Annotated in this window: 57 protein-coding genes and 1 riboswitch (2 of these 58 cut by a window edge); of the genes, 54 read left to right on the top strand and 3 right to left on the bottom strand. The window is 36.6% G+C overall.

Features of this window, described 5'->3' with window-relative positions:
* The 3 genes in view from rsmD to LKD20_RS03715 are tightly spaced (at most 11 nt apart) and all read left to right on the top strand, a layout consistent with a single transcriptional unit that may run on beyond the window.
* Positions 1-282, top strand: partial view of a 16S rRNA (guanine(966)-N(2))-methyltransferase RsmD gene (rsmD, locus tag LKD20_RS03725; protein ID WP_060924657.1) — the 3' portion only. 270 nt of this gene lie to the left of the window's left edge; only the last 282 of its 552 coding nucleotides appear in the window; its start codon lies off the left edge, out of view; it ends in the stop codon at positions 280-282.
* Positions 283-286: 4 nt separating this feature from the next.
* Positions 287-778: a pantetheine-phosphate adenylyltransferase gene (coaD, locus tag LKD20_RS03720; protein ID WP_024066177.1), complete on the top strand. Its 492-nt coding sequence runs from the start codon at positions 287-289 to the stop codon at positions 776-778.
* An 11-nt stretch (positions 779-789) separates the two neighbouring features.
* The gene (locus tag LKD20_RS03715; protein WP_005386756.1) at positions 790-1,257 is read left to right on the top strand and encodes a hypothetical protein; all 468 of its coding nucleotides are present in this window, start codon (positions 790-792) and stop codon (positions 1,255-1,257) included.
* A gap of 41 nt (positions 1,258-1,298) precedes the next feature.
* Here the strand turns inward: LKD20_RS03715 and LKD20_RS03710 are convergent, their stop codons facing one another.
* A complete protein-coding gene (locus LKD20_RS03710) occupies positions 1,299-3,014 on the bottom strand; it encodes an Rqc2 family fibronectin-binding protein (RefSeq protein WP_227720949.1) in 1,716 nt (571 codons plus the stop codon).
* A gap of 127 nt (positions 3,015-3,141) precedes the next feature.
* On the opposite strand from LKD20_RS03710, the gene LKD20_RS03705 reads away from it, so the two are divergent.
* The 50 genes from LKD20_RS03705 (at position 3,142) to LKD20_RS03460 (ending at position 56,083) form a co-directional block, all read left to right on the top strand.
* On the top strand, positions 3,142-4,023 hold the full coding sequence (locus tag LKD20_RS03705) for a YicC/YloC family endoribonuclease (protein WP_227720948.1): 882 nt from the start codon (positions 3,142-3,144) through the stop codon (positions 4,021-4,023).
* Positions 4,024-4,037: 14 nt separating this feature from the next.
* Positions 4,038-4,307, top strand: coding sequence for an extracellular matrix/biofilm regulator RemA (gene remA, locus LKD20_RS03700; protein WP_005386753.1), 270 nt, complete (start codon positions 4,038-4,040; stop codon positions 4,305-4,307).
* A gap of 8 nt (positions 4,308-4,315) precedes the next feature.
* Positions 4,316-4,945, top strand: a complete 630-nt coding sequence (gmk, locus tag LKD20_RS03695; RefSeq protein ID WP_119206419.1) for a guanylate kinase — start codon at positions 4,316-4,318, stop codon at positions 4,943-4,945.
* Positions 4,946-4,949: 4 nt separating this feature from the next.
* Positions 4,950-5,165, top strand: a complete 216-nt coding sequence (gene rpoZ / locus LKD20_RS03690; protein ID WP_060924653.1) for a DNA-directed RNA polymerase subunit omega — start codon at positions 4,950-4,952, stop codon at positions 5,163-5,165.
* Positions 5,166-5,218: 53 nt separating this feature from the next.
* Entirely contained in the window at positions 5,219-6,412 is a 1,194-nt protein-coding gene (coaBC, locus tag LKD20_RS03685; RefSeq protein WP_227720947.1) for a bifunctional phosphopantothenoylcysteine decarboxylase/phosphopantothenate--cysteine ligase CoaBC, read from the top strand.
* A 101-nt stretch (positions 6,413-6,513) separates the two neighbouring features.
* A riboswitch (SAM riboswitch) is annotated at positions 6,514-6,614 on the top strand.
* A 49-nt stretch (positions 6,615-6,663) separates the two neighbouring features.
* Entirely contained in the window at positions 6,664-7,854 is a 1,191-nt protein-coding gene (gene metK / locus LKD20_RS03680) for a methionine adenosyltransferase (RefSeq protein WP_227720946.1), read from the top strand.
* A gap of 62 nt (positions 7,855-7,916) precedes the next feature.
* Entirely contained in the window at positions 7,917-10,100 is a 2,184-nt protein-coding gene (priA, locus tag LKD20_RS03675; protein WP_227720945.1) for a replication restart helicase PriA, read from the top strand.
* Positions 10,101-10,113: 13 nt separating this feature from the next.
* A complete protein-coding gene (gene def / locus LKD20_RS03670; protein ID WP_005386746.1) occupies positions 10,114-10,602 on the top strand; it encodes a peptide deformylase in 489 nt (162 codons plus the stop codon).
* Entirely contained in the window at positions 10,595-11,605 is a 1,011-nt protein-coding gene (gene fmt / locus LKD20_RS03665; protein ID WP_227720944.1) for a methionyl-tRNA formyltransferase, read from the top strand. The genes def and fmt overlap by 8 nt, the downstream gene beginning before the upstream one ends.
* Positions 11,589-12,371: a DUF116 domain-containing protein gene (locus LKD20_RS03660; RefSeq protein ID WP_227720943.1), complete on the top strand. Its 783-nt coding sequence runs from the start codon at positions 11,589-11,591 to the stop codon at positions 12,369-12,371. Before fmt ends, LKD20_RS03660 begins: the two co-directional genes overlap by 17 nt.
* The gene (gene rsmB / locus LKD20_RS03655) at positions 12,364-13,719 is read left to right on the top strand and encodes a 16S rRNA (cytosine(967)-C(5))-methyltransferase RsmB (RefSeq protein ID WP_227720942.1); all 1,356 of its coding nucleotides are present in this window, start codon (positions 12,364-12,366) and stop codon (positions 13,717-13,719) included. The genes LKD20_RS03660 and rsmB overlap by 8 nt, the downstream gene beginning before the upstream one ends.
* Positions 13,720-13,737: 18 nt before the next feature.
* On the top strand, positions 13,738-14,784 hold the full coding sequence (gene rlmN / locus LKD20_RS03650) for a dual-specificity RNA methyltransferase RlmN (RefSeq protein ID WP_227720941.1): 1,047 nt from the start codon (positions 13,738-13,740) through the stop codon (positions 14,782-14,784).
* On the top strand, positions 14,777-15,478 hold the full coding sequence (locus LKD20_RS03645) for a Stp1/IreP family PP2C-type Ser/Thr phosphatase (protein ID WP_213467807.1): 702 nt from the start codon (positions 14,777-14,779) through the stop codon (positions 15,476-15,478). The genes rlmN and LKD20_RS03645 overlap by 8 nt, the downstream gene beginning before the upstream one ends.
* 27 nt (positions 15,479-15,505) lie before the next feature.
* Positions 15,506-17,431: a Stk1 family PASTA domain-containing Ser/Thr kinase gene (gene pknB, locus LKD20_RS03640; RefSeq protein ID WP_213467975.1), complete on the top strand. Its 1,926-nt coding sequence runs from the start codon at positions 15,506-15,508 to the stop codon at positions 17,429-17,431.
* A gap of 7 nt (positions 17,432-17,438) precedes the next feature.
* Positions 17,439-18,302, top strand: a complete 864-nt coding sequence (gene rsgA, locus LKD20_RS03635; RefSeq protein ID WP_227720940.1) for a ribosome small subunit-dependent GTPase A — start codon at positions 17,439-17,441, stop codon at positions 18,300-18,302.
* A gap of 1 nt (position 18,303) precedes the next feature.
* Positions 18,304-18,954, top strand: coding sequence for a ribulose-phosphate 3-epimerase (rpe, locus tag LKD20_RS03630; RefSeq protein ID WP_005386737.1), 651 nt, complete (start codon positions 18,304-18,306; stop codon positions 18,952-18,954).
* 283 nt (positions 18,955-19,237) lie between these two features.
* Positions 19,238-19,951, top strand: a complete 714-nt coding sequence (gene rpsB, locus LKD20_RS03625) for a 30S ribosomal protein S2 (RefSeq protein WP_060924643.1) — start codon at positions 19,238-19,240, stop codon at positions 19,949-19,951.
* A gap of 115 nt (positions 19,952-20,066) precedes the next feature.
* The gene (tsf, locus tag LKD20_RS03620; RefSeq protein WP_156719085.1) at positions 20,067-20,747 is read left to right on the top strand and encodes a translation elongation factor Ts; all 681 of its coding nucleotides are present in this window, start codon (positions 20,067-20,069) and stop codon (positions 20,745-20,747) included.
* 62 nt (positions 20,748-20,809) lie between these two features.
* Entirely contained in the window at positions 20,810-21,535 is a 726-nt protein-coding gene (gene pyrH / locus LKD20_RS03615; RefSeq protein WP_227720939.1) for a UMP kinase, read from the top strand.
* Positions 21,536-21,540: 5 nt separating this feature from the next.
* The gene (frr, locus tag LKD20_RS03610) at positions 21,541-22,101 is read left to right on the top strand and encodes a ribosome recycling factor (protein WP_005386731.1); all 561 of its coding nucleotides are present in this window, start codon (positions 21,541-21,543) and stop codon (positions 22,099-22,101) included.
* On the top strand, positions 22,101-22,352 hold the full coding sequence (locus LKD20_RS03605; protein ID WP_105085568.1) for a hypothetical protein: 252 nt from the start codon (positions 22,101-22,103) through the stop codon (positions 22,350-22,352). The genes frr and LKD20_RS03605 overlap by 1 nt, the downstream gene beginning before the upstream one ends.
* Complete coding sequence (gene uppS, locus LKD20_RS03600; RefSeq protein ID WP_227720938.1) at positions 22,333-23,097, top strand: undecaprenyl pyrophosphate synthase; 765 nt, start codon at positions 22,333-22,335, stop codon at positions 23,095-23,097. Before LKD20_RS03605 ends, uppS begins: the two co-directional genes overlap by 20 nt.
* 3 nt (positions 23,098-23,100) lie before the next feature.
* Positions 23,101-23,925 (top strand): phosphatidate cytidylyltransferase, encoded by an 825-nt coding sequence (locus LKD20_RS03595; protein ID WP_105094335.1) that lies wholly within the window; start codon positions 23,101-23,103, stop codon positions 23,923-23,925.
* Between the two features lie 18 nt (positions 23,926-23,943).
* Positions 23,944-25,089: a 1-deoxy-D-xylulose-5-phosphate reductoisomerase gene (locus tag LKD20_RS03590; RefSeq protein WP_105085571.1), complete on the top strand. Its 1,146-nt coding sequence runs from the start codon at positions 23,944-23,946 to the stop codon at positions 25,087-25,089.
* Between the two features lie 8 nt (positions 25,090-25,097).
* Entirely contained in the window at positions 25,098-26,114 is a 1,017-nt protein-coding gene (rseP, locus tag LKD20_RS03585) for an RIP metalloprotease RseP (RefSeq protein ID WP_060924640.1), read from the top strand.
* An 18-nt stretch (positions 26,115-26,132) separates the two neighbouring features.
* The gene (gene ispG / locus LKD20_RS03580; RefSeq protein WP_005386720.1) at positions 26,133-27,218 is read left to right on the top strand and encodes a flavodoxin-dependent (E)-4-hydroxy-3-methylbut-2-enyl-diphosphate synthase; all 1,086 of its coding nucleotides are present in this window, start codon (positions 26,133-26,135) and stop codon (positions 27,216-27,218) included.
* The gene (locus LKD20_RS03575; RefSeq protein WP_105094336.1) at positions 27,212-28,930 is read left to right on the top strand and encodes a proline--tRNA ligase; all 1,719 of its coding nucleotides are present in this window, start codon (positions 27,212-27,214) and stop codon (positions 28,928-28,930) included. Before ispG ends, LKD20_RS03575 begins: the two co-directional genes overlap by 7 nt.
* Before the next feature lie 117 nt (positions 28,931-29,047).
* On the top strand, positions 29,048-29,875 hold the full coding sequence (locus tag LKD20_RS03570; RefSeq protein WP_105094337.1) for a PHP domain-containing protein: 828 nt from the start codon (positions 29,048-29,050) through the stop codon (positions 29,873-29,875).
* A gap of 15 nt (positions 29,876-29,890) precedes the next feature.
* On the top strand, positions 29,891-30,766 hold the full coding sequence (locus LKD20_RS03565; RefSeq protein ID WP_060924637.1) for an Asp23/Gls24 family envelope stress response protein: 876 nt from the start codon (positions 29,891-29,893) through the stop codon (positions 30,764-30,766).
* 8 nt (positions 30,767-30,774) lie between these two features.
* Entirely contained in the window at positions 30,775-32,091 is a 1,317-nt protein-coding gene (miaB, locus tag LKD20_RS03560; protein ID WP_060924636.1) for a tRNA (N6-isopentenyl adenosine(37)-C2)-methylthiotransferase MiaB, read from the top strand.
* Positions 32,092-32,093: 2 nt separating this feature from the next.
* Entirely contained in the window at positions 32,094-34,727 is a 2,634-nt protein-coding gene (gene mutS, locus LKD20_RS03555; RefSeq protein ID WP_227720937.1) for a DNA mismatch repair protein MutS, read from the top strand.
* Positions 34,727-36,790, top strand: a complete 2,064-nt coding sequence (gene mutL / locus LKD20_RS03550) for a DNA mismatch repair endonuclease MutL (RefSeq protein ID WP_105094340.1) — start codon at positions 34,727-34,729, stop codon at positions 36,788-36,790. The genes mutS and mutL overlap by 1 nt, the downstream gene beginning before the upstream one ends.
* Before the next feature lies 1 nt (position 36,791).
* The gene (locus LKD20_RS03545) at positions 36,792-37,604 is read left to right on the top strand and encodes a class I SAM-dependent methyltransferase (RefSeq protein WP_227720936.1); all 813 of its coding nucleotides are present in this window, start codon (positions 36,792-36,794) and stop codon (positions 37,602-37,604) included.
* Positions 37,601-38,530 carry a tRNA (adenosine(37)-N6)-dimethylallyltransferase MiaA gene (gene miaA / locus LKD20_RS03540; RefSeq protein WP_227720935.1) on the top strand — a complete coding sequence of 310 codons (930 nt, stop codon included), beginning with the start codon at positions 37,601-37,603 and terminating at the stop codon, positions 38,528-38,530. Before LKD20_RS03545 ends, miaA begins: the two co-directional genes overlap by 4 nt.
* Positions 38,527-39,765: a methionine gamma-lyase family protein gene (locus LKD20_RS03535; RefSeq protein ID WP_227720934.1), complete on the top strand. Its 1,239-nt coding sequence runs from the start codon at positions 38,527-38,529 to the stop codon at positions 39,763-39,765. The genes miaA and LKD20_RS03535 overlap by 4 nt, the downstream gene beginning before the upstream one ends.
* Positions 39,766-39,964: 199 nt before the next feature.
* Positions 39,965-41,026 carry a tRNA 2-thiouridine(34) synthase MnmA gene (mnmA, locus tag LKD20_RS03530; RefSeq protein WP_119206401.1) on the top strand — a complete coding sequence of 354 codons (1,062 nt, stop codon included), beginning with the start codon at positions 39,965-39,967 and terminating at the stop codon, positions 41,024-41,026.
* A 38-nt stretch (positions 41,027-41,064) separates the two neighbouring features.
* On the top strand, positions 41,065-42,864 hold the full coding sequence (lepA, locus tag LKD20_RS03525; RefSeq protein WP_227720933.1) for a translation elongation factor 4: 1,800 nt from the start codon (positions 41,065-41,067) through the stop codon (positions 42,862-42,864).
* 4 nt (positions 42,865-42,868) lie between these two features.
* Positions 42,869-44,053, top strand: a complete 1,185-nt coding sequence (gene hemW, locus LKD20_RS03520) for a radical SAM family heme chaperone HemW (RefSeq protein ID WP_227720932.1) — start codon at positions 42,869-42,871, stop codon at positions 44,051-44,053.
* 81 nt (positions 44,054-44,134) lie between these two features.
* A complete protein-coding gene (locus tag LKD20_RS03515) occupies positions 44,135-44,737 on the top strand; it encodes a nitrite/sulfite reductase domain-containing protein (protein ID WP_227720931.1) in 603 nt (200 codons plus the stop codon).
* A 399-nt stretch (positions 44,738-45,136) separates the two neighbouring features.
* Entirely contained in the window at positions 45,137-46,153 is a 1,017-nt protein-coding gene (hrcA, locus tag LKD20_RS03510; protein WP_213467818.1) for a heat-inducible transcriptional repressor HrcA, read from the top strand.
* 12 nt (positions 46,154-46,165) lie between these two features.
* A complete protein-coding gene (gene grpE, locus LKD20_RS03505) occupies positions 46,166-46,711 on the top strand; it encodes a nucleotide exchange factor GrpE (RefSeq protein WP_105089164.1) in 546 nt (181 codons plus the stop codon).
* Positions 46,712-46,739: 28 nt separating this feature from the next.
* Complete coding sequence (gene dnaK / locus LKD20_RS03500) at positions 46,740-48,581, top strand: molecular chaperone DnaK (protein WP_227720930.1); 1,842 nt, start codon at positions 46,740-46,742, stop codon at positions 48,579-48,581.
* A gap of 16 nt (positions 48,582-48,597) precedes the next feature.
* Positions 48,598-49,755 carry a molecular chaperone DnaJ gene (gene dnaJ, locus LKD20_RS03495; RefSeq protein ID WP_105085588.1) on the top strand — a complete coding sequence of 386 codons (1,158 nt, stop codon included), beginning with the start codon at positions 48,598-48,600 and terminating at the stop codon, positions 49,753-49,755.
* Between the two features lie 55 nt (positions 49,756-49,810).
* Positions 49,811-50,674 carry a 50S ribosomal protein L11 methyltransferase gene (locus LKD20_RS03490; RefSeq protein WP_024064384.1) on the top strand — a complete coding sequence of 288 codons (864 nt, stop codon included), beginning with the start codon at positions 49,811-49,813 and terminating at the stop codon, positions 50,672-50,674.
* The gene (locus LKD20_RS03485; RefSeq protein ID WP_308518611.1) at positions 50,671-51,402 is read left to right on the top strand and encodes an RsmE family RNA methyltransferase; all 732 of its coding nucleotides are present in this window, start codon (positions 50,671-50,673) and stop codon (positions 51,400-51,402) included. Before LKD20_RS03490 ends, LKD20_RS03485 begins: the two co-directional genes overlap by 4 nt.
* Positions 51,403-51,426: 24 nt before the next feature.
* Positions 51,427-52,722: a tRNA (N(6)-L-threonylcarbamoyladenosine(37)-C(2))-methylthiotransferase MtaB gene (gene mtaB / locus LKD20_RS03480; protein ID WP_227720928.1), complete on the top strand. Its 1,296-nt coding sequence runs from the start codon at positions 51,427-51,429 to the stop codon at positions 52,720-52,722.
* 11 nt (positions 52,723-52,733) lie between these two features.
* Positions 52,734-53,078 (top strand): histidine triad nucleotide-binding protein, encoded by a 345-nt coding sequence (locus tag LKD20_RS03475; RefSeq protein ID WP_024063776.1) that lies wholly within the window; start codon positions 52,734-52,736, stop codon positions 53,076-53,078.
* A 157-nt stretch (positions 53,079-53,235) separates the two neighbouring features.
* Positions 53,236-53,415: a 30S ribosomal protein S21 gene (gene rpsU, locus LKD20_RS03470; protein ID WP_004695751.1), complete on the top strand. Its 180-nt coding sequence runs from the start codon at positions 53,236-53,238 to the stop codon at positions 53,413-53,415.
* 81 nt (positions 53,416-53,496) lie between these two features.
* The gene (locus LKD20_RS03465; protein WP_129823006.1) at positions 53,497-53,940 is read left to right on the top strand and encodes a GatB/YqeY domain-containing protein; all 444 of its coding nucleotides are present in this window, start codon (positions 53,497-53,499) and stop codon (positions 53,938-53,940) included.
* A gap of 238 nt (positions 53,941-54,178) precedes the next feature.
* Positions 54,179-56,083 carry a type I glutamate--ammonia ligase gene (locus LKD20_RS03460; RefSeq protein ID WP_227720927.1) on the top strand — a complete coding sequence of 635 codons (1,905 nt, stop codon included), beginning with the start codon at positions 54,179-54,181 and terminating at the stop codon, positions 56,081-56,083.
* Positions 56,084-56,175: 92 nt separating this feature from the next.
* Here the strand turns inward: LKD20_RS03460 and LKD20_RS03455 are convergent, their stop codons facing one another.
* Positions 56,176-56,571 carry a phosphate-starvation-inducible protein PsiE gene (locus LKD20_RS03455; RefSeq protein ID WP_024066740.1) on the bottom strand — a complete coding sequence of 132 codons (396 nt, stop codon included), beginning with the start codon at positions 56,569-56,571 and terminating at the stop codon, positions 56,176-56,178.
* Positions 56,572-56,682: 111 nt separating this feature from the next.
* Positions 56,683-57,198, bottom strand: coding sequence for a thiol peroxidase (gene tpx, locus LKD20_RS03450; RefSeq protein WP_024064190.1), 516 nt, complete (start codon positions 57,196-57,198; stop codon positions 56,683-56,685).
* Positions 57,199-57,480: 282 nt separating this feature from the next.
* Here tpx and LKD20_RS03445 point away from each other — a divergent pair, with 282 nt between their 5' ends.
* Positions 57,481-57,671: the 5' end (the start) of an ABC transporter ATP-binding protein gene (locus tag LKD20_RS03445; RefSeq protein WP_227720926.1), read on the top strand. The gene runs 1,537 nt beyond the window's last position; 191 of the gene's 1,728 nt are visible here — the first part of the coding sequence; it begins with the start codon at positions 57,481-57,483; the stop codon falls past the right edge of the window.

The following is a 57,671-nucleotide window of genomic DNA, read 5'->3' as shown; positions in this document are numbered from 1 at the left end:
CGGTTAGAAATCATTCCGAGGAAACTTTCACAATTAAAAAATTATATAATGGGACGACAGTTCGATTATATTTTTTCTGATCCACCATATGAAAATGGATTTATACAAGAGACCATAGATATGGTTGTAGACTGTGATTTATTAAAGCCCGAAGGTGTTTTACTACTAGAGCACCATAAGGACGAGGCATTTACCTTGCCTGAATCATGGAAATGTATAAAAGAACAGAAATTTGGTTATACGATGGTTTCCTATTTTGTAAACACTGCTGAAAGGAGCTAAACCTGTGCGTATAGGTGTGTGTCCGGGTAGTTTTGACCCAGTAACAAATGGACATGTTGATATTTTTGAACGAGGCAGTCGATTAGTTGATAAATTAATCATTGCTGTCAGCTCTAACCCAAATAAAAATTCCTTATTTACCATGGAAGAACGGGTTGAGATGATTCAAAATTCTGTCAAACATATTCCTAATGTTGAAATTGATTGTACAGGTGGTCTACTTAACCAGTATGTTAAATCTAAGAATGCCACTATAATCATTCGAGGATTGCGAGCTTTAAGTGACTTTGAATATGAATTTCAACGTGCGTTGTTTGCAAAATATTTGGATGATGATATTGAAACTGTATTTATTATGACAAATAATAAATACTCTTTCGTCAGCTCCACAGGTATTCGTGAACTTGCAAAATTTGGCGGTAAGCTAGATGGTTTAGTTCCGGATGATGTTAAGGAAAAACTTGAAGAACGCTTTAATACGGTCCATAATAAATAGGGGTGAAATGTATGAAAACAGAAAAATTATTAGAAGATTTAGAGGTTCTTATTGAATCTAGCAGCCGTATTCCTATGACTACAAAACGTATGGTTGAGGAAGACGAAATTATGCGTATTATTGATTCTATTCAAGAGTCTTTACCATTGGAACTTGAAGAGTCTCGTCGTATTGTAGCAGATAAAGATAAAGTACTAGCTGATGCTCAACGTCAAGCTGAAACTTTGATTGATCAAGCTAAAGACTACATTGCTAAATTAACTGCTGAAAGTGAACTAGTTAAACAAGCTCAAGAACAAGCTAATCAAATTATCAATGCAGCTAACCAATCCTCTGAGGAATTGAAATCCAGCTCCATTCAATATGCTGGTGATGTTCTTAAATATGTGGAAAATAATTTAGAAAAAACATTGGAAAGCTTACGTCAAAATCGTGAAAGTTTGAAACAAACTGAACAACGTACAGAAGAAAACCAATAATATTATAAGAAAAGAAGCGAAGGATTTCCTTCGCTTCTTTTTTATTCATTATAATTATCAGGCTTTTTAGGCTCAACGATCATTGTTTGATGAGTGCTAAAAATAACAAAACCAAGTGGAGACCCAGGTGGCTTTTTGATATTTTTAATGTATGTATAATCTACAGGTACTTTGCTAGTTTCACGTGCCTTACTAAAGTAGGCTGCGTATTGAGCGACTTTAGATAGAATCATATCATCAGGCTCTACATTAAGTCTTAATATGAGATGGGAACCTTGAATATCTTGTGTATGGAACCAAATATCTGTTGGTTTGGCAAATCGATGAGTCAAATATTCATTTTGTTGATTGTTACGGCCAATAAATATTTCACCTTCATCGATGGTTAAATGAATGTAATTTGATTTACCTAATTTATATGATAATGGCTTCTTCGATTTTTTGATTATGCCTGCATCCATACATTCTTTACGAATTTCTTCTAAGCTTTCACGGGTAGTGGCTAATGAAATACTATATAAAATTGATTTGAGATATTCAAGTTTTGTAGTACTAGCATTAAGTTGATATTCACCACTGACCATACGATTTTTTAATTTAGTATAGAGCTTATAATACCATTGACCGTTTTCTACAATTGTAAGATTTGGCTTTAGAGGAATTGTTAATAATTCTCCATCTTCAGAAAGAAGATTTGGTAATTGGATAGAAGGTTCATATTGAACTTGTAAGTGAGCATTAATCATTAAGATATCACCATATAGTTTATATGTATCCATTTTATTGGTGTCATCTAATTCATCTTTAATCTTTTGATGACGAACTTCTTCTTTTTTTATGGCTGCTGTTAAGATCTTTTCTAGTTCTTTATCTGCAGTGTGAATGGATTTTGTATTATGAATTGATTCTTCTAAGGGTTCTGAAATCGTACTATATTCTTTAAGTACTTTATAATTTTGTAGGATAAAAGTAGCATGTGCTTTTTTATTATTATCATTAATTAAAGTAAGCAAACCATTACTTTCATTGAGCTTAATTTTTAACTCATATAACGCCTTAGCTAAGGCATCAACTTGCGTGGGAATTAAGTCGCTTATGATCTCATTACCGCTAAGATTTGAAGCCAATAATACTTCATCCAACAAAGGTTTACCAAAACCGTTAAAGATGGCACGTATAGATTGTTGTACAGTGCTATCACCGAAGGAGGTAAGTAAATTTTTGATTTCATCATAATCAAAATCCATTAAACTTACACGATTAGCATTAGGTGGTAATTCATAGTGTAGTTTAGGACTTATAGAACGTTCACGATTCATTAAAGGTGATACATGAATTAATGATTCTAGAATAACTCCATCTTGAACAAAGATACAGTTTGAATACTTGCCCATTAGTTCCACATATATAAATGTACTCGTAATAGAACCATCCATTTCAAGCTTATCCGTTTGGATACACATGATTCGGTCACCATTGATTTGTTCAACCTTTACAATACGGCTACCCTCAATATGTTTACGTAAGAACATACATAGTGAACTAGGTTCCTTTGGTAAATCTTGAAGAGGTTTGCTGAGATACATCGCAGGGGTTGCACCAACAGTGATGACTAGGCTTTGATCTTCGTTAAGTGCACGAATTTTAAATAGTAATGTAGTTTTATCTATTTGATATAATTTTTGTATTTGACCTGTTTGTAATCGCTCATTTAATTCTTTAGCGAGAACAGACATGGTAAGTCCGTCTAAATTCATGGTACTCCTTTCAATTCTATTTAGAAGTATAGTTTAGTATAACATAATGTACATATAATTCTTAGTATTTAAACACGGAATGTATAATTCGTGGTACAATAATAAAAACTGCTAAGGAGGATATCATATGAAAAGTATGACCGGTTTTGGTTCTGGTACGGCAACCAAAGATGGCATTACCTGTACGGTAGAAATTAAGACTGTAAATGCACGATTTTTGGATTTATTTATACGTAGTCCAAAGCAAATAAACCCTTTTGAAAGTATTATTCGCGGGTTAGTACAAGATCGGATTACTCGTGGTAAAGTTGAAGTATCTGTTTCTATTCAAGATGCAGGGGAAAGACCTAAAACTTTTACAATAAATAGTGTATTGAGGAAGCAGATACAAGAATTGCTTGTTCGAGAAGAGTTTTATGATGACCCTAAAAAGGTGCCTTTACAAGCGGTCAATTCCATTTCTAATGAATGGATACAACAACAAGATACTCCGATTGCAGAAGATGTGCTTTCAGAAATAGTACAAGAATCTACAAACCAAGCACTGGATGCCTTAATAACAATGCGTACAGTAGAAGGTAAACATATTGAACAAGATTTATTGTCTCGTATCACTACTTTAGAAAATATAATCAAGATTATTGATGAGAATAAAGCCGGCGCTGTAGATGCGTATCGTGAGCATATAAAGGGAAAAATTCAAGAATATTTAGTGTCTTTAGAGGCGAGTATAAGTGAAGATCGTTTTTTGCAGGAAATTGCTTTATTAGCTGATAAGACTGATATTACGGAAGAGATTGTCCGATTTACCTCACATGTGGTACAATTAAAAAACACACTTGCAGATGAGAATTCCATCGGTCGTAAGGTGGATTTTATTTTGCAAGAAATGAATCGTGAAGTGAATACAATTGGTTCCAAAGCTATGGATTCAAGTATTACAGAGTTTGTGGTTCAGCTAAAATGTGAGTTAGAGAAAATTAGAGAACAAGTACAGAATGTAGAGTAATAGGAGGTCCATAAATGAGTATTCAGTTATTGAATATAGGCTTTGGTAATATGGTATCTGCTAACCGTGTTATGGCTATTATTAGTCCCGAATCTGCACCGATAAAACGTATGGTTCAAGATGCGCGTGACAAGGGCCTACTCATTGATGCTACATATGGTCGTAAGACTCGTGCTGTATTAGTTATGGATAGTGGTCAAATTGTATTATCTGCAATTCAACCAGAAACCGTAGCACATCGACTTGTGCAATATGATGTAGACGAAGATACAGTAGAATCATAGGAGTACATATGTCAGACAGAGGATTATTAATCGTTATATCCGGGCCATCTGGCGCAGGTAAAGGTACGATTTGTGCGAATATTCGAAAAGAAATGCCTAATTTAGTATATTCCGTTTCAATGACCACACGGGCACCACGTGTTGGTGAAGTGGAAGGGGTTAATTACTTCTTTCGCTCGAAAGAAGAGTTTGAAACTCTATTAAGTGAAGATGCATTTTTAGAATATGCAAAGGTATATGATAATTACTACGGTACACCTAAGCAACATGTAATGGATTTATTGGATGATGGTAAAAGTGTACTGTTAGAAATTGATATTCAAGGTGCTATGCAAGTTAAAGAACGTTTTAGTGATGCTGTATTTATCTATATAGTACCACCGTCATTAACTGAGTTATCTGAGCGCTTACATAATCGCGGTACAGATGCGAAAGAAGTTATTGATAAACGGTTGTCATTAGCTTGTTCTGAATTGGCATTAGCCCATCGATATGACTATATAGTTGTAAATGATGATCTCGGAGAAGCATCTGAGAAGGTTGCATCTATCTTACGAGCTGAATCCTGTAAGATTAGTCGCAATAAAGAGCAAATTCAATTTATTTATAAACAGTATCAAGAGTCTAAGGAGAAGTGATAGTATGATGGTAAAACCTCCATTGAAAAAATTGGAAAATCAAGTAGATAGTAAATATACTTTGGTAACATTAGCAGCTAAACGTGCTCGTGAACTAACAGATGGCGAACCATGCTTAGCTGAATCTACACATGCAACTGACAAGCCTGTTTCCTTGGCATTTTATGAAATTGCCGAAGGTGAAGTGACTTATAAACGCACTAAAGAAGGCATTAAATAAGAACAACAATTCCTTGTATCGTTGATACAAGGAATTTTTAAAAGGAGAAGAAAATGCGAGGAAAACATATCATTGTCGCTGTATCTGCAGGTATTGCTGCGTATAAGGCAATTGAAGTAGTGAGCAGGCTTCGTAAAAAAGGTGCTGAAGTAAAGGTTGTTATGACTCAAAATTCCACTCATATAGCTTCACCTCTTACATTTGGTGAAATTAGTGGACATCCTGTAGCTATCGACATGTTTGAACAAGTACATCAATGGGATGTGGAGCATATTGCATTAGCTAAATGGGCAGATGCATATGTGGTTGTTCCAGCTACGGCAAATGTAATTGGTAAAATATATGCCGGTATTGCAGATGATATGCTAACAACAACAATAATGGCTACTAAGGCTCCAAAATATCTTTGTCCTGCTATGAATACAGAAATGTATAACAATCCGATTACTCAACGTAATTTGGAAGGTTTACGTTCTCTTGGCTACCATATTATGGAACCTGCGGAAGGATGGCTTGCTTGTGGGGTTACCGGTGTTGGGCGTTTACCAGAGCCTGAAGCTATTGTAGATTGGCTTGAATCACAGATGTGCAAATCTAATGAACTTGAAGGTATTACAGTGCTTGTTACAGCCGGTGGTACACAAGAGAATATCGATCCTGTTCGTTATATTGGTAATCGGTCTAGTGGAAAGATGGGGTATGCTATTGCTGAGCAAGCAGCCCGGATGGGGGCTAACGTTATTTTGATCAGTGCACCCACATCTTTAGCCGTACCTAGTGGAGTAGATTTTGTTCCTGTTGACTCTGCTTTATCTATGCAAAATGCTGTTGAATCTCGATATGGCGAGGTAGATGTGGTTATCATGGCGGCAGCAGTATCTGATTTTAGAGTCCTTCACAAGGCAGAACAAAAAATAAAGAAAATGGAGTCCATGACATTAGAACTTGTTAAAAATCCAGATATACTACAAGGTTTAGGTGCTAAAAAGAAACATCAAATTCTTGTAGGTTTTGCAGCGGAAACTGAGCATGTTATTAAATACGGTCAAGATAAAGTAATTAGAAAAAACTTAGATATGCTTGTAGCAAATGATGTTAGTAAATCTAATGCAGGTTTTAATGTAGATACGAATGAAGGATACTTCTTATATCCTCATAAAGATCCTAAAGAAATGCCGAATATGAAAAAATCTGAATTGGCCCATAATATTATGAAAGAAGTTGTGGAATTGGTAAAAAATAAATAACACGATACATGAGAGAATCTTATGTTTGTAGTTTGTAATTGATAGAAAGATATGTAATAATGACTTGCTTTATCAATGTAAATACACTATAATATTTCTGTAACTCATCAAGAGTAGTGGAGGGATAGGCCCTATGAAGCTACAGCAACCATTCCAAGAGGAAAAGGTGCTAATTCCTATGACAAATGTCGTTAGATGGGAGGGTCTCTCATGAGTACATGAGAGGCTTTTTTTCGTATTAGGAGGATAAAATGGCTGAAAAACATATGTTTTTTACTTCTGAATCTGTTACTGAAGGCCATCCAGATAAAATAGCTGACCAAATTTCTGACGCTGTTTTGGATGCGATTATTGAAAAGGATCCAACTGCTCGTGTAGCTTGTGAAACTTTAGTTACTACTGGTCTAGTTCATGTAGTAGGTGAAATTTCTACTAATACATATGTAGATATTCCTCGCATCGTACGTGATACAGTTCGTGAAATTGGTTATACACGTGCAAAATTTGGCTTTGACTGCGACACTTGCGGTGTACTTGTTTCTATTGATGAACAATCTGCTGATATTGCGATGGGCGTAGATGAAGCTCTTGAATCTAAAGATGGTAATGGTGAAGCACTAGATAAAATCGGTGCTGGTGACCAAGGTATGATGTTTGGTTATGCATCTAATGAAACACCTGAACTTATGCCTATGCCTATTTCTTTGGCTCATCGTTTATCTCGTCGTCTTACAGAAGTTCGTAAAGATGGCACTTTAACATATCTTCGTCCAGATGGTAAAACTCAAGTTACTGTTGAATATGTTGATGGTAAACCAAAACGTATTGATACAATTGTTATCTCTACACAACATAGCCCTGAAGTTACGCAAGAACAAATTAAAGCAGACTTGAAACGCTTTGTTATCGATGCAGCATTGCCTGCTGAATTTGTTGATGAAAATACAAAATATTTCATTAACCCAACTGGCCGTTTCGTAATCGGTGGTCCTCATGGTGATGCTGGCTTGACTGGCCGCAAAATTATCGTAGATACTTACGGCGGTATGGCTCGTCATGGTGGCGGTGCTTTCTCTGGTAAGGATCCATCTAAGGTTGACCGCTCTGCAGCATATGCAGCTCGTTATGTAGCTAAAAATGTTGTAGCAGCAGGCCTTGCTGATAAGTGTGAAGTACAAGTTGCTTACGCAATTGGCGTTGCTCATCCTGTATCTATCTTGGTTGATACTTTTGGTACAGGTCATGTTGAGGAAACTAAAATTCAAGAACTCGTTAAGAAACATTTCGACCTTCGTCCAGCAGGTATTATTGAAATGCTTGATTTGTTAAAACCTCATTATCGCAAAACTGCAGCATATGGTCACTTTGGTAGAACTGATGTAGATATACCTTGGGAGCGTACAGACAAAGCAGCAATTTTAAAAGCTGAAGCTGGCTTATAATACAAAAGGTCTTAGTAGAATTTCTACTGAGACCTTTTATAGTAAATGAAAGGAAATAATGTATGCGTGTCGCAAAAGTTATCATCAATAGACCTGCTAAACAACTTCATAAACCATTAAGCTACTTAATGCCTGAAAAGTTTGGCAATATCTTACCTGGTACACGTGTACTTATTCCTTTAGGCAATAGTCGCGAAGAGGGAATTCTGATTGGCTATGAAGATTTAAGCGAGCCCCCTGAGTTCACATTGCGAAATATTGTTCAAGTATTAGACAATGAACCTTGGTTCACACCTGAAATGATGGATACTGCTCGTCGTTTAAATGAATATTATTTATTCTCTTATGGCGATGCATTGCGTTTATTTACTGTTAATAAAACTCTAAAATCTTATGAGGCGCCTAGGGAAGAATGGCTTGTCGTTACACCTGCTTTCACGGTAGAACAATTTAGTGAACGAAAAAAGAAACAACGAGAGTTGGCAAAATATTTACTTGAAGTAGGGGGCGCATCAAAAGCTTTATTATTGGCTAAAGGTTTTTCACGAATGGTCATTAAACAAGTTAGTGAAGCTAAGGGGATTACTATTGAATCTAGATTTAAAGCTACAAAAACCTCATTTGATGAACTATTAACAGAAGAAGTAAATATAGCACTAACTAATGCACAACAAGCCGTGTATGAACCGATACAAGAAGCGATGAACACACATCAGCATAAAACCTTTTTGTTACATGGCGTAACGGGTAGTGGAAAAACCCAATTGTATTTAAAAGCTACGGAAAAATGTATTAGCCAAGATAAAACTGCTATTATTTTGGTTCCAGAAATTATTTTGACAGATCAGATAGTGCGTCGTTTTGTAGAAACCTTTGGTGATGAAGTTGTAGTATTTCATAGTAAGTTAACAGTTCAACAACGCAATAATAACTGGGAGCGTTTGCGTCGCAAGGATAGTCATATTATCATTGGTGCACGATCAGCAGTATTTGCTCCAGCTGAGGACATTGGACTTATCGTAGTAGATGAAGAGCATGATACTTCTTATAAGCAAGAGGACATGGTTCGTTACCATGCTAGAAATGTTGCATTATGGCGTGGGGAAGCACATGGTTGTCCTGTAATACTAGGTTCTGCAACACCATCTGTAACCTCCTATTATAAAGCTAAGCAAGGGGAATATCAGTTGCTTGAATTGCCACATCGTATTTTTGAACAACCAATGCCAAAAGTAACTATTGTGGACATGAAGGAAGAAATTCTTCATGGCAACTATTCTGTTTTTTCTGATGCTATGAGTAGCTTAATTCAAAAAACATTGAATGAACATAACCAAATGATTATTCTATTGAACAGACGTGGTTATAGTACCTTTGTAATGTGTCGCGATTGCGGGGAAACTATTATGTGTCCTCATTGTGATGTAGCTATGGTGTATCACCAAGCAGGTGAAGAATTACGGTGCCATTATTGTGAACATCATGAACCGATTCCTACGGTCTGTCCAAAGTGCAATAGTCAACGCATTAAATTCTTTGGATCAGGTACACAAAAGGTAGAGGAAGAGTTGCGACGTCATTTTAAATCGGCTCGTATTGCCCGCCTTGATCAAGACGTAACTAAAAATAAACAATTAGCAGAAGATATTTTACATGATTTTGGGACTCATAAATATGACATCTTACTGGGAACACAAATGGTGTCAAAAGGTCATGACTTTAAAGATGTAACAGCGGTTGGTATTTTAACAGCTGATTCGGTTTTAAATATTCCTGTGTATTCCGCATCTGAAAGAACTTTTGATTTGCTTACCCAAACTTCTGGACGAGCTGGTCGTGGTGATAAACCGGGCAGTGTAGTAATACAAACATATAATCCGTTAAATTATGCTATAATAAAGAGTAAGGCTCATGATTATGTAGGCTTTTACAACGAAGAAATTCAAAATCGTAAAGCATTAGGATATCCTCCGTTTAGAGAGATGATTCACATGGTAGTGCGTCATCAAAATATGGAGACCTTAGAGGCCATAGCTAATCGTATTGTAAGCGATTTAGAGGTCCATAAAGGTGATACCGATATTCTCATTAATGGACCTTATGAAGCAAGTATCAAAAAAGTACGGGATATGTATCGTTTAGCGATTATGATTCGAGGTACTGACTTATCAAATTTAAAAGAATATATATATAATTCATGGATCTTCATACAAGAAGGACTTTTGATTGATGTAGATCCTGTTTAGTATAGGAGTATAAATGGCAGTATTAGATGTTGTGAAAGCAGGTCACCCCGTTTTAAAACAAATTGCGGAACCTGTAGAACATGTTAATAAAAAACTTAGAGCCCTAATCGATGATATGGCGGAAACAATGTATGAGACTGAAGGCGTTGGACTTGCTGCACCTCAAGTAGCGGTGTCAAAACGAATTATCGTCGTAGATGATCATGCCGGTAGTGGTCTCATTGCATTAATTAATCCTGAAATTACGCATGCTGAGGGATCTCAAGTGGGACCAGAGGGTTGTTTAAGTGTACCAGGGTATTTTGGCGATGTGGAAAGATTCGACAAAATTACCGTTAAAGGTATAGACCCTCATAATAAAAAGGTAACAATTAAAGCTGAAGGATTTTTAGCGCGTATTTTTCAACATGAGATTGATCATTTAGAAGGTCATTTGTTTATTGAAAAAGCAACTAACTTACGATTGATTACTGATCACCCAGAGGAGAAAGAAATTGTCTAATCAAAAACAATTGCGCGTCGTATTTATGGGGACGCCTGACTTTTCGGTTCCTACTTTGGAAGCATTAATAGAGGCTGGTCACTCTATTGTTGGTGTATACTGTCAGCCAGATAAACAAAAAGGTCGCGGTAAACAAGTTCAAATGCCACCTGTAAAAGTGGCAGCTTTAAAACATAATTTACCTGTATTCCAACCGGTAACATTACGTGATGAACAAGTACAAGCAGAACTTGAAGCTCTAAATCCCGATGTAGTAGTGGTTATTGCATACGGTAAAATTTTGCCGCCATGGCTTATTCGTTTACCACAATATGGATGTATTAACGTACATGCATCTATTTTACCTAAGTATAGAGGTGCTGCACCAATTCATTATGCCATATTAAATGGTGATACTAAGACAGGTGTTACCATTATGCATATGGATGATGGCCTTGATACTGGTGATATCATCGATATCGTAGAGACCGATATTTTACCTAGTGAAACGACAGGTCAATTATTTGAACGTATGGCGGTGCTTGGTGGTGAAACTATTGTTCCCGTATTAACTCGTTGGGTTAATGGGGAAATTAAGGCTACGCCACAAGATGATACAATGGCTACACATACTGCTAAGATTACAAAGGAAATGGGGCACATAGACTGGTCTAAGTCAGCCCATGAAATTGTAAATCTTATTAGAGGTCTTAATCCAGCTCCTGGATGTTATACGTATCTCGATGGAAAACGTTTAAAAGTATGGTCTGGTGAAGTGGTTCCAAATGATACGACTCACGGTTTGATAGATATCCATGGTAAACATGTACCAATTGCTATATCAGCCACAACTATACCTGGTACAATCGTATCTAAAATAGCCGGTTTAGGTGTATATTGTGGTGATGGAAATATAATTCTATTGACAGAGGTCCAGCCAGAAAATAAAAAACGTATTTCTGCTATTGATTTTATTAATGGACATCAGATAAAGGAAGGTATAGTTTTTGGAGACTCAATATAAGCAGTACGAAACGTATCCGTTATACCTGATATTGTCATCAATTACATGTGCCATAATTACTGTAATTATGGGATTTCTAATGTATATATTAGAGCCTGGACTTTCACAATTACATCCTGTTGCACCCATAATAAGTACAGTGATTTTTTCTGTATTCATTTGTGTTATATGGTTATTGTGCGCATCCTTGATTATTGCTAGTTTCGGTATACTACAGTTACATCCTATTGTTTTAAGGCTTGCTAACCAGTTTATATATGGACTGTTTCCGGTGTCCCTATTGATTGGTAAAGTGAGAGGGGTTACTAAGGATCAATTGCGTCAGTCTATGATTGACTTGATTAATCATCTAGTGATGCTTGATATGTATACAGTTGATCCAGAACGTATATTATTATTGACACCTCATTGTTTACAAGAAAGTTCATGTGTTCATAAGGTTACACATGACGTATACAATTGTAAGCAATGTGGTAGATGCCAAGTTGGAAGTTTATTGCAAATTGCTAAAGAGTATGGCTGTCAATTTATAGTGGTAACAGGTGGTACATTAGCGCGAATGAAGGTAAAAGAAGCGCGACCAAAGGCTATTGTAGCTATTGCTTGTGAACGTGATTTAGCAAGTGGCATGGCTGATGTATTTCCCATACCTGTCATTGGCGTTTTAAATGAAAGACCTAATGGACCTTGTTGCAATACTACAGTAGATCCTCAACGTGTTCGCGCAGCAGTTGAACAATTAATTGGTAGGAAAAACGATGACTGAAGTTAAAACGAATCAACAACTAAATATTCGATTGCTCGCAGTGAAAGCTTTGAGTGATATTAATCGTAATGGTGCTTATGCCAATATCAAGTTACAAGAGTATTTACAAAAATATCATTTATCCGATTTAGATCGAAGGTTTTTCACGGAGTTGGTCTATGGTGTTATCCGTAGAAAAAATTATTTAGATGCCATTATTGTTCATTTCGCGAAAAGACCATTAAAGAAATTATCGTCCATGGTTGTAGAAATCCTTAGACTTGGCATTTATCAAATTATCTATATGGATAAAGTCCCTGAAAGTGCAGCGGTCAATGAATCGGTAAAACTTGCAAAAAAGTTAACTAGAGGATTATCTGGCTTTGTAAATGCCGTATTACGTTCAGTATTACGTGAAAGTGATAGTATTTCTATTGGAGAACTTGCCAAGTCTGAGGCTGAAGAAATTTCTTTCATTTATAATCAACCTTTATGGCTTGTTGATTTATGGATGAATGAAATGGGGAAGGATAAGACTATAGATCTTTGTGCTTGGTTTAATGAACAACCTCGTTTGACAGCACGTATAAATACTGTAAAAGTATCTATTGAGGATTGTTTAAAAGAACTACGAGATTTAGGTTGGACTGTTGAACAGGACAATGATATTCCAGAAGTAGTTTATATTGATGCACATCAAGGGCACTTGGAAAAAGCAAAACCTGTTATGGAAGGTCATATTACCTTTATGGATAAAGCCTCTATGCTCGTTGCTCATGTAGTTGATCCTAAGCCAGGCGAGCGCATATTAGATTGTTGTGCTGCACCAGGTGGTAAGTCTATGCATATGGCAAGTCTCATGAATAATACGGGTGCTATTATGAGTTGTGATATATACGATCATAAATTAGAGCTTATGAATCAAAATGCTGAACGACTTGGAGTATCCATAGTTTCAACTAAGCTACAAGACGGTCGTTATTTACCCGATAATTGGAAAGAACAATTCGATCGCGTCTTAGTAGATGCACCGTGTTCTGGACTTGGCATATTACAAAAAAAGTTGGATATGCGTTGGCGTAAAACACAATCTTTACTTACTGACTTACCTCCATTACAGCTTGAAATATTAGAAAAAGCTGCTGAAATGGTTAAAGTTAATGGATATTTAGTATACTCTACTTGTACTATCAATAGTGGGGAAAATGAGGATGTACTAGAAAAATTCCTAGCAACTCATAAGAACTTTATCATTGATCCTGTATCATTTGAGGGGTTGCCACAAGCTGCAGATGGTATGATTAGTACATATCCACCACGAGATCAAATGGATGGATTCTTTATGGCTCGTGTAAAACGCATATCATAATAATAGAAATGGAGTACCATGATAGAATTATTGGGTAAGTCTTTAGAAGAGTTACAATCTATCTTTAAGACCCATAATATACAAAAGTTTCGAGCGAAACAGTTAATAGACTATATTTATCACAGATATATATTTGATTTTGAAGAGATGACGCAGTTTCCTAAAGAGTTGCGTCAATGGTTAAGTGATAACTGTGTTATTTCTTTACCAACGTTAATTACTGAGTCTGTTTCCCCTGATGGGAAGACTCGTAAAATTCTTGTTGAAATGACTGATCAAAGCCGGGTAGAAGCCGTTTTAATGGAGCAACATTATGGATATTCTGTATGTGTTTCCTCTCAAGTTGGTTGTGCAATGGGCTGTGTGTTTTGTGCCTCTACACAGGGTGGTTTATATCGCGATTTAACAGTGTCTGAAATCATTGGACAAGTCGTTATTTTCGGAGCTCTTACAAAAGAGCAAATTCATTCTGTTGTAGTTATGGGGGCAGGGGAACCATTACAAAACTATGATAATGTTTTGCAGTCACTGCAACTATTACATGATCCTATGATTTGTAATATTAGTTATCGGAAGATGACTATTTCTACTTGTGGGTGGGTTCCAAACATCTATAAATTAGCTGATGAAGGATTACCTATAACTTTGGCACTCTCATTACATGCTACAAATAATGAAGTGCGTCGTAGTATTATGCCAGTTGGGGCTCGTTATGAATTGACGGAAGTCTTAGATGCGGTAAAATATTATTATGATACGACTCAACGTCGTATCACCTTTGAGTATATTCTTATAGATTCAGTAAATGCATCTATGGAGGAGGCTCATGCATTGGGGAAAATCTGTAAAGATTTCCCAAATTGCCATGTTAACTTAATACCTGTTAATGGCAATGAACATATAGAATTATATAAACCATCTATTACAAATATGAATACATTTAAAGACATCGTTGCTTCCTATGGCGTATCTGTAACGGTACGCAAAGAGATGGGCGATGCTATCCAAGCCGCATGTGGGCAATTAAAAGCAGCTCATGGTCGGAAAAAGGAGAATCATGAATAATTTTGTTGGTTTAAGTAAAATTGGACTTGTACGTCAACGCAATGAAGACCGTTTCTTTATTGATGGTAACGTTTGCGCTGTTACTGATGGCATGGGTGGATATAGTGGCGGTGAAATCGCTAGTACCTATGCTGTTGATGAAATTAAAGAGTATTTGGCCTCCCTTGAAACTGTGGGGCAACAAGATTTATGTGATGCTATTATTCATGCCAATGAACGTATAGCTAATCGCGTAGCTCATGAAGAACGTCTTGCTGGTATGGGCACTACTGCTGTTGTTACGGCCGTTAATGGTGACCAATTATACTGGGCAAGTGTTGGTGATAGTCGTTTGTATGTATATAGAGATGGTCTTTTACGACAAATTACTACAGATCATTCTATGGTACAAGAATTATTAACTGCTGGAGAGATTACAAAGGATGAAATGCTAAATCACCCTCAACGAAACTTATTGACCCGTGCAGTTGGGGTTGATGATACTTTAGAGGTTGATAGTGGTGTAGAATCTATTCTTCCAGGTGATCGTATTTTACTTTGCACTGATGGACTATGTGGTTATGTATCAGATGATGTTATTGCTAGTGCATTACAATCTAATAGTGATGATATGAAGGTTGTAGAATCATTGATGGAAGCCGTATATGATGTCGGAGCAGGAGATAATGTGACCATTGTGGTGGGAACAATCTAATCTAGAAATGGAGAAATAATGAGTACTATGAATATAAAAGGTATACTTCTAGATAACCGCTACCGAATTGTTGATAAAATTGGCGTTGGCGGAATGGCTGACGTATACCTTGGAGAAGATACCTTATTAGGTAGACAAGTAGCAATTAAAGTATTGCATGCTAACTTTGCTAATGATGATGAGTTTGTTACGCGTTTTAAACGAGAAGCACAAGCGGCGGGCAAACTAAATCATCCTAATATTGTAAATATGTATGATGTAGGGTTTGATCAAGATTTACACTATATCATTATGGAATATGTAGATGGTGAAACATTAAAAGAATATATAACGCGACATGGAAGACTATCCATAGACGAGGCTGTAAAATTCACTATTGCTATCGCAGAGGGCTTAGAACACGCACATACGATGGGAATAGTGCATTGTGATATTAAACCTCATAATGTCATTATTACTCGTACGGGGCGTGTAAAAGTAACTGACTTTGGTATTGCTCGAGCTATGAATGCTACTAATACAGTTATGTACACGAATTCAATTTTAGGCTCTGCTCACTATTTATCACCTGAACAAGCCAGTGGGAAACCAGTAGATGGTAATACTGATATCTACTCTTTAGGCGTAGTTTTATATGAAATGCTAACAGGTAGAGTTCCTTTTGAAGGGGAGACTCCAATTGCAGTAGCATTAAAACATGTACGTGAAAAAGTAGCTCCTCCAACTCGATATAATCCTTCAATCCCACCGCTTTTAGAAGCTGTCGTAATGAAGGCATTATCTAAAAACCCTGCAGATCGCTTTGATTCTATTTCTGACATGATAAGTGATTTACGATTGTCTCAAGGCTTTACAATGGGTAAAACTCAACGTCATGAACCATATGATTTTGCAACTCAAATGATACCAGCTGTTGATCCTGAAGCACTTGAGGATTTCAGTGATATTCAAGAAGAGCAAAACGATGAGGGTAAAAAGAAGAGTATGTTAAGTAAAATTGCATCTATCCCACAAAAATATATCGTCCTAGGGGCTGCCGTAATTTTTTTAGTAGCCTTCTTAGGTGCCTTCTTGAGTTATGGTAATTTCTGGAGTAACACAACTGTAGATGTACCTAATGTTGTGGGTAAACAAGTTTCTGTAGCTAAAAATATTTTAGAAGATAAACATTTGCGTGTTTCTACAAGCGAGGTTACTAATCCTGATGTACCAGCTGGTCAAGTTATTTCTCAAACACCAGGTGCAGGAGAGAAGGTTAAAGAACAACGTACAATTCACCTTGTTGTATCTAAAGGTGTTGGTGATATAACAGTACCGGATTTGTCTGGCTTAACAGTAGACCAAGCTCGACAACGACTTAAAGATGTTGGTTTAGTTGTTGGTAAAGTAACACAACAGTCTGTAGATAATAAACCTGATGGTGTTATCATAGCTCAAAGTCCATCTGGTGATTCTAAAGTTTCTAAAGGCACAACAATTGATCTCGTTGTAAATAAAGCTAAAGCTAAAAAGATTCAAATGCCAAATGTCATTGGTATGACTTTAAAAGATGCACGAGATACATTGAGTAATGCTCATCTTGGTGTTAATCAAGTCGCTGGTTCTGTAGAGGAAAAATCTATTGTAACAGAACAAAGCATAAAAGCTGGCGATGAAATTGATGAAGGTACTGCAGTAAATCTAACTACTGAATATAAAAATGACAAAAAGAAAGATGATAAAAAATCTGACAGTAGTAGTAATAAAACTACTGGTACGGTAGATATTACAGTTCCGGCAGGCTCTAAAAACCAAGAGCTAAAAATTGTCGTAAAAGATGATGACGGTTCTGCTGTTATCTACGATGATACAAATAAACCTGGTGATCGTATTGTTAAAAAAGTGTCTGGTGTAGGTAATGTTCGTATTGAGGTTTATCTCAATGGTGCATTAGTACAAGAAACGGCATTATAGGGGAATTATGATTACAGGTATTGTTGTCAAAAATATGAATGGTTACTTTTATGTACAAGACGATGCAAGTACTGTTCATGAATGTAAAGTTCGAGGTAGATTAAAGAAAGGTCGCTACAGTTTACTTGTCGGTGATCGTGTTACGATTTCTGAGGATGGATTCGTTGAGTCCATCCTCGATCGTCATAATTCCATGGTTAGACCTGCGGTAGCTAATATTGATCAAGTTGTATTGGTTGTAGCTGCTCATGAACCAGATATTAATGAGCTTTTATTAAATAAAATGCTTGTCATGATTGAGCATGCAGATATTCCTATTGTATTATGTATCAACAAATGTGATTTGATGGATTCAGATACGGAAGATATGGTAAAACTTTATCAATCTATCGGCTATGAAGTATTGATGACATCAACATATAATATGACTGGTATTGATGACTTACGTCATGTCTTAGAACATAAGGTAACTGCATTTGCAGGTCCTTCTGGTGTTGGTAAAAGTAGTTTATTAAATGCAGTGGACCCTAAGTTTGCATTCCAAACGGGAGAGGTTAGTGACAAAATTAAGCGTGGTAAACATACTACTCGTCATGCTTCCTTATATAGTTTGGATTCAAATTCCTTTATCATGGATACACCAGGCTTTAGCGCCATTGAGTTCAATGATGTATCATTAGAACGGTTACCTACGTTATTCCCTGAATTTAGTGATTATGTTGATACATGTAAATTTAATCCTTGTTATCATGAACATGAACCTATTTGTGGCATAAAAGATGCTTTAGAGGCTGGCCATATTCATCAAGGACGATATGATGCATATATGTCTATACGTAATGACATAGAAAGTCAACGAAAGAGGTTTTAAAATGATTAAAATTGCACCATCTATGCTCTCTGCAAATTTTGCAACATTAAGTGAAGAAATAAAATCCATTGAATTAGCCGGAGCGGACTTATTGCATATTGATATTATGGATGGTCATTTTGTACCAAACTTAACCTTTGGTGCACCTATAGTAAAAGCAATCCGTCCTTATACACAACTACCATTTGATGTTCATTTAATGGTTACTAATCCTGGTGATTACGTAGAAGAGTTTGCAAAGATTGGTGTAGAGTATTTTACATTCCATCAAGAAACAGTGCCTCATATGCATCGATTGATTCAACATATCAAACAATGTGGTATGAAAGCAGGGGTATCACTTAATCCAGGTACACCAGTATCTTTATTGGAGGATGTAGCAGCTGATCTTGATATGATCTTAATTATGTCCGTAAATCCTGGCTTTGGTGGTCAATCCTTTATTCCAAACGCTATTAAAAAAGTTAAACAAGCTAAAATGCTATTAGAAGAAGTGGACAACACAACTGCAGTTATTGAAGTAGATGGCGGTATTAATGATATTACTTGTGTACCTATTAAACGAGCAGGTGCTACAATTCTAGTTGCAGGTTCCGCTGTGTTTGGCGCTGATGATCGAGCACAAATGATTGCGGCCATTCGAAATAACTAGTTATAATAATTGTTATTTTGAGTTTACTATCTTAATATTATGTGTAGTATCTAAACAGTACTATGTTTGGAAATAATAGCTTCTAGAAAAATAATTTTATAATCAAACATAAGGAGTGAGGTTTTCTTAAATAAATCCTCACTCCTTGCTTGCTTTTAGAATAATTTTTTGGTAAAATTACTGGGTATGAAAAATATGCACGTCGGTGGACTTCGGTACTGTGCCTAATTTTGGGTGACCCGAAGGATGAAGCGGCGGAGGTTAATTAACAGGAGGTGCCACAATGGCAGTAGTATCAATGAAACAATTATTAGAGGCTGGTGTACACTTTGGTCATCAGACTAGAAGATGGAACCCTAAAATGGCGAAATTCATCTTCACTGAACGCAATGGTATTTATATCATTGACTTGTCTAAAACAGTTAAAAAAGTAGAAGAAGCTTACTCTTTCTTACGCGAAGTTGCTTCCCAAGGCGAAGTAATCTTGTTCGTAGGTACTAAAAAACAAGCTCAAGAAGCTATTAAAGAAGAAGCTATCCGCGCTAACATGTTCTTCGTTAACGAACGTTGGTTGGGCGGTATGTTGACTAACTTCAAAACAATTGAAACTCGTATTAAACGTTTAAAACAATTGGAAGCTATGGCAGAAGATGGTACTTTCGAAGTATTGCCTAAAAAAGAAGTTATCGGTCTTCGTCATGAAATGGAAAAATTGGAAAAATACCTTGGCGGTATCAAAGATATGCCTAAAATGCCAGGTGCTCTTTTCGTAGTTGATCCTAAAAAAGAAAAAATCGCTATTGCAGAAGCTAAAAAATTGGGTATTCCAGTTGTTGCAACAGTTGACACTAACTGTGACCCAGATGAAGTAGAATTCCCAATCCCAGCAAATGATGACGCTATCCGCGCTGTAAAATTATTGGCTGGTAAAATGGCTGACGCTGTTCTTGAAGGTCGTCAAGGCGAATCCTTGGACGGTGCTGAAGCTGCGGAATAATTCTGCAAAGCTACTAAATCATTTCTGATTAGCATTTGAAAGATAAATCTATAACATATATAATTAGGGTAAGGACTATATCCTTACCTTAATTAATACTAGGAGGAACAAAATAATGGCAATTACTGCTGCTTTGGTAAAAGAATTGCGCGACATGACTGGCGCAGGTATGATGGACGCTAAAAAAGCATTGGTTGAAACTGACGGTAATATCGAAAAAGCGGTTGACCTTCTTCGTGAAAAAGGTTTGGCTGCTGCTGCTAAAAAAGCAGGTCGTATTGCAGCTGAAGGTGTAGTACAATCTTACATCCATGCTGGTGGTCGTATTGGCGTATTGGTAGAAGTTAACTGCGAAACTGACTTCGTTGCTAAAACTGATGATTTCCAAAGCTTGGCACGCGATATCGCTATGCAAATCGCAGCTGTAAACCCTACATACTTGAACCGTGAAGAAGTTCCTGCTGAAGTAATCGAACACGAAAAACAAGTATTGTTGGAACAAGCTAAAGTAGAAGCTGAAGAAGACGTAAAAGCTGGCCGTAAACCAAAACCTGAAGCTGTTTTGGAAAAAATGGTTGCTGGTCGTATTGAAAAATTCTATAAAGAAAACTGCCTATTAGAACAAGTATTCATTAAAGATGGCGACAAAACAGTTACAGACATCATTAATGAGAATATTGCAAAAATCGGTGAAAACATCAACGTACGTCGTTTTGTTCGCTACGGTTTGGGCGAAGGCATTGAAAAACGCCAAGATGACTTCGTAGCTGAAGTAATGGCATCTGTTGGTAAATAATTAAGAAATAATAAGAGAACACCGTACAGTGTTCTCTTATTTTGCAATAGAGGAGTAAACACATGGCAAAGAGAAACTTTAGACGTATTGTTTTGAAGTTGAGTGGTGAAGCATTAGCGGGTGAACAAGGTTTTGGTATTAACCCTGATGTTGTTGAAGAATTTGCAAAAGAAATTGCTGTTTTAGCAAAATCCACTGATTTAGAAATCGCAATTGTTGTTGGTGGCGGTAACTTATGGAGAGGATTAGCTGGTAGTAACCAAGGTATGGATCGTGCTACAGCTGACTATATGGGTATGCTAGCAACAGTAATGAACTCCTTAGCATTGCAAGATGCATTAGAACAAGCAGGCGTAGATACTCGCGTTCAAACTGCTATCGAAATGCAAGAAATTGCAGAACCTTATATTCGTCGTCGTGCCATCCGTCATTTAGAGAAAAAACGTATCGTAATCTTCGGTGCTGGTCTTGGTAAACCATATTTCTCTACAGATACGACTGCTGCATTACGGGCTGCTGAAATTGAAGCAGATGCAATTCTGATGGCGAAGAAATTTGCTGACGGTGTATATGATTCTGATCCTAAAACGAATCCTAATGCCGTTAAATTTGATGAATTAACATATAATGATATCATTACAAAAGAATTAAAGGTTATGGATGCAACATCCACAACTTTATGTAAAGATAACAATATTCCTATTATCGTATTTAGCATGGACATTCCGGGTAACATTACAAAAGCCGCTAAAGGTGAAGAGATTGGTACCATTGTTCGAGGAGAATAATTCAAATGGAAATTAAAGAATTGTTACAACAAGCAGAAGAACGCATGAATAAGTCTATTGAGGCTTTAAAACATGAATTCGCATCTATTCGTACAGGCCGTGCTAGTGTAGCATTGCTTGATAAAGTAATGGTTGATTATTATGGTAGCCCTTCTCCAATTAACCAAGTTGCGAATATTTCTGTACCTGAGCCTCGCATGATTGTAATTGCACCTTGGGATAAAACTATGATTGGTGCCATTGAAAAGGCAATTTTACAATCTGATCTTGGTTTAAACCCAGGTAATGATGGTGCTCAAATTCGTTTAACTATTCCTCAATTAACTGAGGAGCGCCGTAAAGAAATCGTTAAGGTTGTTCATAAAAAAGCTGAAGATGCTAAAGTTGCAGTACGTAACATTCGTCGTGATGTAAATGATGCATTGAAAAAAGAAGAAAAAGCTAAAACAATTACTGAAGATGATGCTAAAGACGGTTTAGATCAAATCCAAAAACTTACAGATGCTAAAATTAAGCAGATTGATGAGTTAAAAGCAGTAAAAGAAAAGGACGTATTAGAAGTATAATGTTAGATTCTAATAGCCTTATTGGAATGCCATGGCAGCTTGCAAAGTCTCGTTTGCAGGCTGCCCATATTCCTTTTAAGGTAATGATTGGGGGATCCTTTAATCGCTTTTTTGATATTGCCGATAAAGGACTTTATGTAGCACGTATTACCAAGGTTGATGAGTGTTTACATATACTAGTGTATAGACCAATGATTGCCAGCGACTTCGGAAATTCTATCGAGGTAGACTATGCTAAAGAAATTATTTAACCGTAAACCATCTGATACGCCTGATATTGATAGTAATGCGATACCAAAACACGTTGCTATTATTATGGATGGCAATGGTCGTTGGGCTAAACGAAGAGGGATGCCACGATCTATGGGGCATCGTGCAGGAGCCGACGTATTAAAGCAGATTGTTATTGCTGCAGATGAGATTGGAATTAGAGCTCTTACGGTATATGGTTTCTCCACAGAGAACTGGAAGCGTCCTGAACAGGAAGTTTCTTTACTTATGGCTCTCATAAAAGAATACTTAAACAATAATGTTAAGTATATGCATGAACATAATGTACGCATTCGCTTTATTGGATATATTAGTGCTCTTTCTGATGAGCTTCAAAAGATTATTCGCGATGCAGAATTATTAACTCAGAATAATACAGGCCTTACCTTACAGTTAGCTATAAACTATGGTGGGCGTGATGAAATAGTAAGAACTATCCGCAACATTACAAACTCTGTTGCAGATGGAACTATAACTACAGACGATATTACAGAAGACTATGTTAGCTCCCAACTTTTCACGAAGGAGTTTAGTGATGTAGACTTATTAATTCGTCCAAGTAGTGATTTTAGAATTAGTAACTTTTTATTGTGGCAGCTAGCTTATGCTGAATTCTGGTTTACTGATTTACATTGGCCGGATTTCACTAAAGAAACATTATTGGAAGCTGTTGCAGCATATCAAAAACGAGAACGCCGATTTGGTGGCTTACGTGATGAGGAATAAAAAATGTTAAAAACACGTGTTATAACCGCTGTTATAGGTTTTATTATTGCCTTAGGGGCCATTACATTAGGCGGATCTGTGTATGATGTTCTTATTACATTATTAGCTCTATTGGGATGGCGTGAGTTTGTTTTACTAGGTAAAGCTAAACATGTGCGAATGTCCATTTTATGGGGTTATATTAGTATTTTATTATTGATGATTGCCTTTGCATGTCATCAGTATATTTTAGCAATTGCTATAGTAGTATTGAGTTTATCAGCTAATTATATGTTATGTACATTTGGTGAAAATAAATACTCTTTAGCTAGCGTTTCTTTTAGTGTATTTGGTTTGTTATATGTTGGTATTGGCATGATTTCTTTGCTCATGATTCGTCATGACTCTATTTACATGTCTTTATCAATGCCCTTTGAATTATATAATTGGGGAACAATTACTCTTTGGCTAGTATTGTTTACCACATGGGCTAGTGATACTTTTGCGTACTTTGCGGGTCGTGCCTTTGGTAAACATAAAATTGTTCCATCCATTAGTCCTAATAAAACATTAGAAGGTTTTATTGGTGGCTTTATTGGCTGTATTATTACAGGTGCTGTATTTTCGTATATCGTGGGTATTCCATGGTGGATGGGTATTCATGTTGGTATGATTAGCGGTATACTTGCACCATTAGGTGATTTATTTGAATCAAAGATTAAACGATTATGTAATGTGAAAGATTCTGGTACCTTATTACCAGGTCATGGCGGTGTATTAGATCGATTTGATAGCTTATTATTTACGGCACCTATTACATTGATTTATATATTACTATTCTCGTTCTAATCTAATAGAGGTAAGCTTATGAAATACCTAAGTATTATTGGCAGTACTGGCTCAATCGGTACACAGACACTAGATGTGGTGTCTCAACATCCAGATCAATTCAAGGTGGTTGCCCTAGTGGCACATCATAATATTGACCTCTTAGAAAAACAAATTAAAGAATATCAGCCATTAGTAGCCGGTCTAGTTGATGAAAGTGCTTTTAAAGAGCTACAAGGACGCTATACAGGTCCTACAAAACTTGTGGGCGGTAAGGAAGCACTCATAGCTGCTGCTACGATTCAAGAAGCGACTATGGTTGTAACTGCTATTGTTGGTGCTGCAGGTATTGAACCTACTGTAGAGGCTATAAAGAAACGTAAGACTATAGGTCTAGCTAATAAGGAAACATTAGTTGCTGGTGGACCATTGATTACATCTTTGGCTAAGGAGTATGGCGTACAAATTCTACCTATTGATAGTGAACATAGCGCAATATTCCAGTGTTTAGAAGGTCAAAATCGCGAGAATGTTGATTCCTTAATTGTTACCGCTTCTGGTGGTCCTTTACGCACTTGGGATTCTGATAAAATTCAAACTGCCACAGCTGCTGATTGCCTACGTCATCCAACTTGGAATATGGGTAACAAGATTACGATTGACTCTGCATCTCTATTTAATAAAGGGTTAGAAGTAATTGAAGCTCATTGGCTATTTGGTTTTGATTTTGATCATATTGACGTAGTGGTACATCCACAAAGCATTGTTCATTCAATGATACGAATGAAAGATGGGGCCATCTTAGCACAAATGGGGAATCCCGATATGAGGGAGCCTATTCAGTATGCTTTGACATATCCTAAACGTGAAACTTTACATATGAATCACCTAGATTTTTCAAAGGCTTTACAATTAGAATTCTTACCACCACGATATGATGATTTCCCGGCTCTTCGTCTTGCTTATGAAGTGGGCCGATCAAGCGGTTTTAAACCAGCTGTGTTTAATGCTGCAAATGAAACTGCAGTTTATGCATTTTTAGATGATAAAATCGCCTTTGGTGATATTTATAAAGTCGTCACATCAGTCCTTGAATCTATGGGACCTGAAGATGACTTTACATTAGACAATTTATTGGCCATCGATAGATGGGCTCGAGAAAAGGCCACATCATTGATGGTATAGGAGTATATATGACAACGGCATTAGCCACAATATTTGTATTTGGTTTAATCGTGTTTATTCATGAATTAGGCCATTTCATTACAGCAAAAATGTCAGGTATGCAAGTAGACGAATTTGCCATTGGTTTTGGACCTGCCATATTCAAGGTTCAAAGAGGGGAAACTTTATACTCGATTCGTATCATTCCTCTTGGTGGATTTAATCGTATTGCAGGTATGACACCTGACGAGCCTCTTAATGAGCGTTCATTTTATACTAAACCTGCATGGAAGAAATTTATTGTTATTTCTGCAGGTGCTGTATTTAATTTTTTATTGGCCATAGTTTTATTCTTTGGTCTCAATGCAACAGTAGGTAATCTCACGTATACAAATGATCCTGTTATTGGTAATATCATCCCAGGTAGCGCTGCTGAACAGGCACATTTACAATCTAACGATAGAATTCTTACCATCGATGGTAAAAAAATCTCTACATGGGATGAAATCCGTCCTAGCCTACAAGGTACTGCCAATCATGGTGTTACTGTTGTAGTAGATAGAGAAGGGGAAACTGTAGAAACTACAGTGATTCCAAAAATGGAACAGGATAGTCCTAAAATTGGTATTTATCCTAGTTATACTCGAGAAACTTATAGTATTGGAGAATCTTTTAGTTTAGCCGTTACTCGCACAGGTCAAACAATTGTTGCTATGTTAAGTGGCTTATATGATATGATTCGAGGCACACAGGCAGCAGAGCTATCTGGCCCTGTAGGGATTTCACAAATGGCTGGTACTATTGCACAATCTGGCTTTGCGCCACTATTAAGTTTTGCAGCATTTTTAAGTATTAACTTAGGGGTTATTAATCTTTTGCCATTACCTGTATTAGATGGTGGTCATTTAATTATTATTTTGGCTGAAGCTATCACAGGTCGTAAGTTACCTGCTAAGGCACTTATGTATATTCAAATGGTTGGTGTTGCTTTGATGGTAGCATTATTCTTATATGTAACAACTCAGGATATATTCCGATTACTATAAGATAGATGGGAGATTACAATGATTGTACGTAAACCAACAAATGGTATCTATGTAGGTACAGTTAAAATAGGTGATTATGCACCGGTAAGCATTCAATCTATGATTACCACTGATCCGGTTCACACGGAAAAGGCTATTGCTGAAATAAATCGCTTAGCTGAGGCTGGTTGTGAATTAGTACGTGTTGCAGTACCTACAATGGCATCTGCAAAAGCTTTAAAAGCAGTTCGTGCTGGTATCGATATTCCTTTAATTGCTGATATTCATTTCGACTATAAATTAGCTTTAGAAGCTATTGAGAATAATGTAGATGGATTGCGTATTAACCCAGGAAATATTGGGGGCGAAGATAAGGTATTAGCTGTTATTGAAAAAGCTAAACCTAAACAAATTCCAATTCGTATAGGTGTCAATGCTGGTTCTTTACCTAAGCATATCCTGGATGCTCATGGCGGTCATCCTACAGCAGATGGTATGGTAGAGACTGCATTAGAACATGTGCGAATTCTCGAAAAGCTCGACTATCGCCAAATGAAATTATCCATTAAAGCAACGGAAGTTCCTTTAATGGTAGAAGCCTATCGTAAGTTATCCGATAAGATTCCTTATCCTTTACATTTAGGTGTTACTGAGGCTGGGACGATAAAACAAGGTACCATTAAGTCTGCTATGGGCATTGGTGCTTTATTATTAGACGGTATTGGTGATACATTACGGGTATCTTTAACGGGTGACCCAATACATGAAATAGAAGTAGGCCGAAGTATTTTAAGTAACTTGGGATTACGCAACTTTGGTGCTACAATGATTTCCTGCCCTACATGTGGCCGATGCCAAGTTAATCTGTTTGACATGGCGGGAATTGTAGAGGAGCGCTTAGCATCTATTAAAGCTCCGATTAAAGTTGCTGTTATGGGATGTGTTGTAAATGGGCCCGGTGAGGCTCGTGAAGCTGATTTTGGTATTGCTGGTGGTAATGGTCAAGGTATTGTTTTCCGAAAGGGTGAAGTTATCAAGACTGTACCAGAAGCTGAATTAGTAGATACATTATTTAGAGAAATTGATCAATATTTAGAAAGCTTAAATGAGGAGTCTTTATGTTAGCCACTAAATTATATGCACCTACATTGCGTGAGGTTCCATCTGACGCTGATGTAGTTAGCCAACAGCTTATGCTTCGCGCAGGTTTTATGCGCAAAACTGCAAATGGTTTATATAGCTTTTTGCCATTGGGGTGGAGAAGTATCAAAAAAATTGAAGCCATTGTACGTGAAGAAATGGATCGTGCTAGTGCTCAAGAAATCATGATGCCTATCTTACAACCTGCAGAAATTTGGAAAGAGTCTGGCCGTTGGAACGCATATGGCGCAGAAATGATGCGTATTAATGATCGTCATGATAATGAATTCTGCTTGGGGCCAACTCATGAAGAGATGATTACAACTCTTGTAAAAAATGAGATTAACTCCTATCGTCAATTACCAGTAAATTTATATCAAATCCAAAGTAAATTCCGTGATGAACGTCGTCCACGTTATGGTTTGATGCGTAGTCGCGAATTTATTATGAAAGATGCATATTCTTTTGATGTAGATGAAGCTGGTTTAGACGAATCTTATAAATCTATGTATGATGCATATACACGTATTTTTACGCGTTGTGGGCTTACATTCCGTCCTGTAGAAGCTGATAGTGGTGCCATCGGTGGTAGTGGAACACATGAATTTATGGCAATTGCTGAAGCTGGTGAAGCTGATATTGTATATTGCACAAAATGTGACTATGCTGCAAACATTGAAATTGGTAAACCTGGTATTATGAAACAGGAAGAAGAAGCACTACAAGAGTTATCCGTTGTGGACACTCCAAATGCAAGTACTATTGAAGCTGTGGCGGAAATGTTGAACTTACCACTACATAAAACTATTAAAGCTGTAGTTTTCTCCATTGATGGTAAAGTGGTATTAGCAATTGTTCGTGGTGATCATGAAGTCAATGAAGTGGCAGTACAACATGCAGTTTTGGGTTCTGTAGAACCTGAAATGGCTACACCTGAAGAATTAGAAAAAGTTGGCTTAACAGCTGGCTTCATTAGTCCAGTAGGATTAAAACAAACAGAGGAGTTTGCTATTGTTGTGGATGAATCTGTTATGGAATCTTACAATGTTTGTGGCGGTGCCAATAAAAAAGATGCGCACTATGTTAATATCAACCCTAAACGTGACTTTAATGTAGAAGATATTATTGTTGCACCAATTCGTTTAATTACAGATGACGATGTTTGCCCAACTTGTGGTGGTGCATTAGAACATGCTAAAGGTATTGAAGTTGGTCAAGTATTTAAATTAGGCACAAAATATTCTGAAGCATTACAAGCTACATTCTTAGACCAAAACGGTCGTCCTAATCCAATGATTATGGGCTGTTATGGCATTGGTGTATCTCGTACATTAGCTGCAGCTATTGAGCAATACCACGATGAAAATGGTATTATTTGGCCTCGTTCTATTGCACCATTTGAAGCTGTTATCGTACCGATTAATGCTAAAGACGAAGCATTGATGTCTACAAGTCAAACCATTTATACTGCATTACAAACTGCAGGTGTAGATGTGTTACTTGATGACCGCAAAGATCGCGCTGGTGTAAAATTTAAGGATGCTGATTTAATTGGTTATCCACTTCGTATTACAGTAAGTAAAAATACACTTGAAAATAATGAAGTAGAAATTCAAATTCGTAAGTCTGGAGAAGCCATTACATGTGCTATTGATTCTGTAGCAACTAAGGTTACTGAATTGCTTCAAGATTTATAATTAAATTGCGATTCTAGTGAATACTCATTAGGGTCGCAATTTTTCTTTCTAAACTTGAATTAATAGACTAAATCGGTCATAATTAAAAGATAGGATATTTGTAATGGGAGGTGCTCTATGCTTGTAGATTTTCACATGCATTCTGTTTATTCCGATGGTATTAAAACTCCAAAGGAATTATTGCGTCATGCCTTAGATTGCAATGTATCTATGATGGCTTTAACTGATCATGATGAAATTGATGGAATTAAAGCATTGCGTACCGCACAACTAGAATTAGATCCTAATGAAACGATTAAAATTATAAACGGCTGTGAATTTAGTGCTGATTATAAAGATAAGTCTATCCACATTTTAGGATATTGTTTTGATGAAAATAATGAAGAGTTAAATGATTTTATTACGTTCTTCAAAAGAAAACGTGAAGAACGTATTGATGAAATTATAAGACGCTGTAATATCGAAGGTTATTATATTACAAAAGAAGATTTAATCAAACAATTTCCTGATACTAAAGCTTATGGACGTCCACATATAGGTACACTTTTAATCAATGGTGGATATGCTAAGGATGTTAATGAAGTCTTTAGAGGGATCCTTCGTAAGGATAGTCCTTGCTATGTGCCTAAGGTTAAGGTTGAGGTTCCATATATTATTGATATTATTCATAAAGCTGGAGGCCTTGCCGTTATGGCTCATCCTAAATTAGTATCTAGTGATGAGTATGTAGTAGAAATGTTAGCTTATGATTTTGATGGTATGGAGGTTTACCATACTAAACATAACGCGGATGATGTGAAACGATATAAAGCATTAGCTACAGAACATAACTTGTTTATTACAGGTGGTTCTGATTATCATGGTATTCCAGGAAAGGCACCAGATAAATTTGGAGACTACTTGGTATCATCTGAGAATGTATCAGAATTTATTAGTTTGTTATAAATAATGAGGTTGACTATGGAAGTCATTGCATTTGTAGGTAGTAGTGGCACTGGTAAAAGCCATCGTGCGCTCGTAGTTGCTCATGAAAACAATATTGAATGTATTATCGATGATGGCATTTTAATTCACGATAATAAGATTGTAGCTGGTTTTTCTGCTAAGAAGGAATCTAGCCGATTAAAAGCTGTTCGTCGTGCTATTTTCCAAGATGAAGTGCAAGTAAAATCAGTACGTGAGCAATTAGATAAAATCAATCCTAATAAACTTATGATTATTGGTACATCCGATAATATGGTTAAGAAAATTACTAAAGCATTAGGCTTGCAAGATCCTGATCGGTATATTCGCATTGAGGACGTTGCTACACCTAAAGAAATTGAAAAGGCACAACATGCTCGTCTAAAAGAAGGTAAACATATTATTCCAGTTCCAACGATGGAATTGAAACCTCACTTTAGAGGGTACTTAATTGATCCAATCAAAACTATGTGGCGTCGACGTACATTAAAAAAACAAGACCAAGATACATTGGGGCAAATTGGGTCAGAAGGCTTTGAACGTTCTGTAGTACGCCCTGCTTTCAGCTATTATGGACGACTCACCTTTGATGATGATGTAATTATTAAATTGATTCGCAATGGCCTTAAAAAAGTAGCTGGTGTTGACGAGTCTAGTGTTATTTCTTTCAAAAAAGGTGATAAAGGCCAAAATGGTCTCGTTGTTGATATGGCTGTTGTTATTGAACATGGTTATCCTGTAAAAACATTGATGCAGCAAGTACAAAAATCTGTACGTAATGAGATTGAATACATTACAGGCATGTCTATAGAACGGATGTCCATAAAAGTTAAAAATATTATAGAAACAAAACGTAAGATTGTTAAAGTATAGGAGTTAGAATGAAGTCTTATTATATTTACACCTATGGTTGTCAAATGAATACTGCTGATTCTGAGCGCTTATCGCATCAGTTAGAATCTGTTGGCTATACACCTACAGAGGACGTAGAAACTGCAGATTTAATATTATTAAATACTTGTGCAGTACGTGAGAATGCAGAAACAAAAGTCTATGGCCGCATAGGTGAGCTAATGAGACTGAAGAGAAAAAATAAAAACTTAATTCTTGCTGTTACAGGATGCATGGCACAGAAGAATCAAGCAGAAATGTTTAAGCGCGCTCCCCATATTGATATTGTCTTAGGTACTCATAATATTCAACATATTAATGAAATGATTGAAGAGGTACAACGAGGTCATACACACCAAATCAATGTAGATATGGATAATTCCGTGTTACCTGAATTGGAAGCAAAACCTAATGGTACCTTTTATGCATGGGTACCTATTATGAATGGGTGCAATAAGTTCTGTACGTACTGCATCGTTCCTCACGTTCGTGGTAGAGAAATTAGTCGTCCTGTAGAGGCCATCGTAAAAGAGGTAACCGAACTAGGGGCAAAAGGGTTTAAAGAGATTACTTTGTTGGGGCAAAATGTAAACTCTTATGGCTTAGATTTTAAAGATGGTACTGATTTTGGTACATTAGTGGACGCTCTTGATGGTATTCCAGGTATTGAACGTATTCGTTATATGACAAGTCATCCTCAAGATATGACTAAATCTATGATAGATGCCCTTGGTCGATCTTCTAATATTGTTACTCATTTACATTTACCGATTCAATCTGGTTCAGACCGTATTTTGAAGAAGATGAACCGTCATTATACGGTGGAGCATTATAAAGAATTACTCTCTTACTGTCGTGAGAAAATTAAAGATGTAGTAGTTACTACAGATATTATCGTAGGTTTCCCGGGTGAAACAGAGGAAGATTTCCAAGCTACACTACAATTATTAAAAGATGTACGTTATGATATGGCGTATACCTTTATTTATTCCAAACGTTCTGGAACGCCAGCAGCGACTATGGATGATCAAGTACCAGAAGAGGTTAAACGCGTACGTTTACAAACATTGATGGATGTGCAAAATGAAATCTCTTATGAATTAAATAAACCTATGGAAGGGCAAGTGTTTGATATTATTGTAGAGGGGCCAAGTCCTCGTGATGAAGATATGTGGTTTGGTCGCACATCAGGAAATAAAATGGTATTATTCCCGAAAGACGATTCTTTATCAATTGGCGAAACTGTACCTGCATATATTGATAAAGCACAAACTTGGGTTTGCTACGGTACAATACAAAAGGGGTAAGTATGGCAAAAAAGCAAACACCTATGATGGAGCAGTATTTAGATATTAAATCTAGATATTCTGAAGAATTACTGTTCTTTCGTTTAGGTGACTTTTATGAATTATTTAATGATGATGCATTAATTGCATCTCGTGAACTTAATATAACCTTAACCGGTCGCCCAACAGGAGATGAGGAACGCACACCAATGTGTGGCGTTCCTTTTCATGCTGCTGAAAGTTATATAGAAACATTGGTAAAAAAAGGTTATAAAGTTGCTATTTGTGAACAATTAGAAGATCCTAAAGCAGTTAAGGGTATTGTTAAGCGTGACGTTATTAAGGTTATTACACCGGGAACTGTAATGACTGAAAATGGTAATGATGCACGGTCAAACAATTTTTTATCGTTATTTTATATGGTAAAAGATGCATGGATACTCGTATTTTCAGATGTATCTACTGGGGAAGTTATTTGGCATCGTATTACTGATTGTGAAAAACGAAGTGATATGTTTGATGCACTCAGTATGTATCGTCCAAGTGAAATTATATTGCCTGAAGGAACTGTATTACCGCAAGATATAAAAGACTTTATGGATAATCAATTCAGCAATATTGTATTGTCTCCATTTAGTACATATCATACACAACGAGAGGTAGCGGAAAAAGCAGTTACTCACTTTGGTGATTTAGGCCTTATGGAAGAGGATGTATGGGAAGCATTAGGGTATATGCTTTTATATTTAGAGGATATTATTAAGACTGAAATTTCCCATATTAACTATGTACATCAATTGAGTGTAGGTAATCGTCTAATCTTAGATACATCTTCCTTACGTCATCTTGAAATTACCCATAATTTACGTGATGGCGGTCAAAAAGGTACATTACTCGATGTACTTGATCGAACATTGACACCAATGGGGGCGCGCCTATTAAAACAATGGCTTGAAAGTCCGTTGACTGATGTAAATCAAATTCAACGTAGACAAGCTGCCGTAGCAGAACTTATTACACGCGGTGCTGAACGGACTCATATGCGTAGCTTATTAGATTGTATTTATGATTTTGAGCGCATCGTAGGTCGTGTAGAAACAGGTTCTGTGTCACCTAGAGATTTAACGGCTCTTCGTGAATCTCTAGCAGTATTGCCAGATATTAAAAATGTATTAGGTACATGCTCAAGTTTAGCATTAACATCTATTAATGACCGCATCCAAGATCATAAAGACATTTATGATTTATTATGTCTTGCTATTGCTGACCAACCAGCATTGACATTAAAAGAAGGCCGAGTTATTAAAGATGGTTTCAATCCAGATTTAGATGAACTACGTTCTTTAGCTACTAATAGTGAGCAATGGCTAGCTAAGATGGAAGCTGATATTAAAGAGGCTACTGGTTTATCTAAAATTAAAACTGGTTATAATAAGGTATTTGGATATTACTTTGAAGTATCCCATAGTAAATCTGAACAAGTACCTGATTACTTTATTCGAAAACAAACTTTAGCTAATGCAGAGCGTTATATTACGCCTGAGTTAAAGGAATTTGAAATCAAAATTCTTAGCGCTAAAGACAAGATAATCGCTTTAGAGCATGAATTATATCAACAATTACGAAATGATATAAAACTTGTTATTAAAGATGTACAAGAAACAGCTCGTGCTCTTGCTGAGCTTGATGTATTGTGTTCTTTGGCACTAGTAGGTTACGAAGAAAATTATATTTGCCCTACCATCGTAATGAATGGCCAAATCAATATTCGAGATGGTCGTCATCCTGTAATTGAAAAATTCTTGAAGCGTGAAGTTTTTGTACCAAATGATATCGTTTTAAATCATGATGATGAGGAATTCTTGCTCATTACAGGTCCTAATATGGCCGGTAAATCAACATATATGCGTCAAGCTGCTATTTTGATGATTATGGCTCAAATAGGCTCCTTTATTCCTGCCCGTGAAGCATCTATTTCTCCAGTGGATCGCATCTTTACCCGTGTAGGTGCTAGTGATGATATTTCTACTGGTCAAAGTACGTTCATGGTAGAAATGAAAGAGGTAGCCTATATTTTAGAGAATGCTACACATAACAGCTTAATCATCTTAGATGAAATTGGTCGTGGCACTAGTACATTTGATGGTTTAAGTATCGCTCAAGCTGTAGTTGAGCATATTTGTAAGCATATTCACGGCAAGACATTATTTGCTACCCATTACCATGAGCTAATTAGTTTAGAAGAAAGCTATAGTAAATTAAAGAATTACACTGTAGCTGTAAAAGAAAAAGGTAAGGATGTTGCATTCTTGCGCCGCATCATCAGAGGTGGCGCAGATCGAAGCTATGGTATTCATGTAGCGAGATTGGCAGGATTGCCAAATTCTGTGTTAAAACGTGCAGAGGTAATTTTGGAATCTTTGGAAGACCAAAGTCATGATGCTAGTGATTTAAATAATCGTGTTATGGGAGCTCAACTTAATAATGTCGTGAAGCCAGTTACTAAACAAGTGAGTGATTCTTCACTAGGTAACTTATTTACTCATTCTGTAGTCGATAGCTTACTCGAAGTGGATGTAATGAGTATGACACCGATTGAAGCATTAAATAAATTATATGAACTACAAGAGGAGGCTCGTAAAGGAGGCGGGAAATAATGGCAACCATTCATGTATTGGATGAAACCACAATCAATAAGATAGCTGCTGGTGAAGTTGTGGAACGTCCCGCATCAGTTATTAAAGAGCTCATTGAAAACTCCATTGATGCGTCCGCCACTAATATTGAGGTTGAAATCGGCGATGGCGGTGTAGCTTACATGAGGATTACCGATAATGGTATCGGTATGACAGAGGAAGATGCACGCCTGGCAATTTTGCGTCATGCTACCTCTAAAATACAACAGGTAGAGGATTTATTTGATATAGCATCCCTCGGCTTTCGTGGGGAGGCTTTGGCTAGTATTGCCTCGGTGTCTCATTTTTCTTTGACTACACGTAAAGCTGACTCTGATTTGGGCACTCGTATTACCGTAGATGGTGGTACTTTCACCGATTGTATTCCTTATGGTGCGGCACCTGGTACGACAATTGAAATTAAAGATTTGTTTTATAATACGCCAGCACGTCGCAAATTCTTGAAAACAGAGCGTACCGAATCTTCTAAAATTCAAGATATTGTAGGCAAACTGGCCCTTAGTAACCCACATATTTCTTTTAAACTCATCGTAGATGACCGTGTGGCTATTATTACGCCTGGAAACGGCAATATTGGTGATACGGTAGCCGCATTATATGGCTATAAAACGAAAGATGATATTTTCACTGTTGCTTATGAAAGTGACTCTATTTATATCGATGGTGTAGTGAGTAAACCAACACTTCTTAAAAGTACAAGAATTTGGCAAACTATTATCGTTAATAACCGTGTTATTTCCGATAAAACAATAATGAAGGCTATCGATAATGCTTACCATGCATTATTACCTAAAAACGGTCATCCTTTAGTGGTACTTAATATTACTGTACCTGCTGGTATGGTTGATATTAACGTTCATCCACGAAAGAGTGAAGTAAAATTCTCAGATGATAAGATAATATTTAAAGCTGTTTATCATGGTATTTTAAACGCCTTAAATAATCCTCTCCATGAGCGATACGAACGAGAATCATCTTCTTATATAAATGGCACAATTAATAATGGAGCTGATTTCCGCAATAACGAAACCAATAGTAATGACGTAAATACTAACAGGAATGCTACAGTTACTAATTCTAGTTCTTATGGTAGTTTATCTCATCATGGCAATAGTACATATGATTCGTATAGAATACCTTCTGTTGTACAAGATGAGATACAGTCTGCTGAGCATATAGCTACTGCGGTAGATTATGACAAAGTATTTGGTAGTCGCCGTACTAAAGGATACGAAGTCATGCGCGGTGAGACTACACAGTTTGTAGAGAGTCTTAAAACTAAGGGTTTTACACCACCTCCGCCAAAGGCTACTTATGAACAGTCGTCCTTTACAGACGAAAGCTTCGATGCTGTTCCTACTGAATATACTAGTTATACGAAGGAAGACGTTGATAAATTTAAGTCTTTAGCTCAAGATATTCGTAAAGAAAATACAGAGGAGCGTACTATTCAAAATTCTGGATTCTTACCTATGGGGCAAGTCGCTTCTTGTTATATTTTGGCTAAAAAGGGTGATGATCTCTACATAATAGACCAACACGCAGCTCATGAACGTGTACGTTATGATAAACTTTGTAAGTCTTCTGAATCCATTCCTATGCAATCTATTCTGGTGCCTCAATATAGTGAGGCTACAGATGATGAAATGAATTTGGTAGAGGAAGAGCGTGAAACCTTACTAGATCTTGGGTTTGATGTAGAGTTAGGTGGTCCTACGAAAATTAAATTGGTAGGGGCTCCTGTAGATTTAGTAGAGTCAAAGGCTTTTGAAATTCTCCAATATGTATTTTCTTACTTACACGAACACCAACAGCCTACCAAGGCTCAGTTACGTCATGAAATGCTAGCGTATGCATCTTGTAGAGGAGCCATTAAGGCAGGTCATAATTTAAATATGTATCAAATGACTACCTTAATTGAGGATCTCTTTAGTACAGAGAAACCGTACGTATGCCCTCATGGTCGTCCAACGATAATCAAGTTTACACCTGATGAATTAGGTAAATTATTCTTACGGTCTTAATATGAATATACTAACGACATCTCAAAAATCTAATGAGGCCATTCAGGAGGAAGCCAAAGCACTGGCTTCCTCTATGCATATGACATATATTAAACGAGGTAAAACATCGATACCAGCCTTATTCGGTAAGTATCAATGCGAATATATTGCGGTTCTTGCTGGTTCTGGATTAACGATTCATTTTCCAGAAAATCAACAACATACCTTTCATTTGTCTATGGCTCAATTACGTATATTGCGTTTACAACGCGGTGAAGGCGATCATCTAATTAATGCGGTACAAGTCATATTAGATAAAAAAGGATTATCTAATAGAGATAAATTTACATTTTTAGACTGTACAATTGGTCTTGGTAGTGACAGTATTGTAGTGAGTTATGGTTACCCACAGGCTCAAATAACTGGTCTAGAAGGGTCTTTACCTATATGGCTTGCCACTAGTCATGGTTTAGCTCATTATATTCATAGTGACGATAGTGTAACGAATGTATTGCGACGTATTAAAGTAAATCATGATACCTTTGAGCACTATTTACCAAACCTACCTGACAATAGTATTGATATTATTTATTTTGATCCTATGTTTGAGGTGCCTGTAGAGGAAAGTCCACAATTTAAACCACTTCGGGGGCATACTGTAGAAAGTCATATTGATGATATAATTATGTCCCAAGCTATGCGCGTTTCTAGGTATGGTATTATTATTAAAGAACGACCATTTAGTTCGGTCTTTCAGAAGTATCCACCTCACCAATGGGTGGGTGGAAAGTATAGCCGCATAGGCTATGGTGTATATATGAAGGAGTTATTGTGAATCCCTTAATTACCATCGTTGGACCAACGGCGGTGGGCAAAACTGATTTAACCTTGGAATTAGCGGAACAACTCTATGCTGAGGTTATTTCTGGTGATGCTTACCAAGTGTATAAACAACTCAATATTGGTACTGCGAAACCTTCTATGGATGAACTTAAGCGTGTGAAACATCATCTCATCGATATACTAGAACCAAATGATTCATATTCGGTATCTATTTTCCAAGACCAGGCGAAAGAGATTATCACTAGATTAAATGATAGAAATATTATTCCTATTTTATCTGGTGGTACAGGACTGTATGTTCAATCATTATTGGAAAACTATAACTTTAATGATGTTAAACCTGATGAAAGTTTGCGAATAGAACTTGATGAGCTATATAATACTAAAGGTATTGAAGGCTTGAGAGAATATGCTTTCACATTGGGAAAAGAGCATAACATAGAAATTCAATATAGCGATAAACATCGTTTATATCGAGCTATTGAGATATTGCATCATGGTAATGTAGATTCGTTACGAAATCAGACAAAAGATGGTTTATCCTATAAAGGACCTATCATCGGTCTCATGAGAGATCGTGATAAATTATATGAACGCATTAATCTACGCGTTGATATGATGTTTGATGCAGGTTTGATTGAAGAAGTAGAACAACTCATTAAGTCTGGAGTAAATCCAGATTGCCAAGCTTTAAAGGGGATTGGTTATAAAGAGGTTGTAGAATATATGAATGGTAGTATTAGCCTCGATGAATGCCGCGATTTAATTAAGAAGAATACTCGTCATTTTGCAAAACGCCAAATCACTTGGTATAAACGAATGCCATACATTGAATGGATACATATTGATAGCAATACATCTAAAGATTTTATATTTAATAAAGCTATGGATTTAATCCGTAGAGAAGGATTAGCATGACATTAGAAGAAATACGCAGTAAAGCCCTTGATATGGCTGAACCAGAATTTAAGAAATTTGAACCTATTGCATTAGCCAATACTAAAAAGGTGTTAGAAGCCTTTAAAGTATTCCAAGTATCTGATTATCATTTTACTGGTACAACTGGTTATGGTTATAACGATGTAGGGCGTGAAAAATTAGACGAAGTATTTGCCTATGTATTTAAAGGTGAAAAGGCTATCGTTCGACCTCACTTCGTATCTGGTACACATGCGTTAGCAACTACATTAATTTCTTTGATGGGAAATGGGTCTAAAGGTACGGAGTTTATCTATGCAGTAGGGGCTCCTTACGATACGATGCAATCCGTAATTGGTGCTGCTCGTGAAGTACGTGGTTCTTTAGTAGAAAAAGGCTTTACTTATACTGAGGTACCATTGAAAGATAATACCTATGATGTTGAAGCTATTGCTAACGCCGTTAATGATAATACGCGGGTAGTGGTCATTCAACGTTCTCGTGGATATAGCACACGTGAACCATTATCCATTGCTGATATTAAGATCATTGTAGAGGCTGTAAAAGCTAAAAATCCTAATACCATTTGTTTCGTAGATAATTGCTATGGTGAATTTACAGAGCTGCAAGAACCATTAGAAGCTGGTGCTGATATCATGGCGGGCTCTCTCATTAAAAATGCAGGTGGCGGTTTGGCACCAACAGGTGGTTATATTGTTGGTAGAGAAGACCTTGTAGAAGATGCAGCATATCAACTAACTGCTCCAGGACTTGGCGATCATATGGGCTCCTATGCTCCTGGTTATCGCTTGTTCTTCCAAGGGTTATTTATGGCACCTCACGTAGTATTACAAGCTCTTAAAGGTGCCGTATATACAGCGGCAGTTGGCGAACTCTTAGGGTATGAAGTATTTCCTAAAGTAGATGCTGATCGCTATGATTTAATCCAAGCAATCAATCTAAAAAATGGAGAAGAAATGGAGCACTTCTGTGTAGGTATGCAAGCATATTCCCCTGTAGATGCTCACGTACATCCAATTCCTGGTGATATGCCTGGGTACGAAGATAAAATCATCATGGCCGGTGGTACCTTTGTACAAGGCTCTTCTATTGAACTAAGTGCAGATGGTCCTGTTCGTCCTCCGTATACGATTTTCATGCAAGGTGGACTTGTATTTGAACATTCTATGCTAGGTATTTTAGGTGCTGCAGAAGAATTACTAAAACATAGATAATAATTAGAATCTCTTTCTTTTGATGAAAGGGATTCTTTTTATTTCAATTCTTTTCAATGTACCTAATTCTAGGCTATAATATAAGTTGCTATAATTTCATAGCAATACTACTCGGACTTTTACACCGAACTAGTGTTTTACACGTCAGGCTTTCACCCTGATTAGTTTTATGATCAAGAGATCATTAAAAGGAGAAAGTATGGAAAAAGTTATCGCTGTAGCTATGAGTGGCGGCGTAGATAGTTCTTTAACTGCTGCAATGTTACTAAAACAAGGCTATAAAGTATTTGGTATTACCCTATGGTTGTGGGTGAGTGGTACACCTTATGATTCAGTGCCTCTCGCTGTAACAGATGCTAAGAAGATGTGTGATTTTCTTGGTATTGAGCATCATGTTATTGATGCTCGTGATGTATTCTACGATAATGTAGTAGATTACTTCGTAAAAGAATATGCCTATGGTCGTACACCAAATCCTTGTGTATTCTGTAATAAAAATATCAAATTTGATTTGATGCTCAATCGAGCCCTTGAACTTGGTGCCACACATATGGTTACTGGCCATTATGCACAGGTTAATTATAATGAAGAAACTGGTTTATATGAATTACATAAAGGCGTTGATCCTACTAAAGACCAAAGTTATGTTATGTATAATATGAACCAACGCATTTTGAGTCACCTTATGTTCCCACTAGGTGGCCAATGTAAGACTGAAACACGTAAATTAGCTGCTGAATATGATTTGCCAGTAGCTAAAAAACCAGATAGTGTTGATATTTGCTTCTTGCCTCATGGGAACTATCAAAAGCTTGTAGTAGAAGAAATGAAAGATAAACCAAAGTCTGGTAATATCGTTACTGAAGATGGTGAGGTATTAGGTAAACACAATGGTTTATTTAACTACACTATAGGCCAACGTAAGGGCCTTGGAATTGCATATAAGCATCCATTATATGTAATTGGTTTTAATGGTGAACGCAATGAAGTCATTGTAGGTCCTAATGATCGACTTTTTACGAATCGTATGATTTGTAAGTTCTATAATTTCCTGGATGATACAATTCATAAAGAATTAAAAGCAGAAGGTAAAATTCGCTATGCAGCAAATCCTTCACCTTGTACTGCACGTATCTTAGATGATGATACGATGGAAGTTATCTTCGAAGAACCACAACGGGCTATTACACCAGGTCAGTCCGTAGCCTTTTATAATGGCACTCAACTATTAGGAGGTGCTGTTATCGATCGCGTATGTTAGAAAGGAGAATACAAGTTCCTTGAACTTGTTTACATAGTATGTCAACAAAAAAGATTAGAAACTTCTGTATTATAGCTCATATTGACCATGGTAAATCTACCATCGCCGACAGATTAATTGAATATACTGGCACATTACAAAAACGAGAAATGGAAGCGCAAGTCCTAGACTCCATGGATTTGGAACGAGAACGTGGTATTACTATTAAGGCGCAATCTGTTCGAATTTTGTATAAAGTACAAGATGGAGAAGAGTATACTTTAAACCTTATCGATACTCCTGGCCATGTGGATTTCAGCTATGAAGTATCTCGTTCTCTTGCAGCTTGTGAAGGTGCATTACTAGTAGTAGATGCTGCACAAGGTGTAGAGGCTCAAACGTTGGCGAATGTATATCTCGCTTTAGAACATGATCTTGAAATTATTCCTGTTATCAATAAAATAGATTTGCCTTCTGCCGATCCTGATCGGGTTAAACATGAAATTGAAGATATCATTGGTTTAGACGCATCAGAAGCAGTATTATGTTCTGCTAAATCTGGCATTGGCATTCCAGATATTTTAGAAGCCATTGTAAATAAGGTGCCTGCACCACCAGATAAATCTGATGAACCAACAAGAGCATTGATTTTTGATAGCCGCTTTGATGCTTATAAAGGTGCTATTGCTTATGTGCGCGTAAAAGAAGGTACTATTAAAACAAAAGACACAATCCGTATGATGCATGATAATAAGGATTTTGATGTAACAGAGCTTGGTATCTTTACACCAAATCTTGTACCTGTTCAGGAATTACCATGTGGCTCTGTAGGTTGTATTGCTGCTAGCATTAAGAATGTAGCTGATTGTCACGTAGGTGATACCGTAACATTAGCTAATAATCCTGCACCAGAACCATTACCTGGCTATCGTAAAGCTGTATCTATGGTATATTGTGGCTTGTATCCAACAGATTCAAAGGACTATGAAAATCTTCGGGATGCACTTGAAAAGTTACAACTTAATGATGCTGCTCTAGAATATGAAGCTGAAACATCGTTAGCCTTGGGCTTTGGTTTCCGTTGTGGTTTCCTCGGTTTGTTACACATGGATGTAATTCAAGAACGGTTAGAACGTGAATACAACTTATCCCTTATTACAACTGCTCCATCTGTAAACTATAAGGTTTACAAGACAAATGGGGAAATGCTCGAAGTGGATAATCCTGCTAAATTACCACCACCAACCGAAATCGACTACATTGAAGAACCTTATGTAAAGGCGACTACTATTGTGCCTAAAGATTTTGTTGGTACTATTATGGAATTATCTCAAGATAAACGTGGTGAATATCAATCCATGGAATACTTGGATGAAACACGTGTATCCGTTGTGTATCACTTGCCTTTGAGTGAAATTATTTACGATTATTTTGATAAATTAAAATCTGCTACAAAGGGGTATGCATCTCTTGACTATGAATTGATTGGCTATAAACAATCTCCAATGGTTAAGATGGATATTCTCTTAAATGGTGATCCTGTGGATGCTTTGTCCATTATTGTACACAAGGATCGAGCTGCTACACGAGGACGTGCATTAGCGGAAAAATTAAAAGAATTAATTCCTCGTCAAATGTTTGAAATTCCTATTCAAGCAGCAGTAGGTACGAAGATTGTAGCTCGTGAAACTGTAAAAGCTTGGCGTAAAGATGTTTTGGCTAAATGTTATGGTGGCGATATTTCTCGTAAGCGTAAATTGCTAGAAAAACAAAAAGCCGGTAAGAAACGCATGAAGTCTGTAGGATCTGTAGAGATTCCACAAGAAGCATTCATGGCTATTCTCAAGGTTGAGGACTAATATAATGAAAACAGATTCTAATACTTTGAATCTGTCTACACTTGGGGATATGGGCTTGTATGTCCATATCCCTTTTTGTAAACAGAAATGTATGTACTGTGATTTTCCTGCCTATCAAAATTTACAAGATTATTATGAAACCTATGTCTATGCCTTAGTACAAGAGATGGATCTTTGGGTTTCTGAACATCCTGAATCTAAAGAGCGGTCCATTGATACGATTTACTTTGGTGGTGGTACGCCTACTGAATTATCAATTCAACAACTACAGATGATTGTAGATAAAATCAAAAGTACTTTTACAATTACTGATGATTGTCATATGACTATAGAGTCTAATCCTGGTGAAGTAGATCTACAGTATCTAACTAAGTTAGTTAAACTAGGTTTTAATCGCATTAGTTTTGGTGTTCAAACCTTTGATGATAAGGCGCTTACTATGTTGCATCGCAGTCATAATGGTGAAAAGGCTAAACAAGCTGTTTACGATGCTAAAGAGGCGGGATTTACTGATATTAATATTGATTTAATCTATGGTTTACCACGACAAACCTTAGAGGATATTCAGCGTAATTTAAATATTGTAAAAGACCTACCGATTAATCATATTTCTACGTATGGCTTACAAGTTGAGATAGGCACATATTTATATCATTTAGTACATAAGAACTTGATCTCTATTCCTAGTGAAAGTATAGATGAGTTAATGTATGATACGATGATGTCTGGTTTAAAAGAATTAGGATTTGAGCGATACGAGATTTCAAATTTCGCGAAGGGTAATTCCTATAGTCGTCATAATTTAAAATATTGGCACTATATAGACTATTTAGGCTTTGGTGCTGGTGCGCATTCCTTCTATGACGGAGTACGCCGTAGTAATAATCGTAATATAATGCCTTATATACAATCCGTTGATCGATATATTATGCCCACTATCGATACGGAGACGATTTCTGTAGAGAGGGCTCAAGAGGACTTTTGCTTTTTAGCGCTTCGCACTAAATGGGGGCTTGATGAGCAAAAATTTGAAAAAAGATTTGGCGTATCTGTTCATGATTTATTTGGTACTACAATAAAAGATTTAGATAGTAAAGGTTTATTAACGTATCAAAATGGTACCTATCATTTAACCCCTGAAGGTGCCAAGCATGGGAATTATGTGTTTAGTCAATTTATTCGTGAGTAATTTCTCACAGTTTCTCAAAATCTAATATGTTAGTATAAATAGGATGATGATGAATAAGCATGCTAGATTTGAGGAGGAACGATGAAGACATCTGTAATATTACACGGTTTGCATAATGAATTTACTTTAGATCAAATGAAAGCATGTATAACACTGGCTGAAAAATATGGAGGATCCTTCCGTCATGTTGTAACAGGTATACAAATTACAGGTATAGAAAAAGATGATAAAGAACAGCTTATCTCTGAACTGCCTGAAGGTGTGACTACTGTTATTCATAGGGGTGTTAATTCCTTAATCGCCTGCGTAGGTAAAGGCTATTGTAAAAATGGCCAAATGGAAACTAAAGAATTGGCTGATTATGTAGAGAGAAAACATTACGGCCGAAAAACATCTCACAAGTGCAAAATTGGTATCAGTGGCTGTGGTCGTAACTGTCCAGATGCAATGGTAAAAGATATTGCTTTTATTGGTACGTCTCAAGGTTTTATGTTAGCTGTTGGCGGCAATACAGGAATGCGACCAGAGGCTGGTAAAATTTTGGCTAGAAAGCTTACTGTTGAGCAATCCAAAAAAGCTGTAGATATCTTAGTAGATTGGTATGCAGAACATGGCGAGCCCCGTGAGCGTATGGGAAAATTATTAGAACGCCTAGGTAATCCATTAGAAGGTGTAGAACTATAAATAGCTATATTTTAAGTGCTAATGGTTTTATAAATTCTTAATCTGTACGTTTATCTAGAGAGTGATTGGTTTTTCTCTGAATTTTAGTAACAATAAAATTATTAGATATATAAACACTTATACTATTTCATGGTTTTAATAATACAAATTTTATTAGACCATCATATTCTACTATTTAGATTTTAGAATATGACATAAATGTAGATAGTATAAGTGTTTTCTTATTATTACACTTTGATTTTTTGACTAATTAATTAAAAATATTCAATTGTCTTTTTGACTAAATAGATATTATTTGACTTTTTAAGGATTTTTTTGCTTGACAATTTTTTCCAATGTGATAATATTATACATGCGATTAGCACTCAAAGTTTATGAGTGCTAACAAGAGGTGTCATTATGGATGAAAGAAAACAGCGCATCTTGCGAGCCATAATTGAAGACTACGTTAAATCTGCTGAACCTGTAGGTTCCAGGACGATTGCAAAGAATTATAATCTTGGTATTAGTCCTGCAACAGTACGAAATGAAATGTCCGATTTAGAGGAGTTAGGCTATTTGGAGCAACCTCATACATCGGCGGGACGTATTCCTTCAGCTAAAGGCTATCGCTTATATGTTGATTCTATGTTGAGTCAACAACCTGTTCCATTACAGGATGCTGAGAAAATTGAAATGTTATGGAAACATTCTAATGGATCTACCAGTGAGCTCTTCTTAAATATGGCTAAATTATTATCACAAGTTAGCCATAGCATGAGTTTGTTCTTAGCTCCAGCCCATGATAGAGCATTAATCAAATACATTCATGTATTGCCGCTTGATTCACATCAAGCTGTTATGGTTGTTATTACTGAGACTGGTGCTCTTGATAATGAATTAATGTACTTTACTGAAGGCGTTTCGCCTGATTTATTACAAAGTTTAGCTATGCAATTTAGCAATGCTTTACAGAATATAGGTATTGGTCATGTAACGGCTGAAGCGTTGGGAACACTATTGATTCATATGGAAGGACCCCAAGGGATTTTGATGATCCTTTCAGAAACATTATTACGAGCAATTAATAAACGTAAGTTGTTCTATTCTGTAGGTACCACAGAGTTGTTAAATCAACCAGAGTTTAAGTCTGTTGAAAAGGTACAACCCTTACTTTCATTAGTGGAAGAACAAAATCAATTGGGGCAACTATTAAAAGATGATTCACCTACACCTGTAAAGGTAAAGATTGGCAATGAAAATGATACCGAAGCACTGCAATCGATGAGTGTAGTACAAGCTGATTTTACAAATCAAGATCAACCTATCGGTACTCTTGCTATTCTAGGACCGACACGAATGGAATATGGTCGTATCATTGGCATGTTGTCTCATATGAAACATATAATGGAATCTATGGTAAAAGAACAAAAATAGAAAGGGCATATAATGGCTGAAGAACAAGACATTAAACAAGAAACAGTTGACGAAACAGTGGAAACTACAAATGTAGAGACGCCAGCTGTTGAGGAAGCCGAAGAAGTTGTGGCGGACGCAGCTCAAGTATTAGAGGAGCTCAAAGCAGACTTTGATAATCGCTATAAGCGTTTACAAGCGGACTTCGACAACTTCAAACGTCGTACTAATCAAGAAAAAGAGCAACTTGCAGGATATGTTAAAGGGGATGTACTTACAGATCTACTTCCTGTATTAGATAACTTTGAACGAGCTGTTCAAAGCCCAGTGGAAGGTGATGCAAAGGTATTCCTTGATGGATTTATCATGATCCATCAAAACTTGATGGCTATGTTATCTAAACATGGTTTAGCCGTTATCGATGCGGTAGGTAAACCATTTGATCCAAATTTCCATCAAGCGATTATGCGAGTGCCGTCAGATGAATATGAATCTGATACGGTATGTGAAGTATTGCAAACTGGCTATACTGTTGATGGTCGTTGTATTCGTCCAGCAATGGTAAAAGTTGTTGAATAGATTATAAAGGTTTTAGGAGGCATATATTATGGCAAAGGTAATTGGTATTGATTTAGGTACTACAAACTCTTGTGTTGCGGTTATGGAAGGCGGCGAACCTACGGTTATTACTAACCAAGAAGGCGCTCGTACTACTCCTTCCGTTGTTGGTTTTGCAAAAAATGGCGAACGTTTAGTAGGTCAATTGGCTAAACGTCAAGCTGTATCTAACCCAGAAAACACAATCATTTCTATTAAACGTCACATGGGTACAGACTACAAAGTAACTGTAGAAGGTAAATCTTATACTCCTCAAGAAATTTCTGCAATGATTCTTCAAAAAATCAAAGCTGATGCAGAAGCATATTTGGGCGAACCTGTTAAACAAGCAGTTATCACAGTTCCTGCATACTTTACAGATGCTCAACGTCAAGCTACTAAAGACGCTGGTGCCATTGCAGGCCTTGAAGTACTTCGTATCATCAACGAACCAACAGCAGCAGCTCTTGCATATGGCGTAGATAAAGATGAAGATGGTAAAGTTCTTGTATTTGACCTTGGTGGTGGTACATTCGACGTATCCATTCTTGAACTTGGCGATGGCGTATTCGAAGTATTAGCAACATCTGGTAACAACCATCTTGGTGGTGATGACTTCGACCAACGCATTATGAACTACCTTATTGAAGAGTTCAAAAAAGAAACAGGTATCGATTTATCCAATGATAAATTAGCTGATCAACGTTTAAAAGAAGCTGCTGAAAAAGCAAAAATTGAATTGTCTGGCGTAGCAAGTACAAATATCAATTTGCCATTCATCACAGCTGATGCTACTGGTCCTAAACACTTGGATGTAACATTGACTCGTGCTAAATTCGAAGAATTAACTGCTGATTTGGTACAAGCTACTATCGAACCTACTCGTAAAGCTATGAACGATGCTGGTTTATCTGCATCCGATATCGATAAAGTGTTGTTAGTTGGTGGTTCTAGCCGTATTCCAGCTGTACAAGACGCTATTAAAAAAGTATTGGGTAAAGAACCAACTAAAAACGTTAACCCAGATGAATGTGTAGCTATTGGTGCTGCTATTCAAGGTGGTGTATTAGTAGGTGAAGTTAAAGACGTATTGTTACTTGATGTAACTCCATTGTCTCTTGGTATTGAAACAATGGGTGGTGTATTCACACGTATTATTGATCGTAACACTACAATTCCTACATCTAAATCTCAAGTATTCTCCACTGCAGCAGATAATCAACCATCTGTAGATATCCATGTATTACAAGGTGAACGTGAGTTCGCAGCAGATAATAAAACATTGGGTCGCTTTAACTTGGATGGTATTCCAGCAGCTCCTCGTGGGGTTCCTCAAATCGAAGTAACATTCGACATCGATGCTAATGGTATCGTACATGTAAAAGCAAAAGACTTGGGTACTCAAAAAGAACAAAAAATTACAATCACTTCTTCTAGCGGTTTAAAAGAAGACGAAATCGATCGCATGGTTAAAGAAGCTGAAGCACATGCAGCAGAAGATAAAGCTAGAAAAGAAGAATTAGATGTTAAAAACAATGCAGATTCCTTGGTATACCAAGCTGAAAAAGCATTGAAAGAACTTGATGGTAAAGGCGACACAGCTTTGTTGAAAGAAGTTGAAGAAGCAAAAGATAAATTGAAAAAATCTATCGAAGCAGGCAACATCGAAGATATCAAAAAAGACAGTGAAGCTTTGGAACAACCATTACATAAATTAGCTGAGCAAATGTATGCAGCAGCACAACAAGCTCAACAAGCAGCTGGTGGTGCAGAGCAAGGTCAACAACAAACAAAATCTGATGACAATGTAGTTGATGCTGATTACACAGTAGTGGATGACGATAAGAAATAAGAAGGGTTGGTAACTAATGGCACGTGATTATTATGACATCTTAGGGGTCAGTAAAAATGCCTCTCAAGATGAAATCAAAAAGGCCTTCCGTAAAAAGGCACGCCAATACCATCCAGATGTAAATAAAGATAATCCTAAGGAAGCGGAAGCAAAGTTTAAAGAAGCGAACGAAGCTTACGAAGTATTGTCTGACGAAACTAAAAAAGCTCAATATGACCAATTCGGCCACGACGCCTTCAAACAAGGAGGCGGCGCTGGCGCCGGTGGTTTCCAAGGAGGCTTTGGCGGTTTCGGTGGTCAAGCTGGCGGCTTTGGTGATATCTTTGGCGACATTTTTGGTGGCATGTTTGGCGGTGGTCGCCAACAACAAGGCCCTCAAAAAGGCAATGACTTGCGCGAAGATATTGATATTTCCTTTGAAGATGCAGCCTTTGGTAAATCTATGGAAATAGAAGTGCATCGTCATGAAGAATGTGATCACTGTCATGGTACTGGTGGTGAACCAGGATCTCGTGTCGATACTTGTCCAAACTGTCATGGTTCTGGTCAAGAAGCGGTTATTCAAAATACTCCATTTGGACGTATGCAATCCGTTCGCACTTGTTCTCGTTGTCATGGTACTGGTAAAAGCATTGAAAAACCTTGTTCTAAATGCCGTGGTACAGGTGAAATGCTTGCTAAGCGCAAGATTTCTATCAAGATTCCAGCTGGCGTAGACAGCGGTTCTCGCTTACGTGTAGCTAATGAAGGGGAACCAGGTATTTTGGGCGGTCCTAAGGGTGACCTTTACGTATATATCTTTGTTCGTCCTCATAAGGAATTTGAACGAAATGGTAATGACGTTATTAGCCGTGTAAATATTAGTTTTGCTCAAGCTGCATTAGGTGCTACTATACAAGTTAACACCTTAGATGGTAAAGTAGAGTTAAAGATCCCAGAAGGTACTCAAACGGGAACGGCATTCCGCGTAAAGGGCAAAGGTATTCCATATTTGCGTAACCCTAAGCAACGAGGGGACCAACATATTGTGGTAACTGTTCAAACGCCTAAGAAGTTGACAGATACTCAACGTGAGTTGTTATTACGCTTTGCAAACGAAAGTAACGAAGATGTAAATAACTTACAAGTGAGCAAAAGTCTCTTTGAAAAAATTAAGGACGTTTTGACTAAATGAACAGCTCATGTGAAGGAATGGTTTGTTCCGTCACATTCCCTATAAAGGAGCATATATGCAGTGGATAGAAGTATCCATTGTCTGTGAAAGAGTAGCCACCGATGAGGTGACTACTCTTTTTGACGATTATGCAGACAATGGAATTATAGAAGAAGATGTAGAAAATCAACCAAATTTAATTAAATTAACTATGTATGCAGATCCATCATTGGACTCTAATACAATTAAGTCAGACTTAGAAAAACGTCTTACAGAAGCAAATATTAGTGTCACATCCGTTGATACAAATATATTAGATGAATCTACATGGCTTAATTCTTGGCAGCAATATATTGAACCTACAGAAATTCTACCTAATTTAATTATTAAACCTGCTTGGCAAGAATATGATAATGTCCACAATAAAACAATTATAGAAATCGATTCCGATATTTCCTTTGGTACTGGCTCTCATGAGACAACACGTACATGTGCCGAACTATTGAAATCTTATAGTGAATCCATGGATCTTAATCAAGTTACTTGTTTAGATATTGGTACAGGAACGGGTATTCTCTTATTGGTAGCAGCACATTTAGGGATCAAGCATTTGGTTGGGATTGATATTGAGGAATATGCTGCCAATCAAGCTCGTATTAACTGTGAGAATAATCATGTATCTGCAGAGATTATTTGTGGTAATTTGGATAGTGATTTCAATGGTACTGCCAAATTAATTTTAGCTAACTTAACAGTGGATCCACTTAAAATACTATTACCTCAAATTGGTAAAAAACTAGAGGATAAGGGGATTTTAATTATAAGTGGCATTATAGATGAACGGCATGATGAGATTATGCCATATATTAAGGCTGATTGGCATATTATTGAGGAGCGCATTGCAGGGCCTTGGCATACATTTGCGCTAAAAAAGCGATGAAAAAGATTTTTATTCCTACACCATTAGATGAAAGAATAGAATTACCGAAAGATGTGACGCATCATGTGTTACATGTATTTCGTCATAATATGGAGAAACCCATTACTGTAACGGGCAGTGATAATCGTTGTGGTATCTATCAGATTACCGATGAAGTTGATGGTATAGCACAGGCTAAACTTATTGAATATGTAGCGTCTGATGTATCGTCGTATCGAACTATTCTAGTTCAATCCTTATTGAAAGGTGAAAAGTTAGAATGGGTATTACAAAAGGCGACAGAGTTAAATGTAGATACCATTTATCTTGTATCTACGGCAAACTGTGTAGCTAAATATGATGATAAAAAACTACAATCAAAAGTCAGTCGTTGGGAAAAAATTATGCTAGAAGCAGCCCAACAGTGTGGACGCAATCAACTGCCCACACTTGTAGTAGGTGAAACGCTTTCACAAGTATTAGCAATCGAAGCTGACGCATTAAAACTAGTAGCCTATGAAAATGAAGATGGTCACACTATTAAGTCTGCACTACAATCAGTACACACTAATCAAACTATAACTGATATTCTAATCTGTGTTGGTCCAGAGGGGGGCTATCAAGAGAAGGAAATCAATGCTATTATAGAGAGTGGTGGCAAATCAGTATCGCTGGGCAATACTATTTTACGAGCTGAAACAGCTGCCATTGGATCATTAGCAATGATTCAATATGAATTAGAACTATAAATTAAATAAGAATAGAGAGGTGCAATGAAAACCGTTGCTTTTACAACCTTGGGCTGTCGCGTCAATCAGTATGACACAGATGCTATGAAAGGTTTATTTTTACAAAATAATTACGAAGCAGTAGACTTCGATGAAAAAGCTGATATATATGTAATTAATACATGTTCTGTAACGAATATGGGGGAAAAGAAATCCCGTCAATTAATTCGGAAAGCTAAGCGTCAAAATGAGGATGCCTATGTTATTGTAACTGGTTGTTATGCTCAACTTGATCCAGATGCTATTGCAGCTATCGATGGTGTTAACCTCGTTATTGGTACCAATAATCGATCTAAAATCGTTGAGCTAGTAGAGCAATTAGAATCTACAGAACGTCAAATCAATGCTGTTAGAGATATTATGAACGAGTCTAACTTTGAAGAAATGCCATTATATGGTAATGAATCTGATAAAGCTCGTGCTTTCATGAAAATTCAAGAAGGTTGTAATAACTATTGCGCCTTTTGTATCATTCCTTATACTCGAGGAAAATTGAAATCTCGTAAAGTGGATGATATTGTACAAGAAGCAAAACGTTTAGTAGACCATGGATTCCATGAAATCGTATTAACAGGTATACATTTGGGGAATTATGGTGTAGAATTGCCAGGCCGCCCTACATTAGCCGATGTAGTAAAAGCTTTATTAGAGATTCCTAATTTATATCGTATTCGTTTCGGGTCTATTGAGTCTGTAGAGGTTTCTGATGAGTTAGTAGAATTAATGGCTACTAATAAACGTGTTTGTCCACATTTACATTTACCACTACAAGCTGGTTCTGACCATGTATTACAATTGATGAAACGCCACTATACATTACAAGAATATAAAGACTTGATTGCAAATTTACGTTCTCGTATTAAAGATTTATCAATTACAACTGATATAATTGCAGGATTCCCACAAGAAACAGATGAGGATTTTGAAGAAACATTAAATACAGTGCGAGAAATAGGCTTTACTCATATTCATGCCTTCCCATACTCTATTCGTGAAGGTACACCAGCAGCTACTATGTCTGATCAAGTGCCAGAAGCCGTTAAAAAGACTCGTGTAGCACTTTTGAATGGTCTTAGCCAATCTGGCTATGAAGCATACGCAAAATCTCGCATTGGTAAGCCTGGTGAGATTCTCATCGAAAAAGAAGAGAATGGATATTATATGGGCTTAACAAATGAGTATATAAATGGTAAAGTAAAGTCTGATGGATTACATAAGATTGGTGATCTAATCGGAGGTACTGTTGTAGGTTTAGAAGATAATTATTTAATTATTGAATAAGGAGTTATCGTATGAGTGACTGCATTTTCTGTAAAATTATCAATGGTGAAATTCCATCTAAAAAAGTATTAGAAAACGATAAATTTTATGCATTCCATGATATTGAACCAGTGAAAAAAGTACATGTTCTTATTGTGCCAAAAAATCATGTAGCTAACATTGCTCATCTTACTGAAAAAAATGAAGACTATGTGGAAGGTTTATTGCCATTCGTACGTGATGTAGCGAAAGAACTAGGTATTTCTAAAGATGGTTATCGTTTGATCTTTAATACTGGCGCAAAAGCAGGTCAAACTGTATTCCATATGCATGCACATCTATTAGGTGGCGAAGAAATGGGCTGGCCTGAAGCTTAAAATTGAGTATAATGTATTCTTTTTATAATACTTATTAAAATTCCTATAAAATATACCGGAAAATATTGACAACATCTATACCTATACATATAATATTATATGTGCGTATGTAAATTATCAGCACTTCCCGAGATTATTTTTGGAGGGAGGGATATAGATGTCTGAAATCAAAGTCGGTAAAAACGAAACGCTTGAAAGTGCTCTTCGTCGATTCAAACGCTCCTGCCAAAAAGCGGGTGTTTTGTCTGAAGTAAGAAAACGCGAACACTACGAAAAACCAAGCGTAAAAAGAAAGAAAAAATCTGAAGCAGCAAGAAAACGCAAATTCAGAGCATAAGATGATTACCCTAATTCTGCCTTTTCATGGCTTCATGAAATCCAGAATTAGGGTTTCTTTATATATAAAATAGGAGGAACTATGAGCTTAAAAGATCAATTAAAAGAAGATATGAAAGCGGCTATGAAAGCGCGTGAAGAAGGTAAAACCGCTCTTTCTGTAATTCGCATGGTTAATAGTGCTATTAAGAATACAGAAATCAATGATAAAGTTGAGCTTGATGATAATGGTATTCTTGGGATTTTGGCGAAAGAAATGAAAACTCGCCAAGATTCTTTAGTTGAATTTGAAAAAGCGGGTCGTGAAGACTTAATTAGTCATGTTAAAGAAGAGATGGCAGTACTACAAAAATATTTACCAGCTCAAATGAGTGAAGATGAAATTCGTACAGTCGTAAAAGAAGCGATTGCTGCATGTGGCGATGCTGTAAATATGGGAAATGTTATGAAACATGTAATGCCAAAAACTAAAGGCCGTGCAGATGGTAAAGTAGTTAATAATATCGTTAAAGAGTTACTTGGATAATATATTGTAAAATAGCTAATTAAACAGTTGATATAGTTAGTATATTTAATTCATTAACATAGAACTCTTAAAACTATACTTAAGAGAATTATGAAATTCTATAGAAAGTTATTGACATGTATTTTCACTATATGATATTATGATTTCAACAAAATAATTGGTCAACGAAGACTCCACGTTAGATATATGGAATATATATCTATTTGTTGGAGTCTTTTTATTTTTAGGAGGAACCATTATGACTAATACTAAAGATTTATTGTATTACATTCCAGCAGGTCAATATGGTAAAGAAGGTGTTCTTGCACTATTAGAACAACATCCAGAAATTAAATTTGTATCTCTTGTAGGTATTGATTTAGCTGGTAATGATACAGATGAAAAAATCCCTATGGCAGCATTCTTTGATGATTATGAGGCATTCTTCGAAGGTCGTGCTGTTCAAACAGATGGTTCTTCTGTAGTACTTACAAATATTGCCACATTGAATAATGCACGTGTAGATATGTGGGGCGACCCAAGTGTAAACTGGTTCGTTGATTATAACTATGAAAATATCGATGAAGCAACAGGTTTACCAACTGGTACACTTCGTATTCCTGCATTCTTGATGCATAACTACCGTTATGTTGACTCTCGTTCTATCTTAAAAAATAGCTGTGATTATGTTCGTGCAGAACTATTATCCTTGATCAAAGAACATGGTCTACCTGGTATGCCTCATGTGAAAGCTGATGACGTTGTAGATATTATCTTTACATCTGCTACAGAATTGGAATTCTGGGTAAAAACTCCATCTAGAACAGTTACTAAAAAAGAATTATCCGTATCTCAAAAATTACAAGAACAATACTGGCAACGTACACATGGTACAGTTCGTACTGCATTAGAACAAGCAGTTGAACGCTTAGACCAATACGGTATGGTTGCAGAAATGGGCCATAAGGAAGTAGGTGGCGTTAAAGCTAAACTTGATGAAGATGGTCATGAAGCAGTTGTACTAGAACAATTAGAAATCGACTGGAAATTCTCTAATAACCCATTGCAAACAGCAGATAATGAATTACAAGCGCGTATTATCGTTCGTGAAGTGTTCCGTGAAAATGGTCTTGATGTAACATTCAATGCAAAACCTATTATTGGCGTAGCTGGTTCTGGTGAACATACACACTTTGGTGTTATGGCTAAATTAAAATCTGGTAAACTTGTAAACTTGTTTAGCCCAGAAGATATGCGTAAAGAATCTGCTAGCTCCTTGGGTATTGGTGCTATCATGGGGTTATTGAAACACTATGAAGCAATCAATCCATTTATCAGTTCTACAACAGACTCCTTAAATCGTTTAAAACCTGGTTTCGAAGCTCCAGTATGTATCGTTACATCTTTAGGTACTGATCCTTCCGAACCAAGCCGTAACCGTACAATCCTTTGTGGTTTGATTCGTGATATCGATAATCCTATGGCTACACGTTATGAATTGCGTTCTCCAAACCCTTACACAAATACATATACTGCATTAGCATTAATCTTCATCTCTGCATTTGATGGTATGAAATATGCTATTACATCTGGTAAAACACAAGCACAATTAGAAGCAGAGCTTTCCAAAGAAGTGGGTGAATCTGCTGATTACCTTGCTACAAATCGTGCATATCGTACAGAAAAAGACGTATTCGATGATTTCACTCAAGAAGAACGTAATCAAATGTTTGGTGTTGCACCAGCCACTGTATGGGAAAACATTAAAGGTTACCATAACAATCCTGAATTAGTTGAAACATTAGCTCAAGGCAATGCATTCGCAAAAGACTTGATGGATTCCTTTATCGCATCTATCTTGAAACGTTGGAAACTTGTATTGGCTCACCGCTTAATTCCGGATAATCTTGATACAGTTCGTAAGATGGTAGCTATTCATACTGATAGCCGTAATAGTGTAGATGATAAACGTTTTGCAGAAGTTAACGACTTACGTTTCTATCTTGCTAAAGATAGCGATGATCGTAAATCTTTATTCACTCGTTTAATCGATGCACTTAACTCTGGTGAATATGACTTAGCATCTCAATTGCAAATTGAAATGAACGATAAAATGGAAGAATTAGAAGCTAAATATGCTAACTATGCAAAAAACATCTTCTAATATCGGTTGATTCTATTACTCAAAAAGGGCTCCTACATTTGTAGGAGCCCTTTTATTCATATTAACTTTTTATAATTTAGCCGTTAAAGCTATTACTCGTTATGTCCTATAAACTTTTCTACTAGTACTAAGCTACATACAAGTACAAAAATTGCAACAGACCAGATTAAATTATCATATGACGATTCATGATCGATGATTAGCAGTCTAACAATTGCAGTTATGCCAATATATAAAAAGAAATTAAGCGGGAAGTGGAAGTTATTTTTAAAGTATTTTACGATGAGAGCAATAAACTCAAAGTATAAGAAGAAGGTAATTAATTCTTCAATTAATAAATAGTAAGTGCTATAACCTTGGATATTTGCCCACGTAATAAATCCTAGGCTAATTAAGGTATTAATGAGGGCAATACAAAGAGCAATGCCTACACCTACAAGGGCTATATTTTTTATAGTTAATAATAATTTAGAAATACGTATCCACATATATAATTCACCTACAATAAATATCTAAATACTATACCACATAAAAAAGACCGTACACCGTACGGTCTTTTTACGATTACACCACAGTATAATCAAGAGAATATCAAAGGATTAGATATCAGCTTTAATTGCTTCTAATGCAGCATCGAAGTTAACTGCTTGAGTTACTTCAGGAACGTATTCAACATAAGTTACTTTATTTTCTTTGTTGATTACTACTACGCCACGAGTTAAAAGACGAAGTTCTTCAATCAAGAAGCCATAGTTTTCACCGAAGGAAGCGTCTTTGTGGTCAGACAAAGTAATAACTTTATCTACGCCAGCAGCGCCACACCAACGTTTTTGAGCGAAAGGCAAGTCCATAGAAATTGTCAATACTACAACATCATCAGAAAGTGCAGTAGCATCTTGGTTGAACCAACGAGTTTGAGCGTCACAAACGCCTGTATCAAGGGAAGGAACAACGGAGATAACTTTTACTTTACCTTCGAAATCTTTTAATGTTTTAGGTTGTAAGTCGTTGCTTAAAACTGTGAAGTCAGGAGCTTGTTGACCTACTTTAACTTCTGGACCAACCAATGTGATAGGGCCACCTGCAAATGTTACTACGCCAGTACGTTTTTCCATGTTGTATTCCTCCTAAGAGTTTTAATTCTAATGTTCGTAAGGATACGTTTTGTATCTATGCATAGTATAACACTTACATTACCATAAGTAAACTAAAAAATTCGATATAGTGTTTTTAAGGGAATAAATAGTATGTTATTGGCTTCATAATCAAGAAAATATCTTAAAACTACATTATATACGTATAGGTGTATTATGATATATGAAAAAAATGTGTATACTATAAGGAGTATATTTAAATAATGATAATCCTGTAATACAGAAATTTAACTGAGAGGTCCTATGAAACCTATAGAGCTATTTATGCAGTTTTTCCGCCGAGAAGGCTGGGTATATGCCATCGGCTTAACTATGCTAATCGCTATTGATATAGCATTTTTATTTGTTCCACAATTCATTGGTAATGCCATCGATACACTAAGTCACAATAAAGAGGGCTTAGTCAATTATATTATTTACTTTATTTTATTATT

Source organism: Veillonella fallax (genome assembly GCF_020687175.1).
GTDB lineage: Bacteria > Bacillota > Negativicutes > Veillonellales > Veillonellaceae > Veillonella > Veillonella fallax.
The sequence above is the reverse complement of the archived record's forward strand: the minus strand, read 5'-3'. Positions and strand labels throughout refer to the sequence as shown.

Excerpts from the sequence above, each read along its gene's own strand:
- LKD20_RS03485 (WP_308518611.1), top strand. The coding sequence starts at position 50,671 with ATGAAAAAGATTTTTATTCCTACACCATTAGATGAAAGAATAGAATTA.
- lepA (WP_227720933.1), top strand. The coding sequence starts at position 41,065 with ATGTCAACAAAAAAGATTAGAAACTTCTGTATTATAGCTCATATTGAC.
- pknB (WP_213467975.1), top strand. The coding sequence starts at position 15,506 with ATGAATATAAAAGGTATACTTCTAGATAACCGCTACCGAATTGTTGAT.
- gmk (WP_119206419.1), top strand. The coding sequence starts at position 4,316 with ATGTCAGACAGAGGATTATTAATCGTTATATCCGGGCCATCTGGCGCA.
- LKD20_RS03535 (WP_227720934.1), top strand. The coding sequence starts at position 38,527 with ATGACATTAGAAGAAATACGCAGTAAAGCCCTTGATATGGCTGAACCA.
- pyrH (WP_227720939.1), top strand. The coding sequence starts at position 20,810 with ATGGCAAAGAGAAACTTTAGACGTATTGTTTTGAAGTTGAGTGGTGAA.
- LKD20_RS03645 (WP_213467807.1), top strand. The coding sequence starts at position 14,777 with ATGAATAATTTTGTTGGTTTAAGTAAAATTGGACTTGTACGTCAACGC.
- LKD20_RS03595 (WP_105094335.1), top strand. The coding sequence starts at position 23,101 with ATGTTAAAAACACGTGTTATAACCGCTGTTATAGGTTTTATTATTGCC.
- rsgA (WP_227720940.1), top strand. The coding sequence starts at position 17,439 with ATGATTACAGGTATTGTTGTCAAAAATATGAATGGTTACTTTTATGTA.
- rsmB (WP_227720942.1), top strand. The coding sequence starts at position 12,364 with ATGACTGAAGTTAAAACGAATCAACAACTAAATATTCGATTGCTCGCA.
- LKD20_RS03565 (WP_060924637.1), top strand. The coding sequence starts at position 29,891 with ATGGAAGTCATTGCATTTGTAGGTAGTAGTGGCACTGGTAAAAGCCAT.
- LKD20_RS03710 (WP_227720949.1), bottom strand. The coding sequence starts at position 3,014 with ATGAATTTAGACGGACTTACCATGTCTGTTCTCGCTAAAGAATTAAAT.
- mutL (WP_105094340.1), top strand. The coding sequence starts at position 34,727 with ATGGCAACCATTCATGTATTGGATGAAACCACAATCAATAAGATAGCT.
- LKD20_RS03465 (WP_129823006.1), top strand. The coding sequence starts at position 53,497 with ATGAGCTTAAAAGATCAATTAAAAGAAGATATGAAAGCGGCTATGAAA.
- mutS (WP_227720937.1), top strand. The coding sequence starts at position 32,094 with ATGGCAAAAAAGCAAACACCTATGATGGAGCAGTATTTAGATATTAAA.
- LKD20_RS03460 (WP_227720927.1), top strand. The coding sequence starts at position 54,179 with ATGACTAATACTAAAGATTTATTGTATTACATTCCAGCAGGTCAATAT.
- priA (WP_227720945.1), top strand. The coding sequence starts at position 7,917 with ATGCGTGTCGCAAAAGTTATCATCAATAGACCTGCTAAACAACTTCAT.
- rlmN (WP_227720941.1), top strand. The coding sequence starts at position 13,738 with ATGATAGAATTATTGGGTAAGTCTTTAGAAGAGTTACAATCTATCTTT.
- remA (WP_005386753.1), top strand. The coding sequence starts at position 4,038 with ATGAGTATTCAGTTATTGAATATAGGCTTTGGTAATATGGTATCTGCT.
- rpsU (WP_004695751.1), top strand. The coding sequence starts at position 53,236 with ATGTCTGAAATCAAAGTCGGTAAAAACGAAACGCTTGAAAGTGCTCTT.
- LKD20_RS03545 (WP_227720936.1), top strand. The coding sequence starts at position 36,792 with ATGAATATACTAACGACATCTCAAAAATCTAATGAGGCCATTCAGGAG.
- LKD20_RS03515 (WP_227720931.1), top strand. The coding sequence starts at position 44,135 with ATGAAGACATCTGTAATATTACACGGTTTGCATAATGAATTTACTTTA.
- LKD20_RS03705 (WP_227720948.1), top strand. The coding sequence starts at position 3,142 with ATGAAAAGTATGACCGGTTTTGGTTCTGGTACGGCAACCAAAGATGGC.
- rpoZ (WP_060924653.1), top strand. The coding sequence starts at position 4,950 with ATGATGGTAAAACCTCCATTGAAAAAATTGGAAAATCAAGTAGATAGT.
- LKD20_RS03605 (WP_105085568.1), top strand. The coding sequence starts at position 22,101 with ATGTTAGATTCTAATAGCCTTATTGGAATGCCATGGCAGCTTGCAAAG.
- LKD20_RS03455 (WP_024066740.1), bottom strand. The coding sequence starts at position 56,571 with ATGTGGATACGTATTTCTAAATTATTATTAACTATAAAAAATATAGCC.
- frr (WP_005386731.1), top strand. The coding sequence starts at position 21,541 with ATGGAAATTAAAGAATTGTTACAACAAGCAGAAGAACGCATGAATAAG.
- LKD20_RS03490 (WP_024064384.1), top strand. The coding sequence starts at position 49,811 with ATGCAGTGGATAGAAGTATCCATTGTCTGTGAAAGAGTAGCCACCGAT.
- hemW (WP_227720932.1), top strand. The coding sequence starts at position 42,869 with ATGAAAACAGATTCTAATACTTTGAATCTGTCTACACTTGGGGATATG.
- rpsB (WP_060924643.1), top strand. The coding sequence starts at position 19,238 with ATGGCAGTAGTATCAATGAAACAATTATTAGAGGCTGGTGTACACTTT.
- mtaB (WP_227720928.1), top strand. The coding sequence starts at position 51,427 with ATGAAAACCGTTGCTTTTACAACCTTGGGCTGTCGCGTCAATCAGTAT.
- dnaK (WP_227720930.1), top strand. The coding sequence starts at position 46,740 with ATGGCAAAGGTAATTGGTATTGATTTAGGTACTACAAACTCTTGTGTT.
- rseP (WP_060924640.1), top strand. The coding sequence starts at position 25,098 with ATGACAACGGCATTAGCCACAATATTTGTATTTGGTTTAATCGTGTTT.
- LKD20_RS03715 (WP_005386756.1), top strand. The coding sequence starts at position 790 with ATGAAAACAGAAAAATTATTAGAAGATTTAGAGGTTCTTATTGAATCT.
- tpx (WP_024064190.1), bottom strand. The coding sequence starts at position 57,198 with ATGGAAAAACGTACTGGCGTAGTAACATTTGCAGGTGGCCCTATCACA.
- miaB (WP_060924636.1), top strand. The coding sequence starts at position 30,775 with ATGAAGTCTTATTATATTTACACCTATGGTTGTCAAATGAATACTGCT.
- LKD20_RS03575 (WP_105094336.1), top strand. The coding sequence starts at position 27,212 with ATGTTAGCCACTAAATTATATGCACCTACATTGCGTGAGGTTCCATCT.
- tsf (WP_156719085.1), top strand. The coding sequence starts at position 20,067 with ATGGCAATTACTGCTGCTTTGGTAAAAGAATTGCGCGACATGACTGGC.
- dnaJ (WP_105085588.1), top strand. The coding sequence starts at position 48,598 with ATGGCACGTGATTATTATGACATCTTAGGGGTCAGTAAAAATGCCTCT.
- grpE (WP_105089164.1), top strand. The coding sequence starts at position 46,166 with ATGGCTGAAGAACAAGACATTAAACAAGAAACAGTTGACGAAACAGTG.
- ispG (WP_005386720.1), top strand. The coding sequence starts at position 26,133 with ATGATTGTACGTAAACCAACAAATGGTATCTATGTAGGTACAGTTAAA.
- mnmA (WP_119206401.1), top strand. The coding sequence starts at position 39,965 with ATGGAAAAAGTTATCGCTGTAGCTATGAGTGGCGGCGTAGATAGTTCT.
- LKD20_RS03475 (WP_024063776.1), top strand. The coding sequence starts at position 52,734 with ATGAGTGACTGCATTTTCTGTAAAATTATCAATGGTGAAATTCCATCT.
- rpe (WP_005386737.1), top strand. The coding sequence starts at position 18,304 with ATGATTAAAATTGCACCATCTATGCTCTCTGCAAATTTTGCAACATTA.
- uppS (WP_227720938.1), top strand. The coding sequence starts at position 22,333 with ATGCTAAAGAAATTATTTAACCGTAAACCATCTGATACGCCTGATATT.
- hrcA (WP_213467818.1), top strand. The coding sequence starts at position 45,137 with ATGGATGAAAGAAAACAGCGCATCTTGCGAGCCATAATTGAAGACTAC.
- coaBC (WP_227720947.1), top strand. The coding sequence starts at position 5,219 with ATGCGAGGAAAACATATCATTGTCGCTGTATCTGCAGGTATTGCTGCG.
- metK (WP_227720946.1), top strand. The coding sequence starts at position 6,664 with ATGGCTGAAAAACATATGTTTTTTACTTCTGAATCTGTTACTGAAGGC.
- def (WP_005386746.1), top strand. The coding sequence starts at position 10,114 with ATGGCAGTATTAGATGTTGTGAAAGCAGGTCACCCCGTTTTAAAACAA.
- LKD20_RS03570 (WP_105094337.1), top strand. The coding sequence starts at position 29,048 with ATGCTTGTAGATTTTCACATGCATTCTGTTTATTCCGATGGTATTAAA.
- LKD20_RS03590 (WP_105085571.1), top strand. The coding sequence starts at position 23,944 with ATGAAATACCTAAGTATTATTGGCAGTACTGGCTCAATCGGTACACAG.